The organism is Enterobacter sp. RHBSTW-00994 (assembly GCF_013782625.1).
Classification (GTDB): Bacteria; Pseudomonadota; Gammaproteobacteria; order Enterobacterales; family Enterobacteriaceae; genus Enterobacter.
In genome coordinates, this window is the sequence record NZ_CP056199.1 from 1670881 (window position 1) to 1726706 (window position 55826).

General features: G+C 54.5%; 58 protein-coding genes, 1 pseudogene and 1 riboswitch (1 of these 60 running past the window's edge). Of the genes and pseudogenes, 29 read left to right on the forward strand and 30 right to left on the reverse strand.

Annotated features, from left to right (window positions below):
• The first annotated feature begins 80 nt into the window (after positions 1–80).
• The gene (locus HV346_RS07800; RefSeq protein WP_181622952.1) at positions 81–734 is read left to right on the forward strand and encodes a hypothetical protein; all 654 of its coding nucleotides are present in this window, start codon (positions 81–83) and stop codon (positions 732–734) included.
• Between the two features lie 54 nt (positions 735–788).
• Here HV346_RS07800 and HV346_RS07805 read toward each other — a convergent pair whose 3' ends face one another.
• The 3 genes from HV346_RS07805 to hpxO are packed head-to-tail and all read right to left on the reverse strand — an operon-like array spanning position 789 to position 3991.
• Complete coding sequence (locus HV346_RS07805) at positions 789–1754, reverse strand: PDR/VanB family oxidoreductase (protein WP_181622953.1); 966 nt, start codon at positions 1752–1754, stop codon at positions 789–791.
• Positions 1755–1767: 13 nt separating this feature from the next.
• Positions 1768–2805, reverse strand: coding sequence for a molybdenum cofactor-independent xanthine hydroxylase subunit HpxD (gene hpxD, locus HV346_RS07810; protein ID WP_181622954.1), 1038 nt, complete (start codon positions 2803–2805; stop codon positions 1768–1770).
• A 31-nt stretch (positions 2806–2836) separates the two neighbouring features.
• A complete protein-coding gene (hpxO, locus tag HV346_RS07815; protein WP_181622955.1) occupies positions 2837–3991 on the reverse strand; it encodes an FAD-dependent urate hydroxylase HpxO in 1155 nt (384 codons plus the stop codon).
• A gap of 245 nt (positions 3992–4236) precedes the next feature.
• Here hpxO and uraD point away from each other — a divergent pair, with 245 nt between their 5' ends.
• Together uraD and uraH are read left to right on the forward strand one after the other, a co-directional pair.
• A complete protein-coding gene (uraD, locus tag HV346_RS07820; protein WP_181622956.1) occupies positions 4237–4737 on the forward strand; it encodes a 2-oxo-4-hydroxy-4-carboxy-5-ureidoimidazoline decarboxylase in 501 nt (166 codons plus the stop codon).
• Positions 4734–5057: a hydroxyisourate hydrolase gene (uraH, locus tag HV346_RS07825; RefSeq protein WP_181622957.1), complete on the forward strand. Its 324-nt coding sequence runs from the start codon at positions 4734–4736 to the stop codon at positions 5055–5057. Before uraD ends, uraH begins: the two co-directional genes overlap by 4 nt.
• Here the strand turns inward: uraH and guaD are convergent.
• Both guaD and HV346_RS07835 read right to left on the reverse strand, forming a co-directional pair.
• Entirely contained in the window at positions 5037–6353 is a 1317-nt protein-coding gene (gene guaD, locus HV346_RS07830) for a guanine deaminase (protein WP_181623720.1), read from the reverse strand. The genes uraH and guaD overlap by 21 nt on opposite strands.
• A gap of 106 nt (positions 6354–6459) precedes the next feature.
• On the reverse strand, positions 6460–7956 hold the full coding sequence (locus HV346_RS07835; RefSeq protein ID WP_181622958.1) for an NCS1 family nucleobase:cation symporter-1: 1497 nt from the start codon (positions 7954–7956) through the stop codon (positions 6460–6462).
• A 144-nt stretch (positions 7957–8100) separates the two neighbouring features.
• Between HV346_RS07835 and HV346_RS07840 the strand changes: the two genes are divergently transcribed.
• From HV346_RS07840 to puuE, 3 genes are read left to right on the forward strand one after another with little or no spacing between them, the layout of a single operon-like run.
• On the forward strand, positions 8101–8817 hold the full coding sequence (locus tag HV346_RS07840; protein ID WP_181622959.1) for a GntR family transcriptional regulator: 717 nt from the start codon (positions 8101–8103) through the stop codon (positions 8815–8817).
• On the forward strand, positions 8817–9560 hold the full coding sequence (gene hpxA, locus HV346_RS07845) for an allantoin racemase (protein ID WP_181622960.1): 744 nt from the start codon (positions 8817–8819) through the stop codon (positions 9558–9560). The genes HV346_RS07840 and hpxA overlap by 1 nt, the downstream gene beginning before the upstream one ends.
• Positions 9561–9576: 16 nt before the next feature.
• Positions 9577–10509 carry an allantoinase PuuE gene (gene puuE / locus HV346_RS07850; RefSeq protein ID WP_181622961.1) on the forward strand — a complete coding sequence of 311 codons (933 nt, stop codon included), beginning with the start codon at positions 9577–9579 and terminating at the stop codon, positions 10507–10509.
• 173 nt (positions 10510–10682) lie between these two features.
• On the opposite strand, the gene hpxZ is transcribed toward puuE, so the two are convergent.
• The 4 genes from hpxZ to HV346_RS07870 are packed head-to-tail and all read right to left on the reverse strand — an operon-like array spanning position 10683 to position 14249.
• Positions 10683–11072: an oxalurate catabolism protein HpxZ gene (gene hpxZ, locus HV346_RS07855; protein WP_181622962.1), complete on the reverse strand. Its 390-nt coding sequence runs from the start codon at positions 11070–11072 to the stop codon at positions 10683–10685.
• Entirely contained in the window at positions 11069–12466 is a 1398-nt protein-coding gene (locus HV346_RS07860) for an AtzE family amidohydrolase (RefSeq protein ID WP_181622963.1), read from the reverse strand. The genes hpxZ and HV346_RS07860 overlap by 4 nt, the downstream gene beginning before the upstream one ends.
• Entirely contained in the window at positions 12463–12651 is a 189-nt protein-coding gene (gene hpxX, locus HV346_RS07865; RefSeq protein ID WP_181622964.1) for an oxalurate catabolism protein HpxX, read from the reverse strand. Before hpxX ends, HV346_RS07860 begins: the two co-directional genes overlap by 4 nt.
• A gap of 14 nt (positions 12652–12665) precedes the next feature.
• Positions 12666–14249: a gamma-glutamyltransferase family protein gene (locus HV346_RS07870; RefSeq protein WP_181622965.1), complete on the reverse strand. Its 1584-nt coding sequence runs from the start codon at positions 14247–14249 to the stop codon at positions 12666–12668.
• A 212-nt stretch (positions 14250–14461) separates the two neighbouring features.
• Between HV346_RS07870 and hpxU the strand changes: the two genes are divergently transcribed.
• The 7 genes from hpxU to hpxK all read left to right on the forward strand — a co-directional run bounded on the left by hpxU (position 14462) and on the right by hpxK (position 20848).
• A complete protein-coding gene (gene hpxU / locus HV346_RS07875) occupies positions 14462–15301 on the forward strand; it encodes a MurR/RpiR family transcriptional regulator HpxU (protein WP_181622966.1) in 840 nt (279 codons plus the stop codon).
• Between the two features lie 214 nt (positions 15302–15515).
• Positions 15516–16298 (forward strand): transporter substrate-binding domain-containing protein, encoded by a 783-nt coding sequence (locus HV346_RS07880; protein WP_181622967.1) that lies wholly within the window; start codon positions 15516–15518, stop codon positions 16296–16298.
• A 9-nt stretch (positions 16299–16307) separates the two neighbouring features.
• Positions 16308–16973, forward strand: coding sequence for an amino acid ABC transporter permease (locus HV346_RS07885; RefSeq protein WP_181622968.1), 666 nt, complete (start codon positions 16308–16310; stop codon positions 16971–16973).
• The gene (locus HV346_RS07890) at positions 16973–17629 is read left to right on the forward strand and encodes an amino acid ABC transporter permease (protein WP_181623721.1); all 657 of its coding nucleotides are present in this window, start codon (positions 16973–16975) and stop codon (positions 17627–17629) included. The genes HV346_RS07885 and HV346_RS07890 overlap by 1 nt, the downstream gene beginning before the upstream one ends.
• Entirely contained in the window at positions 17610–18347 is a 738-nt protein-coding gene (locus tag HV346_RS07895; RefSeq protein WP_181622969.1) for an amino acid ABC transporter ATP-binding protein, read from the forward strand. Before HV346_RS07890 ends, HV346_RS07895 begins: the two co-directional genes overlap by 20 nt.
• 15 nt (positions 18348–18362) lie before the next feature.
• On the forward strand, positions 18363–19604 hold the full coding sequence (locus tag HV346_RS07900) for an alanine--glyoxylate aminotransferase family protein (RefSeq protein ID WP_181622970.1): 1242 nt from the start codon (positions 18363–18365) through the stop codon (positions 19602–19604).
• Entirely contained in the window at positions 19601–20848 is a 1248-nt protein-coding gene (hpxK, locus tag HV346_RS07905; RefSeq protein WP_181622971.1) for an allantoate amidohydrolase, read from the forward strand. Before HV346_RS07900 ends, hpxK begins: the two co-directional genes overlap by 4 nt.
• Before the next feature lie 49 nt (positions 20849–20897).
• On the opposite strand, the gene HV346_RS07910 is transcribed toward hpxK, so the two are convergent.
• Together HV346_RS07910 and HV346_RS07915 are read right to left on the reverse strand one after the other, a co-directional pair.
• Positions 20898–21833, reverse strand: a complete 936-nt coding sequence (locus HV346_RS07910) for a DMT family transporter (RefSeq protein WP_249415130.1) — start codon at positions 21831–21833, stop codon at positions 20898–20900.
• Positions 21794–22621: an alpha/beta hydrolase gene (locus HV346_RS07915; protein ID WP_181622972.1), complete on the reverse strand. Its 828-nt coding sequence runs from the start codon at positions 22619–22621 to the stop codon at positions 21794–21796. Before HV346_RS07915 ends, HV346_RS07910 begins: the two co-directional genes overlap by 40 nt.
• 112 nt (positions 22622–22733) lie before the next feature.
• On the opposite strand from HV346_RS07915, the gene HV346_RS07920 reads away from it, so the two are divergent.
• Complete coding sequence (locus HV346_RS07920; protein ID WP_181622973.1) at positions 22734–23624, forward strand: LysR family transcriptional regulator; 891 nt, start codon at positions 22734–22736, stop codon at positions 23622–23624.
• Between the two features lie 3 nt (positions 23625–23627).
• On the opposite strand, the gene HV346_RS07925 is transcribed toward HV346_RS07920, so the two are convergent.
• Entirely contained in the window at positions 23628–24743 is a 1116-nt protein-coding gene (locus tag HV346_RS07925; protein ID WP_181622974.1) for an ABC transporter ATP-binding protein, read from the reverse strand.
• A gap of 321 nt (positions 24744–25064) precedes the next feature.
• Between HV346_RS07925 and HV346_RS07930 the strand changes: the two genes are divergently transcribed.
• The 6 genes from HV346_RS07930 (at position 25065) to HV346_RS07955 (ending at position 32167) form a co-directional block, all read left to right on the forward strand.
• Entirely contained in the window at positions 25065–26279 is a 1215-nt protein-coding gene (locus HV346_RS07930; protein WP_181622975.1) for an extracellular solute-binding protein, read from the forward strand.
• Between the two features lie 56 nt (positions 26280–26335).
• Positions 26336–27640, forward strand: coding sequence for a sugar ABC transporter permease (locus HV346_RS07935; protein WP_181622976.1), 1305 nt, complete (start codon positions 26336–26338; stop codon positions 27638–27640).
• Between the two features lie 11 nt (positions 27641–27651).
• Positions 27652–28503, forward strand: a complete 852-nt coding sequence (locus HV346_RS07940) for a sugar ABC transporter permease (RefSeq protein ID WP_181622977.1) — start codon at positions 27652–27654, stop codon at positions 28501–28503.
• Between the two features lie 4 nt (positions 28504–28507).
• Positions 28508–29710 (forward strand): arabinogalactan endo-beta-1,4-galactanase, encoded by a 1203-nt coding sequence (locus tag HV346_RS07945; protein WP_181622978.1) that lies wholly within the window; start codon positions 28508–28510, stop codon positions 29708–29710.
• A 30-nt stretch (positions 29711–29740) separates the two neighbouring features.
• A complete protein-coding gene (locus HV346_RS07950) occupies positions 29741–31798 on the forward strand; it encodes a beta-galactosidase (protein WP_181622979.1) in 2058 nt (685 codons plus the stop codon).
• Between the two features lie 120 nt (positions 31799–31918).
• Complete coding sequence (locus tag HV346_RS07955; RefSeq protein ID WP_181622980.1) at positions 31919–32167, forward strand: PTS transporter subunit EIIB; 249 nt, start codon at positions 31919–31921, stop codon at positions 32165–32167.
• A gap of 145 nt (positions 32168–32312) precedes the next feature.
• Here the strand turns inward: HV346_RS07955 and HV346_RS07960 are convergent, their stop codons facing one another.
• Positions 32313–33578, reverse strand: coding sequence for a maltoporin (locus HV346_RS07960; protein WP_181622981.1), 1266 nt, complete (start codon positions 33576–33578; stop codon positions 32313–32315).
• Positions 33579–33847: 269 nt separating this feature from the next.
• Between HV346_RS07960 and HV346_RS07965 the strand changes: the two genes are divergently transcribed.
• Positions 33848–34924: a LacI family DNA-binding transcriptional regulator gene (locus HV346_RS07965; protein WP_181622982.1), complete on the forward strand. Its 1077-nt coding sequence runs from the start codon at positions 33848–33850 to the stop codon at positions 34922–34924.
• A 42-nt stretch (positions 34925–34966) separates the two neighbouring features.
• On the opposite strand, the gene HV346_RS07970 is transcribed toward HV346_RS07965, so the two are convergent.
• Positions 34967–35968 carry a magnesium transporter gene (locus HV346_RS07970; RefSeq protein ID WP_181622983.1) on the reverse strand — a complete coding sequence of 334 codons (1002 nt, stop codon included), beginning with the start codon at positions 35966–35968 and terminating at the stop codon, positions 34967–34969.
• A gap of 60 nt (positions 35969–36028) precedes the next feature.
• A riboswitch (M-box (ykoK) riboswitch) is annotated at positions 36029–36198 on the reverse strand.
• Positions 36199–36356: 158 nt separating this feature from the next.
• On the opposite strand from HV346_RS07970, the gene HV346_RS07975 reads away from it, so the two are divergent.
• Complete coding sequence (locus HV346_RS07975; protein ID WP_181622984.1) at positions 36357–36860, forward strand: VTT domain-containing protein; 504 nt, start codon at positions 36357–36359, stop codon at positions 36858–36860.
• Between the two features lies 1 nt (position 36861).
• On the opposite strand, the pseudogene HV346_RS07980 reads toward HV346_RS07975, so the two are convergent.
• A pseudogene (locus tag HV346_RS07980) lies at positions 36862–37604 on the reverse strand (SDR family oxidoreductase).
• Between the two features lie 100 nt (positions 37605–37704).
• On the opposite strand from HV346_RS07980, the gene HV346_RS07985 reads away from it, so the two are divergent.
• Positions 37705–38064, forward strand: coding sequence for a helix-turn-helix domain-containing protein (locus tag HV346_RS07985; RefSeq protein ID WP_181622985.1), 360 nt, complete (start codon positions 37705–37707; stop codon positions 38062–38064).
• A 1-nt stretch (position 38065) separates the two neighbouring features.
• On the opposite strand, the gene HV346_RS07990 is transcribed toward HV346_RS07985, so the two are convergent.
• The gene (locus tag HV346_RS07990) at positions 38066–38860 is read right to left on the reverse strand and encodes an SDR family oxidoreductase (protein WP_181622986.1); all 795 of its coding nucleotides are present in this window, start codon (positions 38858–38860) and stop codon (positions 38066–38068) included.
• 153 nt (positions 38861–39013) lie between these two features.
• Positions 39014–39454: a helix-turn-helix domain-containing protein gene (locus tag HV346_RS07995; RefSeq protein WP_181622987.1), complete on the reverse strand. Its 441-nt coding sequence runs from the start codon at positions 39452–39454 to the stop codon at positions 39014–39016.
• Positions 39455–39606: 152 nt separating this feature from the next.
• Between HV346_RS07995 and agp the strand changes: the two genes are divergently transcribed.
• Positions 39607–40848, forward strand: a complete 1242-nt coding sequence (agp, locus tag HV346_RS08000) for a bifunctional glucose-1-phosphatase/inositol phosphatase (RefSeq protein ID WP_181622988.1) — start codon at positions 39607–39609, stop codon at positions 40846–40848.
• A 32-nt stretch (positions 40849–40880) separates the two neighbouring features.
• Here the strand turns inward: agp and HV346_RS08005 are convergent, their stop codons facing one another.
• From HV346_RS08005 to HV346_RS08015, 3 genes are all read right to left on the reverse strand, one after another.
• The gene (locus HV346_RS08005; RefSeq protein WP_181622989.1) at positions 40881–41108 is read right to left on the reverse strand and encodes a YccJ family protein; all 228 of its coding nucleotides are present in this window, start codon (positions 41106–41108) and stop codon (positions 40881–40883) included.
• Between the two features lie 18 nt (positions 41109–41126).
• Positions 41127–41723, reverse strand: coding sequence for an NAD(P)H:quinone oxidoreductase (gene wrbA, locus HV346_RS08010; RefSeq protein ID WP_181622990.1), 597 nt, complete (start codon positions 41721–41723; stop codon positions 41127–41129).
• Between the two features lie 314 nt (positions 41724–42037).
• The gene (locus HV346_RS08015) at positions 42038–42484 is read right to left on the reverse strand and encodes a hypothetical protein (protein WP_181622991.1); all 447 of its coding nucleotides are present in this window, start codon (positions 42482–42484) and stop codon (positions 42038–42040) included.
• A gap of 444 nt (positions 42485–42928) precedes the next feature.
• Here HV346_RS08015 and HV346_RS08020 point away from each other — a divergent pair, with 444 nt between their 5' ends.
• Positions 42929–43102: a general stress protein gene (locus HV346_RS08020; protein ID WP_181622992.1), complete on the forward strand. Its 174-nt coding sequence runs from the start codon at positions 42929–42931 to the stop codon at positions 43100–43102.
• Positions 43103–43252: 150 nt separating this feature from the next.
• On the forward strand, positions 43253–44176 hold the full coding sequence (locus HV346_RS08025; protein ID WP_181622993.1) for a DMT family transporter: 924 nt from the start codon (positions 43253–43255) through the stop codon (positions 44174–44176).
• Here the strand turns inward: HV346_RS08025 and rutG are convergent.
• From rutG to HV346_RS08065, 8 genes are all read right to left on the reverse strand, one after another.
• Positions 44164–45492: a pyrimidine utilization transport protein G gene (gene rutG, locus HV346_RS08030; RefSeq protein WP_181622994.1), complete on the reverse strand. Its 1329-nt coding sequence runs from the start codon at positions 45490–45492 to the stop codon at positions 44164–44166. The two genes, HV346_RS08025 and rutG, sit on opposite strands and share 13 nt — an antisense overlap.
• A gap of 21 nt (positions 45493–45513) precedes the next feature.
• Complete coding sequence (gene rutF, locus HV346_RS08035; RefSeq protein ID WP_181622995.1) at positions 45514–46008, reverse strand: NADH-dependent FMN reductase RutF; 495 nt, start codon at positions 46006–46008, stop codon at positions 45514–45516.
• Between the two features lie 9 nt (positions 46009–46017).
• On the reverse strand, positions 46018–46608 hold the full coding sequence (locus HV346_RS08040) for a malonic semialdehyde reductase (RefSeq protein ID WP_181622996.1): 591 nt from the start codon (positions 46606–46608) through the stop codon (positions 46018–46020).
• A 9-nt stretch (positions 46609–46617) separates the two neighbouring features.
• Positions 46618–47418, reverse strand: coding sequence for a pyrimidine utilization protein D (gene rutD / locus HV346_RS08045; RefSeq protein WP_181622997.1), 801 nt, complete (start codon positions 47416–47418; stop codon positions 46618–46620).
• Between the two features lie 7 nt (positions 47419–47425).
• Positions 47426–47812, reverse strand: a complete 387-nt coding sequence (rutC, locus tag HV346_RS08050; protein WP_181622998.1) for a pyrimidine utilization protein C — start codon at positions 47810–47812, stop codon at positions 47426–47428.
• Between the two features lie 11 nt (positions 47813–47823).
• Entirely contained in the window at positions 47824–48516 is a 693-nt protein-coding gene (gene rutB, locus HV346_RS08055) for a pyrimidine utilization protein B (RefSeq protein WP_181622999.1), read from the reverse strand.
• Positions 48516–49607: a pyrimidine utilization protein A gene (rutA, locus tag HV346_RS08060; protein WP_181623723.1), complete on the reverse strand. Its 1092-nt coding sequence runs from the start codon at positions 49605–49607 to the stop codon at positions 48516–48518. The genes rutB and rutA overlap by 1 nt, the downstream gene beginning before the upstream one ends.
• 321 nt (positions 49608–49928) lie before the next feature.
• Positions 49929–50393: a SymE family type I addiction module toxin gene (locus HV346_RS08065; protein WP_181623000.1), complete on the reverse strand. Its 465-nt coding sequence runs from the start codon at positions 50391–50393 to the stop codon at positions 49929–49931.
• 734 nt (positions 50394–51127) lie between these two features.
• On the opposite strand from HV346_RS08065, the gene HV346_RS08070 reads away from it, so the two are divergent.
• Positions 51128–52489, forward strand: coding sequence for a beta-propeller fold lactonase family protein (locus tag HV346_RS08070; protein ID WP_181623001.1), 1362 nt, complete (start codon positions 51128–51130; stop codon positions 52487–52489).
• Between the two features lie 320 nt (positions 52490–52809).
• Here HV346_RS08070 and HV346_RS08075 read toward each other — a convergent pair whose 3' ends face one another.
• A complete protein-coding gene (locus HV346_RS08075) occupies positions 52810–53712 on the reverse strand; it encodes a LysR family transcriptional regulator (RefSeq protein ID WP_181623002.1) in 903 nt (300 codons plus the stop codon).
• A gap of 175 nt (positions 53713–53887) precedes the next feature.
• On the opposite strand from HV346_RS08075, the gene HV346_RS08080 reads away from it, so the two are divergent.
• The gene (locus HV346_RS08080) at positions 53888–54652 is read left to right on the forward strand and encodes a type 1 glutamine amidotransferase domain-containing protein (protein ID WP_181623003.1); all 765 of its coding nucleotides are present in this window, start codon (positions 53888–53890) and stop codon (positions 54650–54652) included.
• A 336-nt stretch (positions 54653–54988) separates the two neighbouring features.
• Positions 54989–55627, forward strand: a complete 639-nt coding sequence (rutR, locus tag HV346_RS08085; protein ID WP_181623004.1) for an HTH-type transcriptional regulator RutR — start codon at positions 54989–54991, stop codon at positions 55625–55627.
• On the opposite strand, the gene HV346_RS08090 is transcribed toward rutR, so the two are convergent.
• On the reverse strand, positions 55624–55826 hold the 3' portion of the coding sequence (locus HV346_RS08090) for a lysozyme inhibitor LprI family protein (RefSeq protein WP_181623005.1). It continues 193 nt past the right edge of the window; the window shows 203 of its 396 coding nt (coding positions 194–396); its start codon lies off the right edge, out of view — the gene reads right to left on this strand; its stop codon occupies positions 55624–55626. The two genes, rutR and HV346_RS08090, sit on opposite strands and share 4 nt — an antisense overlap.

A 55826-nucleotide genomic window follows, 5' to 3' on the forward strand; every position in this document is an offset into this window, starting at 1 on the left:
CTTTTATCTGAGCAGCCCAGCGCCGGTGTGTTTTTCATAGACGCGTAAATGAATGAGCCCATTCGCCTCAGGAGACGATCATGTTTTATTTCCGGATTAATAAACTGCGCATATTTGATAACCATGAGAATGCGTTTCTCTTTTTCAAACGTGACCTTGCGCAAGTTAAGCTGATCAGTTTTGTCACGGCCGATGACCAAATACCGATACTGGATGCGTGGATCGCCGAAATCGATACAGCCAGGAAGGCACAGCTTCTTGAACAGGCTGTTCGACAGATTGCGTCGACGCGGGTGCTGACTGAAATTGCCAACGTTAAAGACAATGCGGTTCTGACGTTTGGGGATACCGGATATGTGCTCTATCAGTCTGTGGCGATCCCGGAGGATTTTAACTGGTGTCTTATTGCAACGGAGGGAGACGACAACGTACGAGCTATCGGTGAGCAACTCGATAGCATTGTGAACCATCCTGAGTTTGACCGTTTTGCCGCAAACATGGGCACGTTGATTCTGGGGGCGGCAAATCCCGCGTATGCCGCAGGTGTGATAGTCACAAAGTTTTTGACGACGGTGGCGGCCGATGCGCTCAAGAAAAATGGTGATGACCAGTTGGGCATTCTGTATATGTCACTCAACAGAAAAGAGCACTATCTCTACGGCGAGCGGAAAAGAGACGGGATCCCCGATCTGACCGGGAACTTACGCGTGGATTATTCCATTTTTGCGTTCTGACAACCCACAGACAAACCACAAGGCATGACACACCACCTTGTGGTTCAACCATCCCTATAGCCCAATCACCAGTTCCCCTGAGTGACTCCGGGAGCAGCACAGCGCTACCTGCTGATCCGCAGCGGCTTTCTCCGCCGCCGACTGAACCGTATCCCGGTGATCCACCACGCCATCAATCACGGGCGTCAGGCACGCGCCGCAAATCCCCATTTCACAGGAGAGCGGAACCGCAACGCCGTTAGCCAGCAGCACCTGGGCTATGGTCTTATCCGCAGGTACAGGCCAGCTTTCACCGGTAGAGGAGAGGGTGACGGTAAAAACGTCGCCGTTATCGCTGCCAGAACAGGACGACACCGGCTGGAAAGCCTCGCTGTGGATCTGCGTCTCGGACCAGCCCAGGGACACGCCAGCATCGCGTACCTGAGCCATAAAACCTTCCGGGCCGCAGACGTAGGCATGTAAACCCCCATCAGGCGGAGGCAGAACCTCCATCAGTGTGGTGCGTGGGCTCTGCCCGTCACGGGAGCTATGGAGCACGTAAGTACCATACCTGAACGGGCGTGACAGGGCCTGAAGGAAGGCAGCACTGCCTGGGTGTTTGACATAGTAATGCAGCGTAAACGGCGTTTCTGAGGCCTCCAGATGCAAGGCCATCGCGTACAGCGGCGTAATGCCAATACCCGCAGCCAGCAGCAGAACGTGCTGTGCCTCCTGTAGCGGGAACAGATTGCGCGGTGAGGAGATAAGCAACGTCTGACCGGGGCGTAGCATCTCATGAATATAGCGTGATCCGCCGCGAGACTGCGCTTCCCGCGCCACGCAGATAAGATAGCGCTTTTCCTCACGCTGCCCGGTCAGCGAATACTGACGGACAATCCCGCAAGGCAGATGGACGTCGATATGTGCCCCAGGTTGCCAGTCAGGAAGTGTCTCCCCGTTGGCTGAAACCAGCCTGACCGCCAGGCTCTTATCGCCCTGACGCCATAATCCCTCAACCATAACGCTCAGCATCTCACTCATGACGCGCCTCCAGTCACACCAGGAAAAATTCGCCAAAACCCATTTTTTTCAGCCCACGGCGATAGGCAATAGAGCTTCTGTCCGCAGGAATATGGGCTTCCAGAGTGAGATCCAGCGGAAGTCTTTCCGGCCGCTGGGTCTCCACCATCAGGCGATCTTCTTCAAACACCCGTAAATTGAAGGCATGAACATCTTCAACCGGAATATGCAGGTCAAAATTCCGCGCGATAGGGGCAAACATACGCGTCACGCGGGAAGATACCGGTGAGGCGGCGTTCATGATCACCAGCCGTGATTCGCCCGGAAAGTGGATCGTAAGCGTGGCGGTAAATGGCAGGTGCATCTCAAAATGACGCAACCACTGGAAGCCTTCCGGCGCACGCAAATCAGAGTTGGCCGGGTAATTGCTCACCGAACTCCAGTAATCCGCAATGAAGCCAAACCCGGTTTCCTGCGGCTGATACACCGGAACGACCTGGTTATCCGGGTCGGCAAAGGTATCCGTGTGGATCCACGCGAAGTGGGCGACATCGAGAAACCCTTCCACCTGGCGACCGGCAAAGCCGTTAACCTCAAACGCCGGGCAGTTAATCTGCTGAAACCCTGCGTCGTCCCAGTGGGGCATCGTGGGGAGCGGCATCGGGTTTTCAGGCTCCCAGGCGAGACAGGTCCAGATCAGGCCATAGCGCTCTTCCACGGCAAAGCTGGTCAGATTCAGTTTTGCCGGCACGGGCTGGTCAGGGCTTGAGGGAATTCGGTTACAACGTCCGTCCTCGCCAAAACGTAAACCGTGGTAAGGACAGATAATGCCCTCCTCGTCGTGAAATCCGAGCGTCAGCGGCACGCCGCGATGGGGGCAGACGTCGCGTGCAACCACCACCTGGTCTTTAATGCGATAGATCACCAGTTGTTCATCGAGCAAGGTGGCTTTAACCGGGGCCGGGCCAATGTCACATGCCCGCGCGACCGGATGCCAGCATTTCGCCAGGCGCAGCCAGTCTTCTGGCTCAAAGGTGCAATGGGCGGGTGGGGTAGGGAGTTCTCTTCTCATGGTTATCCTTCCTGCCGGTAAGGCAACAGTGTCAGCCTAAAGGTCCGCCCTGAATGGTGTCGCACAGGCCATTAATAATGCGCTCGCCGGTTTCTGCTTCGAGCTCTTTGTACCACGCCTGAGTCAGCGCCATATCTTTGCCGTGAGTGATGTCACAGCGTTTGCGTGCCTTGAGTACCAGGTCGCGGACGCGGTCACAGCGCAGGGCCTCATACTGACGTAGCGCCAGCTCAATGTTGTGGTTTTCGCGCAGACAATCTCCCAGCACCACGGCGTCTTCCATTGCGGCGCAACCGCCCTGGCCGATATCCGGCGTGGTGCTGTGTCCTGCATCGCCCAGCAGGGCGACGTTGCCGCGCACCAGGCTGTCGAACGGATCGATATCATGGATCTCAATCCGGTTGGTGGTTGTGGGATCAAGCGCCGCGATAAGTTTCTGTACCGGCTCGGCCCAGCCGCTGAAATAGCGGGTGAGATCGGCCCGCAGGGTGCTGCGATCTTCAGCAAGCCCCGCTGGTAGCGGTACGTCAAAGAAGAAATAGAAACGCCCCCCGGAGACGGGCATCAGCGATACGCGTTTGCCTTCGCCGACAAACGTCGTCCACTGATGTGCAGGGGCGATGGTTTCGTCAATCTCCACCAGACCATTCCAGTTAACGTAACCGGCATAGCGACGCTCCGGGGTATAGCCCAGAACATATGGACGCAACACTGAATGACTGCCGTCGGCAGCAATCAGAAAATCGCCCTGCGCCGTTGTACCGTCCATAAAGTGGACGGTGACGCCCTCGGCCGTCTCATTGACCTGCGTGACGCGTTTGCCGAACTGCACCGCGTCGCGTCCCCAGAAATCGAGCATTTCCCGTTGCAGCTCGGTGCGCGATACAGGGCAGGGTCTGCCGCCTGTACGCGCCACCAGCGGCGCGAGGCTAAACTGGGTGAGAATATCGCCGCGTTGATAGTCGCAATAGGCCATCTCATGCATCGGGCCGCCATAGGTTTCCATCATCTCGCCCATGCCAAGATGGTTCATGCACTTCACGCCGTTAGGCCAGACGGAGATGGCCGCGCCTACGGGCTTGATCTCTTTCACAGCTTCAAACACGGTACACACAATGCCGGCATTTTTGAGTGCCACGGCTGCGCTTAATCCGCCAATCCCCGCACCAATCACGATGGCTTTCATGCTTCTCTCCTTTTGCAGGTGGTGTAACGGGAAAGAGCAATTTGCGTACCAGAGTGGCAAAGTAAGAGTTAACGGCATCATTCCCGCGTGATGTGCACTGACGTGGTGCGTGTTGACCCTGATGTTGCCATTTTGTGAATCAATAATTTCCAAACCAGGGGCCGGGAATCGACTGTTTCACAGAGTGCGAAAGAGTGGCGTGCTTTGTGCAATGACCTGACAACACGATTTCAACGGGAAACACCATGATTGCACTGAATGATTTTAATCGACTGGAGCACGACGAGGCTGTCGCCTGCTTACGTCCGTGTGTGGCCATTGAGAGCTGGTCTGAGGCCCTGGCAGATGCCCGTCCTTTTGCCAGCCTGTCAGCCTTGTTTGATTATGGGCATGGGATTTCTCTCGCCTGGGACGAAGCCGCACTGGCTCAGGCGCTCAGCGCTCATCCCCGTATCGGGGAAAAGCCAGCAGGCCAGCAGACGCACGCGGCGATGTCTCGCCAGGAGCAGTCTGCGGTTAACGACTGCGACGCCGATCTTACACAGTCTCTGAGGGAGGGGAATGCCCGTTATGAGGCCCGGTTTGGGCGTGTCTTTTTGATCCGCGCGAAAGGACGTAGCGGAGAGGCGATCCTGCAGGCACTGGAACAGCGTCTGAAAAACAGCGATGCTGAAGAGGTGCAGTCAGCCCTGACGCAACTGCGCGAAATCACGTTATTACGGCTGGAAGGAGTGGTTGGCGAATGAATACACTCAGTACCCATATTCTCGATATCTCCACAGGTAAACCCGCACAGGGCGTGACGGTTCGTCTTGAGTGCCACGGTGAGGTGGTTGCGGCGGAGATCACCAATGATAACGGTCGTATCCGTGAATTTGTCCCCTTCCTGACGGCGGGGCACTACCGCCTGGTGGCGGAGACAGGTCTGTGGTTTAGCGCAACGGGCCGCAATACGGTCTACCCCTGCGCGCAAATTGATTTTGTGGTGGGAGAGACGGCAGATGAGCACTTCCATCTGCCGTTTGTCATTGCACCGGGAGGCTGGTCAACTTACCGTGGCAGTTGACCATACCTGCTGACCATTGACCCAGGTTTCGCTAATATTGCGCTCATCTCCCAGAGTCATCAGCACGAATAACTGCTCATACACATCCTTACAGCGTCCATTACGCAGGCGCTGTAACGGGGTTACTGCCGGGTCAATCACCACAAAATCGGCCTCTTTACCTGGAGTGAAATTACCAATTTTGTGATCCAGTCGCAGGGCATGTGCGCCGCCCAGCGTGGCGTGGTAGAAGGCTTCACTGGCGCGTAGCCGGTAGCTCTGTAACTGACCGACCTTATAGGCCTCGCCCAGCGTGCGCAGCATGCTGAACGTCGTTCCCGCCCCCACATCTGTTCCGATGCCCATCCGCACTCTGTTTTGCCAGCAGGCGGGTAAGCGAAACAGACCGCTGCCGAGAAACAGGTTAGACGTGGGGCAAAACGCGACCGCCGAGCCGGTATCATGCAGACACTGCCACTCTTTCTCGTGCAGATGAATACCATGGGCAAAAACGCTGCGCTCTCCGGTCAGTCCATAGTGGTGATACACATCCAGATAACGCTCATGCTCCGGCCAGAGATCGTTTACCCAGGCCACTTCGTTCGGGTTTTCGCTCAGGTGGGTTTGCAGCCAGGTGTCCGGAAACTCCTCTCTGAGCAGGCTGACTGCAGCGAGAAGCTCAGGGGAGGAGGTCGGGGCAAAGCGTGGTGTAATGGCATACCCCAGCCGTCCCTGATGCTGCCAGCGCAGGATAAGCTCCCGCGTCTGGCGGTAGCTCTGTCCGGCGGTTTCGGTCAGGTAATCAGGTGTATGCCGGTCCATCATCACTTTACCAGCAATCAGCCGCATGTTGAGGCGCAGGGCCTCGCGAAACAGCGCGTCGACGGATTCAGGATGTAATGTGCAAAACACCAGCGCCGTCGTCGTGCCGTGGCTCACCAGTTGATTCACGAAAAATTCGGCTATCCCGGCGGCATACGCTTCATCGGCAAACTGACTCTCCACTGGAAATGTGTAGGTGGTTAGCCACTCCAGAAGCTGCTCGCCAAACGCGCCAATCATCTCCGTTTGCGGATAATGGACGTGTGCATCGACAAAGCCAGGCAGCAACAGCTTGCCCCGCAGGTCGGTGTAACCTTTATGGGGATCAAGGTACTGCTCACCTTCACGCCAGGCCATGTGCGCCACGATGTTGCCGTCCTGAATAAACAACAACCCATCGTCAAGGTAGCGTGCGTGGTGGGCGATAGCGTCTGCGCTGTCGCAGACTTCGGCAATATCAAAGAATGCGCCGCGGATCGCTGTCTGATAATCCATCATGATTCCTGCCTTATTGTTTGCGTTGCGGGTAAGCAGGAAAAAGCAAAAACAGTGCCAGTATGAGAGGAGCCGCAGCACTGTGCTGCGGCCAGGTCAGGCGGGGTTACTCTTTTTGCGCTGCGATGTTTGCGCGAAAGTGTGTCTCTGTGGCTGCAACGCGCTCTTCGCGTGCCAGCCAGCGGTAGGTTGCGCCCCCCAGGAACACACCGATAAACCAGCTAAAGTTTGCCACTTCGTGCAGGGAAGGGATAAAGCTGATGACCAGACCAATCGCCACGGAGGGAATCAGTGCCCCAATGGCCTTCGGGTTAAAGCCGTTGCGATACCAGTATTTGCCTTTCGGCGTATCGTCAAATAGATCGTCTACGGAAACGTTGCCGCGTTTAATCAGATAAAAGTCCGCAATCAGAATACCGAACAGCGGGCCGATAAACGCGCCGAGCACATCCAGGGTGTAGTGGATAAGTTCCGGGGAGTTAAAGAGGTTCCACGGGGTTAACAGAATAGAGCCGACGGCGGCAATCATCCCGCCGGTGCGGAAGCTGATCTTCTGTGGTGAACAGTTGGAGAAATCAAACGCCGGGGAGACAAAGTTCGCCACGATGTTAATACCGATAGTGGCGGTAATCATGGTCAGCAGGCCAATCGCCACGGCCAGGTCGTTACCTACACGACTGACGGTTTCAATCGGATCGGTGATCATGCGGCCAAACAGCGACTGCGTGCCGGAAACAATGACCACGGTGACAATCGAGAACAACAGGAAGTTGAATGGTAAGCCCCAGCGGTTGCCCCGGCGGATCTCACCCATGCTTTTACCGTAACGGGAGAAGTCACCGAAGTTGAGCAGCGGGCCGGAGAAGTAAGAGACAACCAGTGCCGTAGCGGTAATCATCTGCCAGGTTTGCTCGCCCGCGCTCAGCGATTTGCTGGCGAGGGTAAAGGAGATCCCGTCGAAACCCGTCTTGTATACAATCCATCCTGCCAGCGCCAGCATCACCACATAGACAGCCGGACCGGCGATATCGATAAAGCGCTTAATGGCGCTCATACCATGCCAGAAGACCATCGCCTGTAGCACCCACATGATGGCAAAGCAGACCCAGCCAAGATGCGACAGCCCCAGGAATGAATCCGTGGTCAGGGCGCTCAGCGACGGCCAGAATTTCAGCCCGACCAGCATCAGGGCATTTGCGGCAAGGTAGGTCTGAATGCCGTACCAGGCAAAGGCGATAAGCCCGCGGATCACCGCCGGAATGTTGGCCCCGAACACGCCAAAGGCCTGACGGCAGATGACTGCATAAGGCACGCCCGCCATCTGGCTTGGTTTCGCCACCAGATTGGCGCATAACTGCACAATACAAATCCCCACCAGCAGGCAGAGCAACACCTGCCAGCTTGCCAGCCCGAGCGTGAAGAAACTCGCGGCGACAACATATCCCCCCATGCTATGAACATCCGACATCCAGAAAGAAAAGATGTTGTACCAGCTCCAGTTCTGGTCACGCGTGGGTGCCAGATCCTCATTGCAAAGCCGAGGGCTGTATACAGCACCGGAATCAGCGGCCTTAACCTGATGCGCGTTTTGTGTATTTGGCATGAAACCTGCTCCTGTGAATGAAAACCCGTTTAATGGGATTACAAACGGTGTTGCAGGATCCAGGCCAAAATAATAAATCTTGTATGCAATATTTTATTTTTATGTATACGATTCGATATCGGAAAGTAAAAAGTGGAGTGGTTAATGAACAACGTGAAAAGTCTGCATGCCGCGCCAGACCTGCATGACAAAGACGAATCCATCTATCAGTCGCTGATGACAGCCATTGTCGAACATCAGTTGCTGCCGGGAAGCAAATTACCGGAAGAGGCGCTGGCCGAGGTGTTTGGCGTTAGCCGCACGGGCATCCGCAAGGTGCTGCAACGACTCGCGGCTGTGCAAATGGTCACGTTAACGCCCAAACGTGGTGCACACGTCGCCAGTCCGACGGTAGAAGAGGCACAGCATATCTTTCGTACCCGCGCATTACTGGAGGTGGCAAATCTGCCCGATGTGCTGGCGCACTGTCAGCCGCCGCACCTGGCGGCACTGGAGGCGATCATCCGTCAGGAACAGCAGGCGCACGAGGCCTACGACGGCCCGGCGGCGATCCGTCACTCTGCTGATTTTCATATTCAGTTGCAGGCCATTTCAGGCAATCAGGTGCTCACTGAAATGGTGACCAGCCTGAGCCAGCGTTCGTCACTGGTCATCGCCGCATGGGGCGCGCCGTGGCGTCAGGGTTGCCGCTGTAACGACCATGAGCAGCTGGTGGATCTGCTGCGCCAGAAAGCACTTCAGCCGTTAAGTGATGCCCTGATGCACCATTTTGAACATATTGTCGCCAGCCTTTGCTTTGAGCGGGCGGGTGAATGCTTACCTGATTTTGCCCGGCTGTTTGCGGGCCACAAGGAGTCGTAATGTCATCTGTGTGTATACAAGTGATCAACCCCAATACCAATCCGGGGATGACTGAAACCATCGGTGCAGCCGCGCGAGCCGTTGCGGCGCCGGGAACCGAGATCCTGGCCGTTTGCCCGAGCGAAGGTGTGCCCTCTATCGAAGGTCACTTTGATGAAGCCATTGCGGCGGTCGGCGTTCTCGAGCAAATCAGCGCGGGACGCCAGCAGGGGGTGGATGGTCATGTTATCGCCTGCTTTGGCGATCCGGGTCTGCTCGCTGCGCGTGAGCTGGCTCAGGGGCCGGTGATAGGCATCGCGGAAGCCGCCATGCACATGGCGACAATGGTGGCGACGCGTTTTTCTATTGTCACCACTTTGCCGCGCACGCTGATCATCGCTCGCCACCTTCTGCACCAGTATGGTTTTCAGGATCACTGTGCTGCCCTGCATGCGATCGACTTACCGGTTCTGGCACTTGAAGACGGTAGCGGTCTGGCACAGGAGAAAGTCCGGGCGCGGTGTATTCAGGCGATTAAAGAGGATGGCAGCGGGGCGATTGTGCTGGGCTGTGGCGGGATGGCGACCCTGGCGCAGGAGCTGACGCGTGAGCTGCATGTGCCGGTGATTGACGGCGTCAGTGCGGCGGTGAAGATGGTTGAATCGCTGGTGGCACTGGGGCTATCGACCAGTAAACAGGGCGATCTCGCTTTTCCGGAACGCAAGGCGTTGAGCGGTAAATTTCAGGTATTGAATCCATTTTAATTTTAAGGGGGTCGTGATGGCGCTTTTTGAACAGGACTATCCGCGTGACTTGCGCGGATATGCGGGGAAACCACCGCATGCGCAGTGGCCAAACCAGGCCCGTATTGCCGTCCAGTTTGTTCTCAATTACGAAGAGGGGGCGGAGAACCATGTGCTGCATGGTGACGCGGGTTCTGAGCAATTTCTCTCGGACATCATCGGAGCAGCCAGCTACCCGGACCGACATATGTCGATGGATTCCCTCTATGAATACGGCAGCCGGGCCGGGTTCTGGCGTATCCATAATGAATTTAGCCGGCGCGGGCTGCCTTTAACGGTCTTCGGCGTGGCGATGGGGCTGGCGCGCCATCCTGATATCGTCGGGGCTATTAAAACCGCGAATTACGATGTCGTCAGCCACGGCTGGCGCTGGATCCACTATCAGAATATGGACATCGCTCAGGAGCGCGAGCACCTGCAAAAAGCGGTGCACGTTCTGACCGATCTGTTTGGCAAGCCGCCAACGGGTTGGTACACCGGACGCGACAGCCCCAACACCCGTCAGCTGGTGGTGGAGCACGGTGGGTTTGACTATGACAGTGACTACTACGGTGACGATTTACCTTTCTGGACTGAGGTGGCGTGCAGTGACGGCGCACGCAAGCCGCACCTGATTGTGCCCTATACCCTTGATGCCAACGACATGCGTTTCGCCACGGCGCAAGGGTTCAACACCGCAGAGCAGTTCTACACCTATCTGAAAGACAGCTTTGATGTGCTCTACGAAGAGGGCGAAGACGCTCCCAAAATGATGTCCATTGGCATGCACTGCCGTCTTTTGGGACGTCCGGGACGGTTCCGCGCACTGCAACGTTTTCTGGATTACGTCCAGCAGCATGACCGCGTGTGGGTCTGTACGCGCCAGCAGATCGCCGATCACTGGCGGGAAGCGCATCCTTTCCAGAGATAAAGATCATCCAGACTTCTCTGCTGCCTGGAGGGGGGAGCGCAGTGCGAAGCACCGATTTTCTGCGGGGCCGCGGGGATGGATAAGAGGGAGCGCGGCCCCCTTATCCCGTTCACGGGTTGAGAAATGACAATATTCACAGGTCAAAAGGTGAACGGCGTTAACCGCATAGTCCGTCAACTGGACATTAAACTCACCTGTGCCCCCACAATCCTCCACCCGTAAGAAAATCTCACCCACGTCTGTTGCTGGCGTCCAATTCGCTCCGTTCCCTCACGCGTAAACTCCGTACTGCACACTGCATAATCCTCCCCAAAAGTGGTGATCACCGTATGGCGCAACACCCGCTGCAATCCGGCTGAAGGGCGCGCGGCACGAAAAGCACGGATCTCATCAATACCGTACAGGTTTTCTCCCGCCCCCAGTCGCACGGTGTTTTTGTCATGCCAGAAGAGTTCATCCAGCACCGCAATATTGTTACTGACCAGCGCATCCTCATAGCGATAAAACGCTGCGGTGACGTCGGCCAGTACCCATGGCAGGTTAATGTCATCGTGACTGATCATTGCACCATCTCCGCTGGACGGGCATCGGTGATCCCGCTCTCTTCCAGTACCCGCGCAACACGCAGGCAGGCCTGTTCGTTAAACGGCGCAGCAATCAGTTGCAGGCCAATGGGAAGTCCTTCAGAGGTACGCAGCGGTACGGTCGTGACCGGTAGCCCTAAAAACGAAATTGGTTGAGTGAGCATCCCCATGCTGGCGCGAACTGGCAGTGACTGACCGTTGATCTCCATTGTTTGCTCACCAATCCGCGTAGCACTGCAGGGTGTGGCGGGGGCGATCAGCACGTCGGCTTGGGTAAACAGGGCTTTGCATGTCTGCTGGGCGTGGCGACGAAAACGCTGAGCCTGGATATACCAGGCAGAAGGGATCATCGCCCCTGCCAGCAGGCGTTCACGGGAGTGCGGTTCAAACCGCTCCGGTAGGGTGCGAAGCGCCGGAAGATACTGATTTCCCCCCTCTGATGCGCTGATGATAAAGGCAGCTGAACGGGCCAGTTCCGCCTCCGGGAAAAGCAATTCGTCGCGCACATCAAGCGCTTTTGCCACGCGTGCAACGGCATCACGCGCATCGCTGTCGCTCCAGGTCGCGAAGTACCCGCCGAGCACAGCGCAACGCAATCCCTCCAGCCCTCTTGAAAGCAACGGACGGGTTTGCTCCCGCGAACTCTCCGCCTGAAAACCGTCACTGGTATCGCGTCCCTGAAGGGCATCGTAAACCGATGCGAGATCGCTCACCCGACGGGCGAAAGGGCCGATATGATCCAGGCTGGCGACAAACGGGTGGCTGCCGGAACGGGAAAGGCGGCCAAAGGTTGGCTTCAGCCCGTAGAGTCCGCATAAAGAGGCGGGCACGCGAATGGAGCCGTTGGTGTCTGTCCCGAGAGAAAAATGGACCAGGCCAGAGGCCACGGCCGCAGCTGATCCTCCCGACGACCCTCCGGCAATGCGCGCCAGATCGTGCGGGTTGTGTGTCGCACCGTAGTGGCTGTTTTCGGTCGTAAACCCGTAAGCGTAGGCATCCATGTTGACCATTCCGGAGAGCAATCCTCCGGCGCTACGCAACTGACGCACCGCAAAACAATCTGCCGTGGCGGCAGGACGCTGGCTGAACAGCTCCGCGCCGGCGAGGGTGGTATGCCCGGCAACATCAAACAGATTTTTCACCGCGTAGGGAATTCCGGCCAGCGGCGGCAGGGGACGTTTCTCCCGACGCAGGGTATCGATATTGTCGGCCTCCGCCAGCATCCGTTCTTCGGTGATGGCGGTCCAGGCGTTGATCTGCGGGTTTAGGTCAGCGATAGCATCCAGTGTCTGACGCGCAATCTCGCGGGCGCTGAGTTCGCCTGCGGCTAACGCCCGCTGGATTTCACTCATACTCATGGCGTGTAGCATCATGCTTTATATACTCCTGCGATCTCCAGACGGTCATCCAGTGGCAATGCCATCAACGGCGCAGCCATGGCCGCAATGCGGCTGAACTGGAGCTGTAGCTCGGTGCGGCGAGCGTCATCCAGTTCGACGCCCAGAAGGGACTCCATCTGGGCCAGGTAGGTATGCCAGTCGGGTTGGGGGGTAGTCATGGGTGGGTTTCTCCTCAGAATCCGGCGGCGGAGCCGTTGCTGCGTGGGTCGAATGCGCCTTCAAACAGGCCGTTGGGGTGGCGAACAATCGCCCCTGCGTGCCCCATCGCTTCGCTAAAGTCCGGGAACACTTCGACGTCATGGCCCAGCGCCCGCAGATGGTCAAGCGTGTGCGATGAGAAGCGTCCCTCCAGTTTTAAGGTGTCGGAGGTTTGGCCCCAGGTGCGCCCCAGTAGCCAGCGCGGGCGGGTGATGCTCTCCTGTAGCGGCACGCCCTGGATCACATAGCGTGTAAACAGGGCTGCCTGGGTCTGCGGTTGTCCGTCACCGCCCATAGAGCCATAGACCATCACCCGTCCGTCATGCAGTCTTGCCGCTGCCGGGTTCAGGGTATGGAACGGTTGTTTACCGGGGGCGAGGGCCAGAAGGTGGGCAGGATCGAGACTGAAAGATGCCCCACGGTTTTGCCAGACAATCCCCGTGTCGGGCAGGACCACGCCGCTGCCAAATTCATGGTAAATGCTCTGGATAAACGAGACAGCAAGGCCACTGCTGTCCATGACACCCATCCACACCGTGTCCCCTGGGCCTTTACCTGTGCCCCACGGCGCAGCCTGGTTATCGTCAATTCGCCCAGCCAGCGCCTGAAGTTTGGCGGACTCCAGCAGGCCCTGAATATCCGTTTTCAGATCGCGCGGATCGGTGATGTGGGCATCCCGCAGACCAAAGGCCAGTTTGGTGGCTTCCACAATGCGGTGCAGGGTGGTCGCGTCATCGGCATCCGCCATGTTAAGGCAATCGGTGATCCCGAGGATGGCCAGTGACACCAGCCCCTGCGTGGGTGGCGCGAGGTTCCACACCTCGCCCTGCTGATGCTGTAGCCTGAGTGGTGTGGTCCGCCGCGCGACGTGCTGATTCAGATCGGCAAGGGTGATGGGAAGGCCATATTTTTCCATGCCGTGGGCCAGACATTCCGCCAGCGGACCACGGTAAAAACTGTCCAGCCCCTCTTCGGCCAACTGTGTCAGGGTAGAGGCCAGCGCAGGCTGATAAAAACGGCTCCCGACCTGAGGAGGTTCACCGTCCACAAGCCAGGTCTCGGCAAAACCGGGAACCTCTTTCAATTCGGCTAATTTACTGGCCGTGGCACTGGCCTGAGAGGCCGTAACCGGCGTGCCGTTCCGCGCGTAACCAATGGCATCAGACAGCAGGCGACTCAATGGCAGCGCCTTGCCGCACATTTCGTGCGAAACCTTCAGTGCTTCGTCCCAACCGCTCACCGTGCCTGCCACGGTGAGGGCGGCACGCGGGCCGCGATGAGGGATATGCGCGTGATCGCGGTAGGCGTCCAGCGTCGCCAGCGAGCCTGCCGCACCGCTGGCATCGATAGCAACCGGCTCGCCATCGGGTGGGATGATAAGCCAGAAGCCATCGCCGCCCAGACCGTTCATATGGGGATAGACAACGGCTATCGTGGCGGCTGCCGCGACCATCGCCTCAATGGCGCTGCCACCTTCGCGCAAGACAGCCAGCGCGCTCTGGCTGGCAAGATGGTGGGGGGCGACCGCCATCCCGTGTACGGAAACATTACTGTGCATGGGGAGTCCTCATGACCCGAAAGAGGATCTGAGGGTTGCAAAAGCTGTTCCAGTTCTGAGAGAAAAGTTTCACGCCAGCCATAACGCATCTTTTTAATAAGATGGCATGCATAATGAAAGGCAGATACCCTACATCCATTCGCGTTGCAGTAATGCGCATTGCCGCCTGGAGTATGAGAGGCGTGCAGTGAAACGAAAGTTACAGAGGTCTTATGGAACAGCTTGATGAACGACTGAAAGGGCAGTATGGGTCACTCTCGCCGCAGGAACAGCGGGTAGCCGATTTCATTTTCGATCACTTCGACGACCTCATTAGCTACAACAGTGCCGAACTGGCACAACTGAGCGGAGTATCGAAAGCCACGGTAAGCCGCCTGTTTAAGCGTCTGGGCTACGAAAAGTATAAGGATATGCGTGAGGAGCTGCGCACGTTGCGTCAGAGCGGCATGCCGCTGACGGATAACCGTGATGCGGTACAGGGCAACACTTTGCTGGCGCGCCACTACAAGCAGGAGATGGCCAACCTGACGCAGTGGGTGAATGCCCTGGATGCCCGGCAATTTGCCGAGGCGATGGCCTGCATGGTCAGGGCGCGGCGGATCATCATTATTGGGATGCGAAATGCCTATCCTGCGGCGCTTCACCTGCGCCAGCAGCTGTTACAGGCGCGCGGCCAGGTGCTGGTGCTGCCCCAGCCGGGGCAGAGTTTGAGCGAAGAGCTGGTGGATTTCACCCCGGACGATCTGGTGGTAGTTATGGCGTTTCGCCGCCGTCCCCGCATTATTCGCCCGCTGCTGCAACAGTTGCAAACCGACGGTATTCCGGTTCTGTTGATGTGTGAGCCGCAGGCGCACGGTCTTTTTCCGCTGTCGAACTGGCAGCTTTGTGCTCCGCTCGACAGCGTATCCGCCTACGACAGCTATTCGTCGGTGAACAGTTTAATCAACCTGCTAGCCAATGCTTTTCTGCATGAGATTCTGGATAAAGGCCGCCCACGCATTCACGAGATCGCCACGCTTTACCAACAGCTGGATGAGCTGGAGCAACGATAATGGGGCGTCAGGCTGGTGCTTTGCATTAAATTGGTGCAATAAACGAAAGGGGAAATGAGTCATTATTTCCCCTTTCGTTTTTTAAATGTCTTGTATTTCCTGTCTTCGTAATGATTTTTATCCGTGAGCATCGGTTTTGTGTTCCTTGGCACATTAGTTGCAAAAGTTAACTCAACGAATCTTTTGTTTCATGTTAACGTAACGGGTAAACACCATGAAAAAACTGTTGATTGCACTGGCCGGGGTCGCTTGTCTGTTTACACAACTGCCAGCACATGCTGACCAGCTTCAGGACATTGAAAAACGCGGAACCCTCCGCATTGCCGTACCGCAGGATTTCCCACCGTTTGGTTCGGTCGGAACCGATCTCCAGCCGCAGGGCTATGACATCGATATGGCGCGCTATCTGGCGAAGCAGATGAAGCTCAAACTGCAACTGGTTCCGGTCACAAGCGCCAACCGCGTGCCGTATCTGCAAACGGATAAAGTGGATCTGGTGATCTCCAGCCTCGGTAAAAATGCCGAGCGTGAAAAGGTGATTGATTTCAGTCGCGCCTATGCGCCGTTCTTCCTCGGTGTGTTTGGCCCGAAAGGGGCAGAACTGAAAGACGCCAGTGCGCTGAGCGGTAAAACCATTGGTGTGACGCGCGGTGCAGTGGAAGACATGGTATTGACCAGCCTCGCACCGAAAGATGCCGATGTGAAACGCTACGAGGACAACAACACCACGTTGTCGGCCTATCTTTCCGGCCAGGTGCAGTACGTGGCAACCGGCAACCTTGTGGTGGCCGCAATTTCCCGCCAGAACGCGGATAAAGCCCCCGTACCGAGCTTTATGCTGAAAGATTCACCGTGCTTTATTGGCCTGAAAAAGAATGAGCCCGCTCTGAAAGCGAAAGTGGATGCGCTGATCGAGCAGGGGATCAAGGACGGTACGCTGAACGCGCTGTCGGAACAGTGGATGAAAGCCCCTCTGCCTGCAAGCCTTGGCGTTTAAGGCGAGTGAATGACAGAACAACTTCATTTTTCTGAACTCTGGCCCTATTTACCCGCTTTGCTGGCAGGGCTGTGGGTCACGGTACAACTGACCGTGATGGCGACGATTGGCGGGCTGGCTATCGGTATTTTCGGGGCCGCCATTCGCAGCGGGCGGCCGACCTGGTTCAGCCGGATCTGGGGCGGCTACGTAGAAGTGATTCGTAACACGCCGTTTGTGGTACAGCTCTTTTTTATCGTCTTCGGTCTGCCCAACATGGGGCTGAAAATGACGGCGGGGGAAGCCGCGCTGCTGGCGATGATTGTCAATCTGGGCGCTTACAGTACCGAGATTGTCCGCGCCGGGATCCAGGTGACGCCGAAAGGACAATGGGAAGCCGGGCGCGTGCTCGGTCTGACCCGTACGCAGACGTTCATCCGCGTGGTACTGCCCCCGGCGTTGCAGCGAATTTATCCCGCGCTGGTGAGCCAGTGCATTATCGTCATGCTGGGTTCGTCGGTGGTGTCTCAGGTCTCTTATGAAGAGCTGACCTTTGCCGCCAACCTGATCCAGTCACGCACGTTCCTGAGCTTTGAGGTGTATCTGGTGACGACCGGGATTTACTTAGCGCTGTCGATTATTCTGCGCCAGCTGATGATGGCAGCAGGACGCAAATGGCTGGGGGTGCAGGCATGATGACCACCTTTACCGACTGGGACATTATCCGCAACCTGTTGCTCGCCGGGCGCTGGACGGTGCTGCTTTCGCTCGTCGCCTTTGTCGGCGGGGCCATGGTGACCTTGCCGCTGCTGTTGCTGCGTCTGACGGGGGGACATACGGTAAAGCGGCTGATCCGGGGTTACATTGAGCTGTTTCAGGGGACGCCGTTGCTGATGCAACTGTTTCTGGCCTTCTTCGGCGTGGCGCTGTTTGGCATTGACGTTTCACCCTGGACTGCCGCCTCGCTGGCGTTAACGTTCTACACCAGTGCGTTTTTGCTGGATATCTGGTTTGGCAGTATCCGGGCGTTGCCAAAAGGGCAATGGGAAGCCTCGCGCTGTCTGGGGCTGAGCTTCGGGCAGACCCTGTTCAGGGTGGTTGCCCCGCAGGCGTTACGCATTGCTATTGCGCCAACGGTGGGTTTTGCCGTGCAGGTGATTAAGGGCACGGCGCTGGCGTCGATTATCGGTTTCATCGAACTGACCAAAGCCGGAACGATGCTGACCAATGTCACGTATCAGCCATTTAAAGTCTTTGCGCTGGTGGCGCTGGGCTATTTCATTCTGTGTTATCCGCTGTCGCGCTACAGCCGTTATCTGGAGACAAAATTCAATGCCTCTCATCACCATTAATCAGGTGCAGAAGTACTACGGCGACAACCACGTGCTCAAGGGTGTCGATCTGGATATCGATATGGGACAGGTGATTTCGATTATCGGGCGCAGTGGGTCTGGAAAAAGCACGCTGTTACGCTGTATCAACGGCCTTGAAGGTTATCAGGACGGCAGTATTAAACTCGGCGGCATGACCATCACCGATCGGGACTCCCAGGCGCGTGAAATCAGCCGCTCGGTAGGCATGGTGTTCCAGAACTTCAACTTGTTCCCGCACATGACGGCGCTGGAAAACGTGATGCTTGCACCACGACGGGTGCTGAAAAAAAGTGCCGACGAATGTCGCGAGCTGGCAAAGCAGATGCTGGAAAAAGTGGGGCTGGGAGACCGGCTGGATTACTCTCCCTCCAGCCTTTCTGGCGGTCAGCAGCAACGTGTGGCGATTGCCAGGGCGCTGGCGATGTCGCCTAAAGTTTTACTCTGTGACGAGATAACCTCTGCGCTTGATCCTGAACTGGTGGGCGAAGTGCTCAAAGTGCTGGAACAACTGGCAGCAGAAGGCATGACCTTGATCCTCGTCACCCATGAAATGAATTTTGCCCGCGAAGTGGGCGACCGCGTGGTGTTTATGCATCAGGGACGCGTCTGGGAGCAGGGCGACAGTAAAACGCTGTTTGCCAACCCGCAGACTACTGAGCTGAAGCAGTTTATCTCTTCTGTGCGCGGCCTCAATTAACCTAAGGACACTAAGATGGATATCGCTCAATTTCCGCAACTCAATCCGCCGCCACGTCTGTTGATGGGGCCAGGACCGATTAACGCCGACCCGCGCGCACTGCGTGCTATGTCGAGCCAGTTGATTGGTCAGTACGATCCGGCGATGACCCATTACATGAACGAAGTGATGGCGCTTTATCGTGGCGTATTTCGTACCGACAACCGCTGGACAATGCTGGTGGATGGCACGTCGCGCGCGGGGATTGAAGCGATCCTGATTTCGGCGATCCGTCCTGGTGACAAAGTGCTGGTTCCGGTCTTTGGACGCTTTGGGCATCTGCTGTGCGAAATTGCCCGGCGTTGTCGCGCAGAGGTACACACTATTGAGGTTCCATGGGGCGAGGTGTTCACCCCGGATCAGGTGGAAGATGCCATCAAGCGGGTACGTCCGCGAATGCTGCTGACGGTGCAGGGCGATACGTCAACGACCATGTTGCAACCGCTTGCTGAACTGGGGGCGATTTGCCGCCGTTACGATGTGCTGTTTTATACCGATGCCACCGCATCGCTGGGTGGTAACGCGCTGGAAACCGATGCCTGGGCGCTGGATGCCGTTTCCGCCGGGATGCAGAAATGCCTCGGAGGCCCATCAGGGACATCGCCCATTACCCTGAGCGCGCGCATGGAAGAGGCGATCCGCCGCCGCAAATGCGTGGAAGAGGGCATCCGAACGGACGCCCACCATGACGGAGTGGATGAGATGGTCTACTCCAACTACTTCGATCTCGGCATGGTGATGGACTACTGGGGGCCAGAGCGCCTGAACCACCATACCGAAGCCACCACCGCGCTGTTTGGCGCGCGCGAGTGCGCGCGTCTGATCCTGCAGGAAGGGCTGGATAACGGCATTGCGCGTCACAAACTGCACGGTGATGCGTTGCTAAAAGGCATTCAGTCGATGGGGCTGGAAACTTTCGGTGACCTGAAGCACAAGATGAATAATGTGCTGGGCGTGGTGATCCCGCAGGGGGTCAATGGTGACCAGGTGCGCAAGCTGATGCTGGAGGATTTCGGCATCGAGATCGGTACATCCTTTGGTCCACTGCATGGCAAGGTGTGGCGTATTGGTACGATGGGGTACAACGCGCGTAAAGACTGTGTGATGACCACGCTGAGTGCGCTTGAATCGGTGCTGAACTACCTGAGATTCACCACGACGCAGGGCGCGGCGATGCAGGCGGCGTGGGATCATTATCGCAGCGAGACGGCGCTATGAGTCCATTAACCCGCCAGCAGGCGGCTGAACGTGTCATGGACAGGGCAGATGAACTGGCGGCCATCAGTGAAACCCCGGATGCCCTGACCAGGGTCTCGCTTTCGCCTGAGCATTTGCAGGCTAACCAGCGTGTCGGCCAGTGGATGCAACACGCAGGGATGACCGTCTGGCAGGACAGTGTGGGAAACCTGTGTGGGCGCTATGAAGGTGAACAGGAGGGGGCGCCTGCGGTGTTGTTAGGCTCGCACCTGGACACTGTACGCAATGCCGGGCGCTACGACGGTATGCTTGGCGTGCTTACCGCCATTGAGGTGGTGGACAACCTGCATCGGCGGGGCGCACGTCTGGCGCAAGCGATTGAGATTGTAGGTTTTTGCGATGAAGAAGGGACGCGCTTTGGCATCACGCTGCTGGGCAGTCGTGGCCTGACGGGAACCTGGCCGGAGAGCTGGCTGGCAACCACTGATGCTGAAGGGATCAGCGTGGCGCAGGCAATGGTGCAGGTGGGGCTTGATCCTGCGCGGATCTCACATGCTGCGCGCAACGTGGCGGACATCAGTAGCTATCTGGAATTGCATATCGAGCAAGGGCCGTGTCTGGAGCAGAAAGGGCTGGCGCTGGGCGTTGTTGAGGCGATCAACGGGGCGCGGCGTTTGCGCTGCCAGTTTACCGGCGAGGCAGGGCACGCGGGCACTGTACCCATGAATCACCGTAAGGATGCACTTGCCGCCGCCGCAGAGTGGATGGTCGCAGTGGAGAGCACCACACAACGGCATGGTAACAATCTGGTTGCTACGGTGGGGGAGATCCGGTGTGTTCCGGGAGCGGTGAATGTGATCCCGGGTGAAGTGACGCTCTCACTCGATATTCGTGGCCCACAGGATGGCCCTCTGGATGCGCTGCTGGGCGAACTGCTGACACTGGCGGAGGCGGTTGCCGGACGTCGTGAAGTGTACTTTAGCGCCGAGGAGTTCTACCGCATTGCCGCCACACCATGCGATTTCCGTCTGCAAACCCTGATTGGGGAAGCGGTAGCCGCGGTGCAGGGGGAGTCGTTATCTCTGCCCAGCGGAGCGGGACATGATGCCATTGCCATGGCTGAGCGCTGGCCGGTCGGGATGTTGTTTATGCGCTGCAAAGGCGGTATTAGCCACCATCCGGCGGAATCGGTACAGGCTGAAGACGTGGCGCTGGCGATCGAGGCGTTTGGCCGGGCAGTCACCTCGCTGGCGGCATCCCGGTGATTTTGTGCCCTGCCTTATCCTGCTGAAACCAGGATAAGGCAGGGGCGCGTTATTGACGTCTTATGATCACCAGTAGCCCACATACAACCAGCCCCGTCCCCAGAAGTTGTTCAACTGAGATCGGTTCATCCAGCAGCCACCAGCTAAAGACGAGCGTCAGAATCGGCCCAATCAGGCCGATCAACACGGCCCTTGCCGCGCCAATACGGGAGACCGCCGACGAGAGCCAGAAGATAGGCATCACGGTAGAAAACAGAGCCATCCCGGCGCTGTAGGCATAAACCGGCCAGGGCAGGATCAGTGAGGTCAGTGGACGAACGGCAAGAAAATGGGTTTGGGTCGCCAGAACAGAAATCAGCAGTGCCAGTACCGAGAATTTGATCGCTCCCATCCGACCAATGGCGATTTCCGATCCAGCGCTGTAGATGGCGTATAAAAACGCGCAGCCCAATACCAGTGAGCCGCCGATCACGACGGAGCGTATGTCTTCTGAGACATTCAGGTCATGGACAAAGGCAACCAAAATCCCGCCATAGGCGAGAAGCATCGCCAGCAGAAGTTTCCGCTCAAAGGTTTTCCCTAAGAAGAAGACCCCGATCAGAATCGTCAGCATCGGGTAGGTGAACAAAATCAGCCGTTCCAGTCCGGCAGAGATGTACTGCAGCCCCATAAAGTCGAGCATGCTCGAGCCGTAGTACCCCACAACACCCAGCAAGAACAGCAGGGCATAATCTTTACCCCGAAGCGCCGGGCCTTTGCGCAGAACCGGAATCGCGGTAAGCAGGATAAGTGGTAAGGCCATCGACATGCGCAACATCAGCAGGGTGACGGGATCGACGGGAGCCACCTGATAGGCCAGCTTGACGAAAATGGCTTTAAACGAAAAGCCAAAGGCGGCCAGCACGGCAAGGCCGAACCCGAGCATGTGCGGAGTCAGTTTGCGCTTCAACGGACGGTTTCCTGCAACGCGTGGATCTTCTGCCACATCAGCACCGGGTTTGAGTACATCGGGAAATGCCCACAGTCCGGGATCTCAGCCAACTGTACGCCGCGTTTCTGAATGTAGTCCAGGTAGGAGAGCGTAGCGTTTTGCTCACCATACATGAACATTTTCGGACAGGGGAGATTAAGGAACTTTGCCATCAGTTCGCCGTGATCGGAGTGTTCCACCATCGAGGTAAAAATAGGGCGAACGGCTTCAGCCTGGACGTTATGCCTCAGGCGAGCGGCATACAACGCACTGGCCCAGTGGGGGGCATGCCGGGTTCGTTCGATAAAGTCGTGGAAAAATTGCACATCATCGCCTTCGGGGTAATCCAGCACCTGACGGCTCAGGAAGCAATCTTCCGGGGTGATATTGCCTTCGATATCAACAAAGCTCAGTACCCGGTCGGGGTGGGCATGAGCCAGCATCAGGGCGGTAAGTCCTCCCATCGAGTGGCCCACCAGATGAAAACGTGTAAAACCCGCCTGTTCAATCAGGTTGAGTGCTGTCTCCGCCAGAAAAGGAATCGTGATTTTTTTTAGATCGGGGCAATGGGTTTCGCCACAGCCGGGGGCGTCATATGCGAGGAAAGGGCAATCGCTAAATGCCGCATAACGCACGATATCGGCATAATCCTCTTTGGTCGAGCCAAAGCCATGCAGAAAAACAATGGGGTCTCGTGTCCCTGTTCGGTGCAGGGCCGCAACCTGCATCGGTGTACCTTTCACCGTGGCTGTATACGTCTGGCTGTGGAATTCGTGGTTCAACTCTTCTTCCTTTTTACGCATGTTGTGTCAGGAAGGTGATGATCCTGATATCCATTCGATATGTATATTCGTAATAAACTAACCCTGTGATACGTTTTATATATGAAATAAGTGAACTACTCTCTGAGGGACAATGATCAATTTCCGTATTATTCGCCATATGTGGCTGTTCCTGGCCGTCGCTGAGGAGAAACACTTTGGCCGCGCGGCCAAAAAGCTCGGGATGACGCAACCGCCGCTAACGCAGCAGATCCAGGTGCTGGAGCAGTCCCTGAAAGTGCAGCTTTTTGATCGCTCAAAGCGCAAGGTTCAGCTCACCCCCGTTGGGCTGGCAATTCTTCCGGCGGTGAAAAAATTCGCCGAGCAGGTCGAAAGGCTGGAACTGGCTATTACGGAAGCGGTTGCCGGGCACACGGGCATCCTCACCATTGGTGCAATCAGCACTGCGATGCTGGATGTGTTACCGGCGTTACTGGATAAAATGAAAACACAGTATCCTGATATTGTTATTTCGATCAAAGAGATAGACAGTGCGGAGGCGATCCCGGCCCTGCAAAACGGTGAGCTTGATCTGGCCTTTGCCCGCCTCACCGGAGATGCCGGAGACGGCGTTGAGTTATTACCCCTCTCCAGTGCGGAACTGGTAGTGGCGCTGCCGCGCCATCACCCTCTGGCCTGCCAGAGCCAAATCAACATTCGTGAATTACTGCATGAAGAGTGGGTGATGTTCTCCCGGCATCTCAGCCCGGTCTACTTTGACAGTATCACCACCGCCTGTCGCCAGGAGGGGTTTTCGCCCCGCATCATCCATGAGGCGCGTTCTGTTGCGTCACAAATCGCCTTTGTCGGCTGTGGTCAGGGGATTGCACTGGTCCCGGCTTCGCTTGAACGGTTATCCCCGGCGAGTGTGGTGACACTGCCTCTGGCTAAGCGTATCGAGGTGATCACCACGGCGGTGGCATGGTCGTCCGCCAGGGCGAATCCCCTGGCGAACAAGTTTCTGGAAATTATCAGGCAGGAATAATGTCTAGGCGACGGAGCGCACGACGTTGTCGATATCCGCGCTCACACGCACATCCTGCTCGTCAAACACCATGCAGTGGCGGTTATCAAACGCGACGTCGATCTTCTGCCACGGGGCAAATTTAACGTCGCCCGGCAGCAGGATCTTCATGTTGTCGTGGCCGTAACACTGGCCAAAGAGGTAGGTGTTATTCCCCAAACGCTCCACCACTTCACAGTTAAATTCCAGGCGTGTGCCGTGGCTGAGGTCGGTGGTTAAATGTTCCGGGCGAATACCCAGCGTGACCTGGCTACCCGGTTTCAGCGGCGTGGTGGTCTGTGTCAGGGTGAGGGATTTTTGTTGCGACAGCCGAACCGTCAGCTCACCAGGCTGCCAGGCTTCGACCGTCGCAGGCAGGAAGTTCATCTTCGGTGAGCCGATAAACCCGGCGACGAATTTATTTGCCGGTTTGTAGTAGAGATCCATCGGTGCGCCCATCTGCTCAACTTTGCCGTAGTTCATCACCACAATCTTATCGGCCAGGGTCATCGCTTCAATCTGGTCGTGGGTGACATACACCATGGTCGTTTTCAGTTCCTGGTGCAGACGTGCCAGATGCAGACGCATTTCGACACGCAGCTCGGCATCCAGGTTTGAGAGTGGTTCATCGAACATAAAGACGCGTGGGTTACGCACAATCGCGCGACCAATTGCCACGCGCTGGCGCTGACCACCGGAGAGCTGTTTAGGTTTGCGGTCCAGCAGGTGAGAAAGTTGCAGCGTTTTGGCAACCATTTCGACCTGATGGCGGATTTGGTCTTTCGGCACTTTATTGACCTTCAGCCCGTAGCCCATGTTCTCGGCCACTGTCATATGGGGATAAAGGGCATAGGACTGGAATACCATTGCCACACCGCGATGCGAGGGGGCGACATCGTTCATCACTTCATTTCCAATTAACACCTCACCGTCGCTGACCTCTTCCAGACCGGCAATCATGCGCAGCAGCGTTGATTTACCGCAGCCAGAGGGACCGACAAAGACGGCAAACTCGCCGTCTTCGATATCAAGATTCACATTGTGCAAGGTGACGGTGTCGCCAAAGCGTTTGGTGACATTCCTCAATTGTATGTTCGACATCTGTATTCCCCGAGTAAACCGCCGATTATGTTTTACGTATAACAATCATGTTCAACATGGCCGGACGGTGCAATTTGTCTGCAATGACTATAACTTCCAGTATTCACGCGCCATATATAGATATTCCATTAATGTTATGACGATCACACAACTTACAGTTTTTTGTAGAGTTATCATGATGTGAAGGGTAGCGTATAACAAACCAAAGGCATTCGATGTCATGCCTCTTAAGCCAGTTTCTATGGGTTATCTGGTGCGGGGTGTTGATGTTTACATGCCATAATAATCCTAAAATTGTTATACCTTCACATGAGGTTGATAATGAAAAAGAACATACTCGCTGCTCTGATCCTCTCTACGCTCGCGATGCAGGTCCATGCCACCTCGCAGCTTAATGTCTGGGAAGACATCAAAAAGTCGTCCGGTATTAAAGATGCGGTCGCCGATTTTGAAAAACAGTACGACGTTAAGGTCAATGTGCAGGAGATGCCTTACGCGCAGCAACTGGAAAAACTGCGTCTGGATGGCCCGGCGGGTATTGGCCCCGATGTCCTGGTGATCCCTAATGATCAACTGGGCGGCGCTGTCGTGCAAGGGTTGTTAACCCCCCTGAATCTGGAGGCTAAACAGACAGAACAATACACACCGGCCTCCATCAATGCCTTCAAGATGGACAATACGCTGTACGGTGTGCCAAAAGCCGTGGAAACCCTGGTGCTGATCTATAACAAGGATCTGATTGATAAGCCGCTGAATACCTTGCAGGAGTGGTACGACTTTTCAAAGCAGCAGCGTGCAAAAAACCAGTATGGCCTGCTGGCCAAGTTTGACCAGATTTACTACAGCTGGGGAGCGATTGCCCCCATGGGGGGTTACATCTTCGGGAAAAACGACAAAGGCGGGTTTAATGCGAAAGATGTCGGCCTGAACAAGCCCGGAGCGGTTGAGGCTGTTACCTTCCTGAAGAAATTCTACGCGGATGGCATTTTCCCGGCCGGGACCATTGGCGACAACGGATTGAACGCGATTGACTCGTTATTTACCGAGAAAAAAGCGGCGGCAGTGATCAACGGCCCGTGGGCATTCCAGCCCTACGAAGCGGCAGGCATTAATTACGGCGTGGTTCCGCTGCCTGCGTTGCCGGACGGTAAGCCGATGAGCTCCTTCCTCGGGGTCAAAGGCTATGTCGTGTCGACCTGGAGCAAAGACAAAGCTCTGTCGCAGAAATTCATCGAGTTCATCAACCAGCCGCAGTACGTAAAAACGCGCTATATCGCGACGCGTGAAATTCCGCCGTTGACCGCGATGATTGACGATCCGGTGATCAAGAATGATGAGAAAGCCAGCGCCGTGGCCATTCAGGCTGCGCGGGCATCCGCCATGCCAGGCATTCCTGAAATGGGCGAAGTCTGGGGACCGGCTAACGCTGCGCTGGAGCTGAGCCTGACCGGCAAGCAGGATCCGAAAGCGGCGCTGGATAGCGCAGAAAAACAGATCCAGATGCAAATTGAAGCCATGCAGGCCAGTAACCAGTAATTTTCTGACGTAGCAGAACGGGAGAGCACTCTCCCGTTTTTTGAAAGGAGTTGTCTGTGAGTATCATCCCAGAACATTTTGCCAAAACGCGTGCAGCCGGACGTCATGCCTGGTGCGGTCTGCTGTTGGCTGTTATACCCGGCTTTGGGCAGTTTTATCATCGTCAGTGGTTAAAAGGGGCTATCTTTCTGGTCCTGCTGGCCAGCTTTATCGGGGTATTCTCTGACTTTCTGCGCGAAGGATTATGGGGGCTGGTGACCCTGGGCGAGGAGGTTCCGCGCGACAACTCCATCTTCCTGTTGGCCGAAGGGATCATCAGCGTGCTGATTGTCGCGTTTGGCGTCATGGTTTACTACTTGTCCCTGCGCGATGCCTGGCTCAATGGCGTAAAGCGGGACGAAGGGCTGGCGCTCAACAGCGTGCGTAAGCAGTACCAGATGCTGCTGAGTGATGGTTTTCCGTATCTGATGATCACGCCTGGCTTTATTTTGCTGGTGTTCGTGGTGGTGTTCCCGATCCTGTTCGGGTTTTCCATCGCCTTTACCAACTACAACCTCTACCACACGCCGCCAGCGAAGCTGGTGGACTGGGTTGGCTTCAAGAACTTCATCAACATTTTCACGCTCTCCATCTGGCGGTCCACGTTCCTTGATGTGTTGCAGTGGACGGTTGTCTGGACGCTGCTTGCCACGACGCTGCAATGCTCCGTCGGTGTACTGCTGGCAATTCTCGTGAACCAAAAAGATCTGCGCTTTAAGCCGCTGATTCGCACCATCTTTATCCTGCCGTGGGCGGTTCCGGGCTTTGTCACTATTCTGGTATTCGCCGGGATGTTTAACGACTCGTTCGGCGTGATTAACAATGCGATTCTGGCCTTCTTTGGCATTGCGCCTAAAGCGTGGATGACCGATCCGTTCTGGACCAAAACGGCGCTGATCATGATGCAAACCTGGCTGGGCTTCCCGTTTGTCTTTGCCATGACCACTGGGGTGCTACAAGCCATTCCGGATGATTTATACGAAGCGGCAACCATGGACGGTGCAAGCAGCTGGACCAAGCTGCGCACCATTACGCTGCCGCTGGTGCTGTACTCGATTGCGCCGATCCTGATCACGCAATACACCTTTAACTTCAATAACTTCAACATTATCTATCTGTTTAACAACGGCGGACCAGCGGTGGTGGGCTCCAATGCAGGTGGAACCGACATTCTGGTGTCATGGATCTACAAACTCACCATGTCGTCTTCGCAATATGCCATTGCGGCGACTATCACCATCCTGCTGTCGATCTTTGTCGTCGGCCTGGCGCTGTGGCAGTTCCGCGCCACCAAATCCTTCAAAAATGACGACATGGCGTAAGGGACGTAACAATGGCTAAATCACAAAGTATTAAACGCGAGAAGTGGGTTCGGCTCTCGCTCTCCTGGCTGGTTATCGTGCTGGTGTCGGTGATTATTATTTACCCGCTGGTCTGGACGGTGGGGGCATCGCTGAATGCGGGAAACAGCCTGCTCAGCTCTTCCATCATTCCGGAGAACCTGTCATTCCAGCATTATGCTGACCTGTTCAACGGGCAGGTGAATTACATGACCTGGTACTGGAATTCGATGAAAATCAGCTTCCTGACCATGGTACTGACGTTGATCAGCGTCAGCTTTACGGCGTATGCGTTTTCACGCTTTCGCTTTAAAGGGCGACAGAATGGTCTGATGCTGTTTCTGTTGTTGCAGATGATCCCGCAATTTTCCGCGCTGATTGCCATCTTTGTGTTGTCGCAACTGCTGGGGCTTATCAACAGCCACCTGGCGCTGGTGCTGATCTATGTGGGGGGCATGATCCCGATGAACACCTATCTGATGAAAGGCTATCTCGACGCGATCCCGAAAGACCTTGATGAATCAGCCCGTATGGACGGGGCAAGTAACTTCCGCATTTTTATCGAGATCATCATGCCGCTGTCCAAGCCGATTGTGGCGGTGGTAGCCCTGTTCTCCTTCACCGGACCGTTGGGGGATTTCATCCTCTCCAGCACCATTTTGCGCACCCCGGACAAATACACCTTACCCATCGGGCTTTATAACCTGGTGGCACAAAAAATGGGGGCCAGTTACACCACCTACGCAGCAGGCGCTGTGCTGATTGCTGTGCCGGTGGCGATCCTCTATCTGGCTTTACAAAAATACTTCGTCTCCGGCCTGACCTCCGGCAGTACCAAAGGATAACAACATGAACAGACTCAAACCCGCTTTGCTTGCTGTTTGCCTCTCTTGCGGTCTTGCCGCCAGTGCCTTCGCGGAGGATGCGGTGAAAACGCGCCCGTTTAGCGCCATGCCGGCGGATTTTATTAAAGGCGCGGATATTTCGACGCTACTGGAAGCGGAACAACACGGCGCCAAATTTTATAACCAGAACGGCCAACAGCAGGATGCCATTGCGATCCTGAAAGCCAACGGCGTGAACTATGTGCGCCTGCGTCTGTGGGTGGATCCGCAAGATGCCAGCGGCAATGGCTATGGCGGCGGCAGTAACAACCTTGAAAATACTCTGGCGCTGGCGAAACGGGTGAAGGCGCAGGGGCTCAAGCTGCTGCTCGATTTCCACTACAGCGATTTCTGGACCGATCCGGGTAAACAGTTCAAACCGAAGGCCTGGGAAAAGATGGATTATCCGCAGTTGAAAACGGCGATCCATGATTACACCCACGATATCATCGCCCGCTTTAAGAAAGAGGGTGTGCTGCCGGATATGGTGCAGATCGGTAACGAGATTAACGGCGGTATGCTCTGGCCGGAAGGCAAAAGCTGGGGGCAGGGCGGTGGTGAGTTTGACCGTCTGGCCGGGTTGCTCAATGCTGCCATTAGCGGGATGAAAGAGAACCTGACCGATGGCGAGCAGGTGAAAATTATGCTCCATCTGGCAGAAGGGACCAAAAATGACACCTTCCGCTGGTGGTTTGATGAGATCACCAAACGCGACGTGCCGTTCGATATCATCGGCCTGTCGATGTACACCTACTGGAATGGCCCGATCAGTGCGTTAAAAGCCAATATGGATGACATCAGCAAGCGTTATAACAAAGATGTGATTGTGGTCGAGGCAGCCTACGGCTATACGCTGGAGAACTGCGATAACGCGGAAAACAGCTTCCAGGCCAAAGAGGAAAAAGACGGTGGCTATCCAGGCACTGTTCAGGGCCAGTACGATTATATTCACGATTTAATGCAAAGCGTTATTGATGTGCCTGACCATCGCGGTAAAGGAATATTTTACTGGGAGCCTACCTGGATTGCCGTTCCTGGCACGACATGGGCAACGAAAACCGGGATGAAATATATCCATGACGAGTGGAAAGAGGGTAATGCACGTGAGAATCAGGCGTTATTCGATTGCAAAGGTAAGGTGCTGCCGTCAATAACGGTATTTAAATAGTATTTTGTCTTAATTCAGGAAATTTTTAATATGAATAAATTTGCGCCTTTAAGTCCTAAGGTTGCTGCGCTATTGCATGGCGCGGATTATAACCCGGAGCAATGGGAGAATTACCCCGGTATTATTGAAAAAGATATCGCCATGATGCAGCAGGCGAAATGTAATGTCATGTCAGTGGGCATATTTAGCTGGGCGAAACTGGAACCCCGCGAAGGGGAATTCGATTTTGCCTGGCTGGATGACATTATTGAAAAATTATATGCCGCAGGTATTCATATATTTCTTGCCACACCTACCGGTGCGCGTCCTGCGTGGATGTCGCAAAAATACCCTGAGGTGTTGCGCGTTGGCCGTAACCGCATACCGGCGTTGCACGGTGGGCGTCACAACCACTGTATGTCTTCCCCGGTTTATCGCGAGAAGACGCTGAAAATCAATACATTGCTGGCTGAACGTTACTCAAAGCACCCGGCGGTGCTGGGCTGGCATATTTCGAACGAATATGGCGGCGAATGTCACTGCGATCTTTGTCAGGTCCGTTTTCGTGACTGGCTGAAAGCCCGTTATGAGACGCTGGAAAACCTGAACCATGCGTGGTGGAGCACCTTCTGGAGCCACACGTACACCGACTGGTCGCAGATTGAATCTCCTGCGCCGCAGGGGGAAGTGTCGATTCATGGCCTGAATCTTGACTGGCGTCGCTTCAACACGGCGCAGGTGACGGATTTCTGCCATCACGAAATCGTCCCGCTGAAAGCCGCTAATGCGGAACTGCCGGTCACGACTAACTTTATGGAATATTTCTACGATTACGATTACTGGCAGCTCGCAAAAGAGCTGGATTTCATCTCCTGGGACAGCTACCCGATGTGGCACAAAGAGAAAGATGAAACCACGCTTGCCTGCTATACCGCGATGTATCACGACATGATGCGCAGCCTGAAAGGTGGCAAACCGTTTGTGTTGATGGAGTCCACGCCGAGCGTGACCAACTGGCAGCCAACCAGCAAGCTGAAAAAGCCGGGGATGCATATTCTCTCGTCGATTCAGGCGGTGGCACATGGCGCGGATGCGGTGCAGTACTTCCAGTGGCGCAAGAGCCGTGGCTCGGTGGAAAAATTCCACGGGGCGATTATCGATCACGTCGGCCATCTTGATACCCGCGTCGGGCGTGAAGTGACCCGTCTGGGTGAGATGCTGGAGCGCTTACCGGGCGTGGTGGGCTGCCGTACCGAAGCACGGGTGGCCATCATCTTCGATCAGCAAAACCGCTGGGCGATGGATGATGCGGAAGGTCCACGTAATCTGGGTCTGGAATATGAAAAAACCGTTAACGAGCACTACCGTCCGTTCTGGGAAAAAGGGATTGCGGTAGATGTGATTGATGCCGACGGCGATCTGAGCCAGTACGCGCTGGTGATTGCGCCGATGCTTTACATGGTGCGTCAGGGCTTTGCAGAACGCGCGGAAGCTTTTGTCGCGGCGGGAGGGCATCTGGTCACGACTTACTGGAGCGGAATTGTCGATGAATCTGACCTCTGTCACCTCGGCGGCTTCCCTGGGCCACTGCGTAACTTGCTCGGCATTTGGGCGGAGGAGATCGACTGTCTGGGGGACGGGGAACGCAACCTGGTGCAGGGGCTGGCAGGCAACGCTGCGGGCTTGCAGGGGCCATATCAGGTTCGCCACCTGTGCGAGCTGATCCACACGGAATCGGCTCAGGCGCTGGCAACCTACCGTGATGATTTCTATGCGGGACGGCCTGCTGTGACGGTGAACCGCTTTGGTCTTGGTAAGGCGTGGCATGTTGCTTCCCGCAACGATCTGCCGTTCCAGCGTGACTTCTTCGCCGGGATCATGGTCGAGCTGGCTCTGCCGCGTGCCATTGAAGGGGATTTCCCGCCGGGCGTCGTGGCAACTGCGCGTACCGATGGTGAGACCACCTGGGTGTTTGTGCAAAACTTTACCGCGCAGCAGCAGATGGTGGCGTTACCGCAGGGCTATACCGACTGCATGACCGAGGCGGCAGTGGCTGGCGACACTGTTCTGTTGCCGTGGGACTGCCGGGTGCTTAAGCGTAAGGCGTAGCGGATTTTCGCCCTCTCTCCGTAGGAGAGGGCATAACGCCGCACCGCGCTGAAAAACACCCTGAAGGAGCCTGCTCATTCGAGCAGGCATTTTTTTATCTGCATAACCAGGAGGCTTATTATGGACAGTAAAATCACACAACGTTTAATTCCTGCCTTTGGCGGCGAAGAGAATATCGAACAGGTTGAAGCCTGTATTACCCGCTTACGCGTGACGGTAAAAGATTTAAAACAAGTGGACTCACAGGCATTACAACTTGAGGGGGCGCTTGGCGTAATTATTATTGGGCAGCAGGTGCATGCAATATTTGGCCGACAGTCTGATGCATTACGTCAGTTGCTGGATGAACATTTTAATCAGCGGAAATAAATAAAAAGGGATAACCATAATAATGGTTATCCCTGAATAAAGAGAATAAGAGCAGCAATGATATTGCTATCATTCGCAGGAAAAAACAGCCAATAGTTGGAGATACAATAACGATTAACGCAAACCGGTATTTACTGCTTATTCATTACCACCAGGCTTCAACCTGTACACCGAAGTTCCAGGTGTTATTTGCCGTACCATCTTCGAAGGATTTACCTTTTTCGGAATCATTCAGGTAAGACGCAAAGACACGCAGTTCCGGGCGAGACATAAAGTCAGGTCCATCAGCCAGGCCCAGCGCGAGGGTGTACTTCTCACCGCTCTGTTTGTACTTAGAGCCATCGGTATAGGTATCTTGCTGGTAGAAACCACCCACTTCGCCGATCAAACGTACATACTCGGTGAACTGATACTGCGCGCGGCCTACCAGGGAGACTAAGCGTGATTTGTCGGTATATTGCGTAGTGTCATCCGCTGAGCCCCAGGTCAACACATGGTTGAAGGAGAACTTGTCGGTAATGGGAATCAAACCGGTGTTGATCACACGATAGCCGGTCGCATCGTTCACGTCGTTCCACATGTCATACCAGCCGCCGCCCTGCGACACCATGTTCTGTGCCAGCCCTTTGTTCGCGTACTGCAACACCAGCTTGTTATAGCCGCCAAACATGTCCTGGCTGATTTCGCCGGTTACCATGACCCCATTGTCGGCCTCATATAAGCCGCCGTAGTCTTTTTGCTTGTTAGTCGGGTTTGGCATCGCGTAATCAATACCGACTTCAGTCCATGCGCCCGACCAGGGTTTCCAGCCTGCATAGCGAAGGTCGATGTAGTTAATATTGACGTCGTTATCACCGTCGACACGGTAGTCGACATCATTGGCGTCGCCACGGATCCAGGCAACAGAGACTGCGCCCGGGCCGAGGGTGTAGTTTTCGATACCTGCGCCCGCACCGGAGATGTTCCAGTATTTGGTGTCGATGATGTGCAGATCATGACGCTGGTAATAGCGTTTACCGCCCCAGATCACGGCATTTGGATCGCCCGGGATCAGCCCCTTGATTTGCAGGTTTAACTGACGCAAACCGAACTGAGCATCATCTCCGAAAGTGGTTTCACTGTCGTTTGAGCCGTCAGACACCATGCTCACCATGCTGTCGAGGTAGAAACTGACATCGTTCTTTTTGTATACCTCAGAGCCAAGCTCCAGTTCGCCATAGGTATCAGCTTCGTTACCCAGACGCCCAATTTTGTTTTTTTGCCACTCTTCCATCCCACCATCCCGTGAGACGCCCACACCAGAGCGAAGATATCCATGAAAATCAATCGGTACTGAAGACGCGGCAAACAGCGAAGGAGACGCTAACGCGGCTGCCAGCGCAACAGATACAGAGCGGATCATCGTGTTCATTGTTACCCTCTTATTGTTTTGTCATACGTTCACAAATCCGATATCATAAAATGCCTAAACCTGTTATATGGCAATTGCAGGATGATGAATGTGTGATTAAGTGCAAATAAAATAGACTATTTTGTTACGATTAATGAGATTCACCACAAATTGTGGCAATGTGAGCGTCATACTTTTTGATGGTGTTATGTGCGTCAGGGTACGGTGGTCAGCGTTTTTTCAGATGTCCCCTGTTACAATCAGCGCATAACTACATAAGGAACCGGACCATGAAGTCGAAAAGCGCGACATTAGAAGACGTTGCACGCCATGCGGGCGTCTCCTATCAGACCGTGTCCAGGGTACTGAATAAATCTGCCAATGTATCCGAAGCCACGCGTCTCAAGGTGGAGAAATCCATAGAGTTATTGCGGTATGTCCCCAACAGACTGGCGCAGCAACTGGTGGGGAAGCAGTCCCATACCGTTGGGCTGGTGACCATTTCGCTGGCGTTACATGCCCCTTCGCAGGTTGCCGCGGCGGTAAAACGTTACGCAAATCTGGAAGGGTATCAGGTGCTGATTTCGATGATTGATGAGAACGTCAATCATAGTATTCAGGATTCCATCAACGAACTGAAATCCCAGCTGGTCAGCAAAGTGATCATTAACGTCCCGCTGGAAGCCGAGCAGGCGCAGAAAATCGCGACAGACAACGATGATATTGTCTGTCTTTTTCTCGACGTTGATCCGTACAGTTCCGTGTTTAACGTTTCGTTTAACCCGGCAGATGGAACCCGCGCCAGCGTCAAATACCTCTATGAACTGGGGCATCGGGAGATTGCATTGCTGGCAGGACCGGAGTCATCTGTCTCTGCGCAGTTAAGGCTCAAGAGCTGGATGGAAACCCTGAAAGGCTATGGCCTGGAGCCAGCGGCGGTGATTCGTGGCAACTGGGATGCGCAAAGTGGCTATGCGGGGGCATTGCAGATGCTACGTGAAACCGCCCCCTTCTCAGCCGTTCTGGTCGCCAACGACCAGATGGCGCTGGGCGTGTTGAGTGCATTTCATCAGCAGCAAATCTCCATCCCCGGTGAGAAATCGGTGATTGGCTATGATGATACCTACGAAAGCTCATTCTTCTACCCGGCGCTGACGACAGTATCACTCGATCTCGATTTACAGGGGAAAGAGGCGGTCCGCCGCATTCTTGACAGCAGCGACGATAATACGCTGCGCATGTCATCCATTTTGCCTGCCAGACTGGTAGTGCGACAGTCCACCGGGGCAAAAGGTGAGAAGGGGACTAATGTGCAGGAGCTTGCCCAACAGCTACGCGAAATTGCGCACCAGTTGGGTAATCTGTAACGCACTGTTAGCACCTCACCGGTCAGTGAGGTGCTAACAGAGTCATTCCAGGCCCAGGGTGTACTGCGCGATTTTAAAGTAGATAATCAGCCCGGTTCCGTCGATTAAGGTGGCAATAAACGGGGCAGAGACCACGGCGGGATCGATGTGACAGCGTTTCAGCACCATCGGGATAACCGATGCGACAATGGCGCTCCACAGCGTAATGCAGACCAGTGTCAGGCTGACAATTAGTGTGATCTCAAGACCAATCCCCATCATCCAGGCGCGAATGCATCCAGCCACACCCAGCGTGGCGGCAATCATTAACGAAGTGCTCATCTCCTTACGCAGCACTCGTCCCACATCCCTTAAATGCACTTCGCCGAGCGCCATTGCGCGTACCAGCGTCGAAGTAATTTGCGTCCCGCTGTTGCCGCCCGTCCCAATGAGCAGTGGAATGAAGAAGGCCAGCGCGATGGCGGATTCCAGCGCCTCTTCAAAATGCTGGATCACTGAGCTGGTATAGGCTTCCGCGACAAACAGTAACAACAGCCAGACGGAGCGCTTTTTCCACAGGCTGAATGCACTGGTCTCGAGATACGGCTTTTCCAGCGGCAGCGTTGCCCCCTGGCGCTGTGCATCTTCTGTGACATCGTCTTCCAGCAGATGCGCTATTTCGCGCTCGGTCAGGCAACCGACCAGCTTTCCGTGTGTCACCACGGGAACGACATCTGCACTGCCGTGGGCCAGTAACCCTGCGAGATCCGCGCGTTCATCTTCAGGTTTTACCTGTACGAAATGCGAAATCATTAGCGCGTTAACCGGCTGCACCGTATTGGTTTCCTGTAATAATTTTCTGACGGCAATCATACCCGCCAGTCGGCCATTATCTTCGATGAAAATATGAGACGGAATATCATCATCTTTTAATTTTTCGAAAAATTGTTCGCGTGCTGATGCCACACATAAAGCAATATTGAGGACGATGAAATCGGTATTCATGTATTGCGCGATAGCGCTTTCATTGAAAGCCGGATTATTGTTGTGAATGGAGTAAGACATAGTGAATTCCCTTTGAATAATAAAATCTCTCAGGGGCGAGCAAGACAGGGCATGTCGAAGAAGAGATCCCCACGTCCTGGGTTCAGCACTGTACACCGTATCCCGTAAGGGAAGTTATACTGACAAAGCCTTGATTCGACAGTGCCTGTTTTACCCTGTGCCGGTTCTCTCGAACCCACCAGAGCGATAACGTGTATTTGTACAGGAGCCTCGCCATAACGAGATCGTTGTAAAACGTCGAAAATAATACGCCAGTTTTTTTCTGTTGCCGTGAAATTTAAATAATGTTTAAGAAGTGTTTAGAAGATTATTTTCGTGGAAATGTTGAGGGAGTATTTAGGATGTTTCATTTTTAATAGAAAGATGAAACAGGGATCAGGAAAAGAATATGGCGTTGTTAAACAATATGCTCAGCCATTTTGCACTTCATCCCGCGCATCTCTTTGCACTGCTTTTTGTGATGGCGCTTGGTAAGTCCACGGTGCTGATCTCATCGGTGTTACCTCCTGCTTCGGTGATGCTGCTGGCGGGGATAACCCTGAGTCAGTCTGTTTTTTCTCCCGTCGTGGCGTGGATTGCCATCATGCTTGGCGCGACGTTGGGGTCTGTGCTGAGTTACCACGCCGGGCAACGACTGGGCCACACACGTCTGGTTGCGCGTTTGACCGCCAGACATGCGGATAAGATCCTGAAGATTCAAAGCAAACTACAAAAAAACAGTGTGGTGGCGTTATTCGGTTCGCGCTTTGTCGCCGTGCTGCGTTATATCGTGCCGCTGGCCGCCGGAATGCTCAGGCTGAGTGCGGGACGCGTGTATGCCATCAGTCTGCTGTCGGCTGCCGCATGGGCGGCGCTGTATGTCGGCGCAATCACCGGCATCAGCGCCTTCTGATTTACAGACTTCCGGTTCCTCCGTCGACGAGTAATTCCGTTCCGACGGTATAACCTGACTCATCCGATGCCAGATATAATGCGGCTTTTGCCAGTTCAACGGGCGTGCCCATGCGTCCTAACGGAACCAGACTCGCGATGTCCCCTTGCAGGGCTTTTTGCGCCTCTTCGCTCAGACCTAGCTTATTGAGCGCCGGGGTTGCAACCGGGCCAGGACTCAGGCCGTTGACGCGAATACCGCGTGGCAGCAGTTCGGCTGAAAGGGTGCGAGCCAGCGAGAGCAGGCCAGCCTTACTTGCCGCATAAACACTGCTGGTGGGCAGGCCGATACGTGCGCTGACGGACCCGCACAGAATGACTGACGAAGGGTTATTCAGCAGCGGCAACAACGCCTGAATCAGAAAGAAGGGGCCTTTAAGGTTGATGCGCATCAGGCGATCCCAGGCCTCTTCCTGCCACTCTTCCAGCAAGCCGTGTGTGACGTCTCCCGCGTTGATAAACACGGCATCGAGGCGTGGCCAGCGTGAGGCGAGTGTCTCTGCCAGTGCTTTTTGCGCGGCAGTATCGCCCGCATCAGCGGAAATCACCCAGGCGTGCTCGCCAAGGAGCCGTTGAGCCTCGGCCAGAGTTTCCGGGTTACGCCTGCGACCTGCGCCCCTTCGGCGATAAACTCCTGTGCGGTTGCCAGACCAATGCCGCTGGTTCCCCCGGTAATCAACGTGTATTTACCCGCTAAACGACCCATGTGCTTCTCCTGAAAAGTCAGTGGAGAAAGCACTATAGAAACGTTAGTATCGAAAGGAAACCAGGTACCAACTGGATACTAAAGAGGCAAGAGGTGTGCTATGGCGGAAAGACGCGATGTGTCCTGCGAAAAAAATTCTGCGGTGCATGCCTGCCCAATGACGCGGTTCGTGAATCTGATTTCGGGCAAGTGGGCGATCCCTGTGCTTTATCGCCTGATCGTCCTTAATACGCCGGTGCGTTTTGGCGATCTGCTGCGTGCCGCCGCGCCCATTACGCAAAAAGAGCTGACGAAGCAATTACGCCTGTTTGAACAGCGCGGGCTGGTTTCACGTACGGTTTATCCGGAGATCCCTCCGCGGGTTGAGTATCAGATAACAGAACTGGGGCTGACGCTTCAGGGAGCGCTTTCCCCGCTGGCCGCCTGGATGAATGATTACGGCGACCAGCTGGAGTCTTAAATTACTTCCTGAAATAGCGTGGGGCAGGTTCGCCGGTGCGTGCGCTGGCAAACAGGTTCAGACGCGCCTCTTCAAAACGCGCCCAGAGCTGTATGTCGTGCATTGGTGGGATAGTGATCAACTCTCCCTGATCCAACCCTGCCAGCGCTGCATCGACCAGATTATCGGTTGTCATCACCGACCCCTCCGGTAAATCATTAACTGATACCCCGGACAGATCCCAGATTTCCGTTGCGGTAGCGGCAGGTAATACTGCCTGGATGCGGACATGACGGTCGGCAAACTCTTCCTGCAAGCCGCGGGTGAAATTGAACACCCAGGCTTTGGTGGCGCTATAGAGTGCGCTACCCGCGCGGGCGTGGAGAGAAAGTACAGAAGCGATGTTGATCACTGTGCCGCTGTCGTTTTGTGCCAGACGCGGCAGGATGGCGTAGGTGAGGCGCATCAGTGCCGTCGTATTCAGGGTGTTGATGGCCTGATGTTGGGCAATATCCCCGGCTAAAAAGGGGGCCATCTGCGCTGTGCCTGCATTGTTAACCAGAGTGTCGATGCGGGTGTCGCTACGCAGTTTTTCTTCAACGACGCGAATACCGTTTTCATCGCTCAGATCGGCAGTCAGGGTCTGGATCTCCACCCCATACTGGCCTGAAAGTTGTTCAGCCAGCGCTTTCAGGCGGGCTTCGCGTCGGGCGACCAGAACCAGATTGTAGCCGCGCGCCGCGAGACGATCGGCGTACACTGCGCCAATACCGGATGATGCCCCTGTGATCAGCGCTGCAGAATGTTGCGTAGTCATTGTGTTGTACCTCAAAGCAAAGTGAGTTAATTGGTTTCAATATGAAACTGAATTTACTGTGAGATATTTGGTTTTATAATGCAACCATTTTGGGGGGCTATTTTTTGTTTCTGAATTCAGGGCAGAAAAGAAATTCAGGCTAACAATATGAAATTACGGGGTTTTAAGCTCAACGTCCTGAGGCGATAATTCCCGGCCATCGCCTGCAATGAGAGACAGTTTGCGCAGGGGTTGCTGGTTTTTCACGTCGACCAACACGCTGCCACATTCGTCATCAGCGAACAGATATTCATTGCCCCATTGCGACAAAGCAACCAGGACCATCTGTAGCGCTTGTCCCTTTTCGGTGAGCACATACTCCTGCCATGCACTGCCGTCGGAAGCGGGCTGGAGGATGAGGATACCTTCGTCAACCAACAGTTTCAGGCGCGAGGTCAGCATGTTTTTTGCGATACCGAGGCTTTTTTGAAACTCACCGAAGCGTTTAATGCCGCGCAGGGCATCGCGAACGATCAGCAACGACCACCAGTCGCCAATAATATCCAGCGAACGGGCAATCGAGCAGGTGCTCTCTTCAAGGCGGGTGCGTTTCACGGGCGATTCTCCAGGACGGTATGGTTTTATTATAAAACTAATTATGCTGACGGGTAAGCCCGTTATTCATCAGTTTGAGAAATGCTTCCCGGAAAATTGTCATCAATCTGTCACACTTAACGCGATGTTAACAACCAGGTGAGGAATGAGGGATGAGAAAAGCACTACTCGCTGTTGCAGTGGCAGGCTCCATGTCCATGACGTTCGGCGTACAGGCGCAGGACGTACCTGAGGGGTATCAGTTAGAACAAGTTTTAATCATGAGTCGCCATAACTTGCGTGCGCCGCTCGCCAATAATGGCAGCGTGCTGGAACAAGCCACGCCGAACAAATGGCCAGAATGGGACGTGCCGGGCGGTCAGCTCACCACCAAAGGCGGCGTGCTTGAAGTCTATATGGGGCACTACATGCGTGAGTGGCTGGCAGACAAAGGGATGGTCACCACGGGAGAGTGTCCGCCGGCAAATACGGTTTATGCCTATGCCAACAGTTTGCAACGCACCGTGGCGACCGCGCAATTCTTCATTACGGGTGCATTCCCTGGCTGTGATGTGCCTGTCCATCATCAGGAAAAAATGGGCACGATGGACCCAACCTTTAACCCGGTCATTACGGATAACTCCCCTGAATTCCGTGAAAAAGCGCTGAAGGCGATGGAGACTGAACGGCAGAAAATGCAGCTTGATGAAAGCTATAAGCTGCTGGAGCAGATGACAAACTATGCGGAGTCGCCATCCTGCAAAGAGAAAAAGGTCTGTTCACTGACCGAGGCGAAAGATACTTTCAGCGCGGAGTATGAAAAAGAGCCGGGCGTTTCCGGGCCGCTGAAAGTGGGTAACTCGCTGGTGGATGCCTTTACGCTGCAATATTACGAAGGCTTCCCGGCCGACCAGGTCGCCTGGGGGGAAATCAAAACCGATCAGCAGTGGCGCGTTTTGTCGAAGCTGAAAAATGGTTATCAGGATTCGCTCTTCACCTCTACCGATGTTGCACAGAACGTCGCCAAACCGCTGGTGAAATATATCGATAAGGCGCTGGTGACGGATCAGGCGAAAGCGCCAAAGATTACGCTCCTGGTGGGACACGACTCTAATATCGCCTCGTTGCTGACGGCCCTGGACTTTAAGCCGTATCAACTGCACGACCAGCAGGAACGTACACCGATCGGCGGTAAAATTGTCTTCCAGCGTTGGCACGATAAAAATGCCAATCGTGAGCTGATGAAAATTGAGTATGTGTATCAGAGTTCTGAGCAACTGCGGGAGGCGAGTGTCCTGTCGCTGACCTCACCGGCACAGCATGTGACGCTGGAGCTGGCAGGTTGCCCGGTCGATGCGAACGGCTTCTGCCCGGTCGATAAATTCAATGCGGTCATGAATAACGCGGCGAAATAGGGGATAACCCCCCGCCGTAGCGGGGGGAACGTTCAGACGTTTTTACGTTCGATGGTTTGCTCGCCCCAGAAGAGCGAGTCTTTGTCCGTTTTATCGAAGGCGCGTACCAGTACCTCATCGCTGCCTTCTTCCCAAATTTGCTCAGCCACTTTTTCATCATATTTCGCGACTTCAAAGATGGCCTCGGCAATTTCCGGAGAGGTGTTGCGTAAACTTGCCCATTCGCCGACGCGATGAGCTTTAGATTCTTGAGTTGGCATGCTGGTCCTCCTGTTGGGTTAGCCGTTCAGTTTTTTGGCAAGACCCGCGACATGTTCGCCTTGATAGCGGGCGATAGACAGCTCTTCATTGCTCGGCTGGCGTGAGCCATCACCACCGGCAATGGTGGTTGCGCCATACGGTGTCCCGCCGCGAACCTGAGACACGTCAAACAACTCCTGTGCGCCATAACCGATTGGCACAATCACCATTCCGTGGTGGGCAAGCGTGGTCCAGGTCGACGTGATAGTCTGTTCCTGACCGCCGCCCGTACCGGTGGAACTGAATACGCTGGCGAGCTTGCCGTATAATGCGCCGGATGCCCAAAGCCCTCCGGTCTGATCGAGAAATGTGCGCATCTGGCCTGACATATTGCCAAAACGGGTAGGGGTTCCGAAGATGATGGCATCGTAATCAGCCAGTTCCTGTGGGGTAGCGACCGGGGCATTTTGTGTTTTCCCCCCGGCTTTGGCGAAGGCTTCCGCCTGCATGGTTTCCGGTACGCGCTTCACCACAACCTCAACGCCATCTACTCTGTTTGCACCTTCTGCTACTGCGTGAGCCATGGTTTCAATGTGTCCATACATGGAATAATAGAGCACCAGAACTTTTGCCATTTTGCATCACTCCTCGTTTGTTTTTTCTGACAGCGAATCGCTGCGTTCATTTAAAGATAAGTCGTGATGGCCAGAGTGCAACTTTTAGCGCCATTTCTTTGATTTATAACAACATATTAACTAAATTATTCTGTAGTAACGTGAAACACTTTTGTGCCGTTCAATTTTCGTAATGATAAGAGGGGTTTAATGGCATCAGTGACACAGAGAAGACTGAAAAGCAGATATGATGTTGCAGGATATGACTATTGCGGGACGGACAGACTCTGATCGGATAGCAGTGAAACCGGGTAATTTCACTGCTAAATCATGGATTATTTGTCCAGCGCTAACATTGCGGCACACCCACCGTTAACCCATGCCATTGAGTAAAAGAATTGCCCATTCACACTGTCGGGCGTGAAGTTTGACTCTGATTTTAAGTGCTGCAGTTTTCGCGTGTAGTCAGCCAGGACGGCATAAACAAAATGATCGGCATCATCGGATATTTTTGCCGACGCTTCGAGATTGCCCCCGATTTTTCCCCACTCCTCTTTTGAAATGGCATTGGCTTTATATTGAGTAAAGTATCTGGACAGACGCGGTTTCGCCAGCTTGAGCAACTGATCCCCCGCAGCACCGTTGTAGCCCGTTTCATCAAGACGAGAAATCGCCGCACACTGCGCCTCTTGCCAGCCTATTGTCGCGTTATCCGCGATCTCGCCCGCAATGGCTGTTGATGACGCGAGAGCCGTTATGGCTAATGCAAAAAGCTTGTTCATCTTAAATCCTTATAAAAATAGGCATTACGAAATGTGGTACAGGTTCTACGTGAAAGGGTTAGCAGAGGTGAGCGGCTCATCATAGCGTTGAGACAAAAGGGTAACAACGCTATTTCTGAGACCACAGAGCATCGATTTATTGTTATTTAATTGATTTATAATCATAAATCTTACACTTTCTTTTGTAGCAATATGAAACATATTTACGACACTCAATTTTTAGATTGATAAGAAAGGGTTATTGATGGTTCACACAACGTCCCGCGCAAGAGGCTGAGATCCTGTTGCAGGATATTACGGTTTGCTGGTTATACCGCCCTCATCCGCTAAGCTTAGATCCACGCGACGCGGAGATAAGACGCTTTTTTCACGTCGTCAGGTGAAAGAATCCTCTTTTACTGAATGCAGTATGATGTCTAATGTTTCACACCCTGGAGGTTGAAGATGGCAAACCATCGTGGTGGCTCAGGTAATTTTGCTGAAGATCGTGACAGAGCATCAGAAGCAGGTCGTAAAGGTGGCCAACACAGCGGAGGGAACTTTAAGAATGACCCTCAGCGTGCATCAGAAGCCGGTAAAAAAGGGGGAAAAAATAGCCACGGGAACCGTAACAGTTAATTCGCCCGTATCCTTTTCCAGATAGCGACCGATGACGGTCGCGGCATTCCCCGGCCGCCGGAACATCCGGCGGTTTTTTTATTTCTGCAACATTGAACTGTAACCAAAGGCATCGCACACTACGGAATTGATCCTTATTGCTGGTGCACCATGTCGTCTTCTCGTTTCAGATTCTCCGTTAAACCTCAGGAAGCCATCCTCATTCTGATCACCATGTTCTGGGGCGGAACGTTTCTTGCCGTCCAGTATGCGGTCACGCTGAGCGATCCCTTCTTCTTTGTTGGACTGCGTTTTGCGACGGCGGCGATTGCCGTGGCCTTGATCTCGCTAAAAACATTGCGCGGGTTGACGCTCAAAGAGCTGAAAGCCGGTGTGGCGATTGGTGTGTCCATTGCGATGGGGTACAGCCTGCAAACCTGGGGCTTACAGTCCATCTCCAGCAGTAAATCGGCCTTCATCACCGCCATGTATGTTCCGCTGGTTCCACTATTACAGTGGCTGTGTCTGGGACGAATGCCGGGTCTGATGTCCTGTATCGGTATTGTGCTGGCGTTTATCGGCCTGATCCTGCTGGCCGGTCCTGGCGATAATTTGCTGGCGTTGGGGCCAGGCGAAATGATCACTCTGGTTGGCGCGGTGGCGATTGCGGCTGAAATTATCCTGATCAGTGCCTGGGCGGGAAAAGTGGACGTTAAGCGAGTGACCGTGGTGCAACTGGCTACCGCATCGCTGGTGGCTTTTATGGCGATGGTTCCAGCGGGAGAATCTGTTCCGCCGATGTCGCCAGGGCTTATCATTGTCGCCCTGGGGCTGGGCATTTTTAGCGCCATTATTCAGGTCACGATGAACTGGGCGCAGCGCAGCGTTTCGCCCACGCGTGCAACGGTTATCTATACGGGTGAGCCTGTCTGGGCGGGGATTTTTGGGCGTATCGCCGGAGAACGTCTGCCGCTTCTGGCTCTGCTGGGAGCCGCGTTTATTGTAGCAGGGGTGCTGGTCAGCGAGTTAAAGCTCAAACGGAAGAAAAAAGCGCTGCCGGAAAATGACAGCGCTGTGGTCAATCACGAATCCTGACGCACCACGTCGCCCTGCGGCGTCACCGCCATTCGGCGGCTCAGCAGGGCGTTAAGCAGGATTGCTCCAAACGTAGCCGTTCCGATCCCGCCCAGCGTGAATCCCCCCAGCGAAAGGGCAAAGTCACCCGCACCCAGCACCAGCGTAACCGCGACCATAATCAGGTTGCCGTTCTGGCTGAGATCGACATTGTGCTGGACCCAGATACGTGCGCCCGCCACCGCAATCAACCCAAATACCACAATCGATGCGCCGCCAATGACCGGGCCGGGAATGGTGTGGATCAGTGCGCCAAACTTAGGCGAAAAGCCGAGCAAGATGGCAATGGCGGCGGCCGCGACAAACACCAGCGTGGAATAGACTTTGGTGACAGCCATGACGCCAATATTTTCCGCATAAGTCGTGACCCCGCTGCCGCCGACAGAGCCGGAGAGCATTGTTGCCAGCCCATCGCCCACAAACGCACGCCCCATGTACGGGTCCATATTGCGCCCGGTCATGCCAGCGACGGCTTTCAGGTGGCCTAGGTTTTCTGCAACCAGGATCACGGCGACGGGGGCGATCAGCATCATCGCCTGGCCGCTAAACGTCGGGGAGGTGACCTGCGGTAAGCCGAACCAGGCAGCCTGGTGGATCAGGCTAAAATCGACCGGTTTGCCGAATCCAAACACGTTTGCCAGCAGGGTGTACACCAGACAGGCCACAATCAGCCCGACCAGAATCAGCAAACGCTGGATCATTCCACGGGTAAATACCGCTACCAGGCCAATGCAGAGAACCGTGATCACCGCCATCCAGCTTTCAAATGGCGAGCCGGACACACCTTTAACGGCGATAGGGGCGAGGTTCAGGCCAATCGCCATAACCACCGCGCCTGTTACCACCGGAGGCATCAGCCGTTCGATCCAGTGAGTACCAATCTTCATTACCACCAGGCCAATCAGGGTATAGACCAGACCACAGGCGATAATGCCGCCGAGTGCGACGCTCAGATTGGGGTTAATCCCCTGACCGTTAAACCCGGTGGCGGCAATAACAACCCCGATAAAGGCGGCGCTTGACCCCAGATAGCTCGGCACTCGCCCACCTGTGACCACAAAGAACAGCAACGTACCGATACCCGACATCAAAATGGATAAGTTGGGATCAAGCCCCATCAGCATGGGCATTAGTACGGTTGCGCCAAACATCGCGACGGCGTGCTGAACGCCCATCACCACAGTTTGGGCTAACGGGAGTCTCTCATCCGGCGCGACCACGCCGTGTTCCGTAGAGGTCGATTTCAACTGCCAGTGGGGAAAACCGAACATTGCCATAAGCTGTCTCCTTAAGGAGGGTTAACAGGCGGGTCGCAAGAGTGCGTGATAGCCGCGGTCAAACCACACCAGTCCCTGCGGCACGGGATGGCGAACGATCGATACGATGTCGCAAAACAGGATATCGTGAGTGCCAACGCTGACGACCTGGTTGATACGGCAGTCAAACGACGCCAGTGCATTTTCCAGACGCGGACAGCCCGTTTCTCCCGTCTGCCAGCGGGCAGCGGAGAAACGTTCTTCCATTGGCGTTTTGCCGCCAAACAGATTCGACAGTGGCTCTTGTCCGGCGCTGAGCGTATTGACGCACAGTGTGCGGTTTTCGCTGAAGGTGGGCCAGACTGACGCGCCACGGTTCAGACATACCAGCAGGGTTGGTGGTGAATCGGTCACGCTGCATACCGCGCTGGCGGTAAAGCCCGCTAAACCGGCAGGCCCGTCGGTGGTAATGATGTTGACGGCCGCGCCCAGGCAGGCCATCGCATCGCGAAAGGTTTGTTTATCGGGAGTATTCATTTTCGCTCCTTACGCCAGGCCACAGGCGTCGTCAAAACTCAGCCGGGGCAGACGCCCGTATAGTTTGCGGACATCGCCATAGCCGATGTTGATCAGCAGATTACTTTTCAGTGTCGTACCCGTGAAAAAGGCGTCATCGACTTTTTGTCGGTCAAATCCAGACATCGGCCCGGTGTCGAGCCCCAGGGCGCGGCAGGCAAAGATCAGATACCCAGCCTGCATAGCGCTGTTGCGAAAGGCGGTCTCCTCCGCAAGCGCCGGGCTTGAGGTAAACCAGCTTTTTGCGTCTCCGTGTGGAAACAACTCGGGCAGACGCTCATAAAATTCGCTGTCCCAGGCGACAATCGCCGTCACCGGGGCGCTGAGGGTTTTCTCCAGGTTCCCGCTGGAAAGCGCCGGACGCAGTTTCGCTTTTCCTTCCACACTTCGGACAAACACGATGCGCGCAGGTGAGCAGTTGGCGGAGGTCGGCCCCCATTTCATCAGGCCGTAGATCTCCCGTAGTGTCTCATCGCTGACCGGAATATCCTGCCAGCCGTTATGCGTACGAGCACCGGTGAACAGGGTTTCCAGTGCGGAAGGATTAATGGCTTCGCTCATCGCAGCTCCTTATAAAACGGGTTCATGGTTGTGCAGCAGGCGGGCCAGCCCGTTCAGCAACAGGGTATTAAAGATATCGGGTTCGGTGACGTTGCAGGCATGTCCTCCCTGGCGCATCACCACTTTTTGGCAACCGGGGATTGCGGCCTGCAACTCAGTTGAACAGACGGCAGGAACCAGCAGGTCGTCAGCGGAGCAGATAACCTGCACAGGACAGCGAATACGGGCAGCCTGACGGCTGAAATCGGCCTGTTTCAGGGCCGCCAGCCTGCGCAGCAGATTGTTTTTGCCCTGGAAATGGGCCAGCGCCAGCGACTCTTCTGCCTCCATGCGCGGTGCGCGAGCAGCCATCCAGTCCGCCGGGTAGAGAAACAGCGGCTGCGCCTCTACCCACGCCTGTGCGCCGCCCGCATGGAGCAGGCGTTCACGGATCTGAAAACAACGACGGGTATGGGCATTCAGCGTGAGCCAGCCGTTGACGCACACCAGAGCGGTAACCGCATCGGGTCTATCGAGCGCCATCTGCAGGCCAACCAGCGCGCCCAGCGCGTGGCCGACCATGCAAAAACGTTGAATGCCTGCCTCTGTGAGTGCCTGAAACAACTCGTCCGCCATGGTGTCCAGGCTGTAGCCTTCCGGGAGTGTGTCGGGGTTATTCCCCGTACCGCGCTGGTCATAACACACCACCTGGTACTCCTGCTCCAGCAGGGCAAGCTGGGGCAACCAGTAGCTGCCACTGCCGCCCAGCCCGGCAATCAGTACCACGACGGGAGCGCCAGAAAAGGGCGGCGGTGAGACGGAAATTTTCACGGCAGCCTCACTTAGCAATATGGGCAATGGTGGCGATTTCGACCAGTGCCTCCGGTTTGACCAGCCCGCACTGAATACAGAACCGCGCTGGTTTGTCGCCAGGGAAAAACTCGGCATAGATTTCGTTAATCGCGGCGTAGTTTTTCCAGTCGGTGATAAAGATGCTGTTGAATGTCACATCCTCCATCGTGCCACCTGCGGTCTCGATAACGCTTTTGATCGTCTCCAGCACGTGGCGGGTTTGCGCCTTTGGGTCGTTGGGGTAGACCACATTATTTTGCTTATCAAACGGCAGCGTGCCGGAAACATACACCACGCCATCGGCGAGTGTGCCGGGGACAAACGGGGCAATGGGGGTGCTCGTGCCCGGTGGAATGATCACGGATTTCGGCATTGTGTTTCTCCTCAGGCAATACGGGCTAATGATGGCGGGGAGAGAGCGTCGCAGAAATCAGCGACAGTGCTTACCCAGCCAAAGAAGGTTTCGATATTGAATAGCGCGGCTTTCTGGGCAAATTCCGGCCCGGCCTGGTGGGTGGCGTCTTCCAGCACCACACCGAAGTATTCAAGGAAGAAACCGTCGCGCAGGGTCGACTCCACACAGACGTTGGTGGCGATGCCGGTAAAGACCAGGTGGCGGATCCCACGGCAGCGCAGCAGGCTGTCGAGCGGGGTGTTGAAAAAACCGCTGTAGCGGGGTTTCGGCAGCACGATATCGCCAGGTTCAGGAACCAGTTCATCAACCAGTTGATAATCCCAGCCGCCTTTTGCCAGCAGCTTGCCCTGGAGATCCGGCTGTTTGCGCATGGTTTTCAGGGCGTTGGACTTGTGGAAGTTAGGAGAGCCGGGGCCACCCGCCTCCACATACTGATCGTCCCAGCCGTTCTGGAACCAGATAATCAGCATTCCCGCAGCGCGTGCGGCAGCGACAGCCGTTTTAATGTTCTCAATAACGGGTTTCGTCGCGGAGACATCAAAGCCTGCCAAATCCAGGTAACCGCCCTGGCTGGCATAGGCGTTTTGCATATCCACCACGATCAGGGCACTTTTTTGTGCCTCAAAGGTAATGGCTTCCGGGCGAGCGTCGAGCGTGGTCATTACGCGACCTCCTTCGTGACAGCAGGGATGTGTGAGCGGCACTGCATCAGCGGTTGAATGCGCTCGCCGAAGGTTTCAACACCGGTCAGAAAATCGTCAAAGGTCAACAGAACACCTTCTGCCCCTGGCACGTTAGCCACGTCGTCGAGCATTCGTGCCACACTGGCGTAAGAGCCGACCAGCGTGCCCATATTGATGTTGACTGCTGAAGTCGGGTCAGCCATCTGGCGAACGTTGGTATCGGAGCCGGAGCGGGTATCTTTCTGGCTCTGCTCGGTGAGCCAGCTCAGGGCTTCGTCATCGGCGCCATCCTTGTAGCATTCCCATTTTGCGCGCGCAGCGTCGTCGGTTTCGTCGGCGATCACCATAAACAACACGTAGGAACCCACGTCACGTCCGGTTTTGTCGGCGGCGTCTTTCATGCGTGCGGCGGTTGGCGCGAAGGCTGTCGGGGTATTAACGCCTTTTCCGAAGCAGAAGTTGAAGTCCGCGTATTTTGCAGAGAATTCCATGCCAGCATCGCTCTGTCCGGCACAGATAACCTTCATCGGCACAGAGGGCTGTGGGCTGACACGACAATCATTCATGGTGAAGTAGTCGCCTTTGAAGTCGCTCTTGCCAGTTCCCCACAGATCGCGCAATACCTGGACGTACTCCGTCAGGTACTCATAGCGACGGGAAAAGTATTCGTCGCCCGGCCAAATCCCCATCTGGTCATATTCTGGCTTTTGCCAGCCGGTGACGAGGTTAACGCCAAAACGGCCACCTGAGATGGAGTCGATGGTTGATGCCATTCGCGCCACAATGGCCGGGGGCAGGGTGAGGGTGGCTGCTGTTGCGTAAATCTGGATGCGCGATGTCACGGCTGCCAGCCCTGCCATCAGGGTGAAGGACTCCAGATTGTGATCCCAGAATTCGGTCTTGCCGCCAAAACCGCGCAGTTTGATCATCGACAGCGCAAAATCGAAATGGTAATGCTCGGCTTTCTGCACAATCGCCTTATTCAGCTCAAAGGTTGGCATGTACTGCGGCGCGGTGGTGGAGATCAGCCAGCCGTTGTTACCAATAGGTACGAATACGCCAATTTTCATCACGAACCTCTCTTCATCTCTGTATGGGGTGAAAGTCAGACGTGGCGCTGCATCCTGCATATCCTGTTCAGCCTCGTGAACAAGGTTTTGCAAAGGAGATGCCAGTTTTGAAAATGACTGTGTTATTAATGTGTTAACGCAAAGTTGATGAAATGAAGGCTAAAAAAACGGACTAAATGGTCAAAAACATTGCACAGAAATCAGGCGTTCATGCGCGATTGAGGTGCAGGGCATGATGAAGGGAATGCAGCAAGGGAGGGTGAAAAAGGGCGGGGGAAAGTGGCAACGATCCCGGCCCTGACCGGGATCGCAGGTTAGCGTTTACCGGGGCTTCACAGGCCCGTTCACGCGTTTGTGCTCCGGCTGATCGCCCGTATCATTAAGCGCCCCCGGGAATGTCGCCAGCCACGCTTTCACCTTGAGCTTATTGGTATGCACTGCGCTTAACCCTTCTAAACAGCCCCATAGCTCGCGCGTATTCTGCGGGGTGATCACAATGCAATCCGGCATCACGCGGATTTTTACCGCGCGGCCATACGCAAACCCGGCGCGGGACAGCCACTCCCCGGACAGCGGCAGATAATTGTTCTCCATTCGCGTATACAGCTCACCGCAGGATGAACCCGTCTCATCCCTCGCGTGAACACGCCCGGAATGGGTGGGATCCCCATGCAACGTCCGTGGGTTCTTTTTGCGTACCTGCTCGCGAATTTCTTCACCATTTTCAAATACTGCATTTTCCGTTTGGGCAACAGCCCGCTCTGGCATAAAATTCTTCGCAGCCATATTCAACTCCTGTTTAGTTGTTTTGTGGTTAGCGGTATAAAGGTGCTGTTACACCTTTTTACCGCGATCTCGTTTATCTACTTTCCTGTCTAAAACTCACTGCTTGTGTTGGGTGGTTTCACTACGCCGATTATACCCTTATGGATAAATACACAGGGGTAAAATGGTCGGGGAAATAGTGAAAATGCGAGGCGGCTCGAGGAAAGGTGTGGGGGGACTTGAGGGGCTGGTTTGAGCGAGGAATGGACCTTCTCGCCCTATACGGATAGAAAGCAAAAATTGATGTTCCAACTTCCTGATAATTAGTTTTTTGCAACAATCACGACAGTAGCTTTTAATATTCTTATTACTCATTTTTCATCTTTTAATTTTAAACGCCCAAGCGTTATGCAGCGTGAACACTCCATTGTTATTACAAGCTGTCACAGAATATTAAGTTTAATATACATAATTCTACATCGTTTTTTCGCAGCTAACATTTCTAATGGTTGAATCTTAAGGTGTCCCTCCTGCCCACCCTATCCAAAACCCACACCACGTTTCCCCGCGATACAGTAAAGGCCCATCATTTAAGATACCACTCAAAACAGTAATGATAACTATTTGCATCAGTGTGCTATGTTGAACGCGCTTAAAACAAGATCTGGTTCTCATGGCGGAAGATAAGACTCATCGCGTGGGAAAACCCTGTGGCTGCGTTGAGAAGCAGCATCAATACAATTTATGGAGAGAAGATGAGAAGAATTTCAGTCTGGTCAGTACTGTTGGCCTCAGCTATTGCGATATCAACTGCCACAACGGCATACGCCGATAGCCAATGGACAGCCACCACCACGACCTTTCCTGGTAGCATCCGTGCCGGGTCACGGGAAGTTCCCGTCAAGCCCGGAGATAAAACGGTTATAGCCATTAAGAGCTTGCAGGCGGGCACGACCGTCACCATTCTCAATGGTGCTGAAGTCCTGACACCGAAACCACTGACCGCCGACGAGAAGGGAAACCTCAATATTCCGTTGACCGTTCCGGCCGATGCCGCAACAGGCCTTCATCCACTCACTGTTATTACGCAAAACCCCGCGAGCGCTTCGCAGGTCATGTTGAAATTGTCCCAGATTGTCCCGCCAAAAAACACGGAGGCTTTCAGGCTGCAAACAACGTCCGTCGGTGAGCGGGCTTACCAGTCGGCAGTGTCGGCTGACGGAAAGCTGTTCGTGACCTCTGCACGCGGCCCGAAGGATGGTAGCCGCCTAATGAGACTGAATGCCAGAACCCTGGCTGTCGAAGCGGAGGCAACACTGCCTAAAGACAAAAAGGGTGAGCAGATTGGTGTCTTCGGCGTCGGTGTTGATAATGCCCATAATCAGGTCTGGACGACGAACACCCTTGCCGAGACGGTGACCGTCTATGACGCAAAAACGCTTTCCGTTGTGAAGGTTTTCCCGGAGGGATCGGTCTCGCATCCACGCGATGTGGTTATTGATGAAGACAACAATCGGGCCTATGTCAGCGCGGCGCTGACCGGTTTTGTCGAAGTGTATGACACCAAAACGCTGGAGCACATCGGTCAGTTGGAGTTTGTGGTGGAGCGTGGCAAAAACCTGTTTAACAGTACCGATCTTATCCTCGATAGCGCTGGCGGCAAGCTCTACGGCGTCAGCCGCGATACGCCATGGGTAGGCTGGATTGATCTCAAAACCGGCAAGAGTACGACGGTGAAAGTACCTCAGGCGCAGGGCGCAACCGACATCGCTCGCGATCCGCAGACTGGCCGTCTGTATGTCGCGTCCCAGGAGACGAACAATGTCGTGGTTCTTGATGCGGACGGTAAGGTACTTGCGGATACCTATATTGGTGCCGGGGGAGTATCTGTCGTCTGGGATCCGGTGACATCGCAGGTTTTCGCCGCCACGCGTGCAGGCGGAACCGTAGCAGTGCTGAACAAGGACGGTAAACTGGTCGCTAATATCCCGGTGGATGATACGCCAAACAACCTGACCGCCGGGCCTGATGGCGCAGTTTATCTGGTGTCTATGTATGGCTCGACCGGGGATAAAGTTCAGACAGGCTCAGTGACGAAAATCACCGCCAAAAAATAACGGCATGAGTCCGCCTGGTTAGTCGCAGGCAGGTCAGCCTGGCATTATTATTAACCCCCTGTCACCTGTGGGCCGGGGGTATGTTTTAGCATATCTGATCGGTATTCACATTTTTTTACTCGTGGCTGATTGACGTCCATAGCGAGCAATCAACACAACGTTCCAACAAATACCCCGCGTTGCAATGTCTGCTGTACCAGGCAGCCCATATGCGAGTGTCTAAGAGGCTACTTTGAGCGAGGGGCGGACGTTACTTTAATGATCAAAAGGCATGAGGCAGAGTACTCGATGTAAAGGATGGCCACGAACACATTAGCGATTCAGGTTGTTATTAATTCTGAGCATAAGTCGATAAATGCACGAAGTTTGGGTTGATTTCTGGCTGCTCTGGAAAAATAAAGGAATAGTCCATCGTTACCCGGAGAAAGATCCAGCAAGGCCGCGTCCAGAGAACCATTAGCCAGTTCACGAGAAGTGTGAAAGGTGGAGGAATAAATCAACCCTGCCCCCCTAACAGCGAGGCTACGCATTAATTCTCCGTCATTCACGGTAATCAACCCACGAGGCTCAAACTTTTTATTTTCATTGTCTTCAATAAACTCCCAGCGATAAACATCCCCTTTTTCAGGACGACGAAAGCGAATGCATTCATGTTGTTCGAGGTCTTGCGTTTTTTTCGGCTTTCCATATTTTTGGAAATATTCGGGAGAACCGAATACCGCCCACCTGAATGGCGGTGAGAGTCTGATGGCAATCATGTCCTGCTCAATATATGAACCGATCATAATTCCTGCATCATAACCCTCTGAAACGAAATTCTCGTGTCGGTTACTTACCGTAATATCAATATGTATATTCGGCCATGCCTCTCTGAATGCAGGTAAAAGAGGTTCGAGAACATGAGGGAGCGCAAGGCGTTCTACAATCAGTTTCAGCGTTCCTGTTGGCAACTTTGCTGATTGCGCGACGTCTTCAAAACTCGTTGCAATTATCTGGGCTGCTGGGGCGATTTGCTGAAGAAGATGCTCGCCTGTTTCCGTTAGTGACATTCTGCGCGTCGTCCTATGGAAAAGTGGCGCTCCAAGGCGATGTTCAAGCCGTTGCAAAGCCAGACTTACAGCGCCCGGCGTTTTGCCCATATCAAGAGCTGCCTTTCTAACGCTCAAGCGCTTTGCAATGGCCAGAAACTCGTTTAAACCGTCAAAGATATCGGACTGACCCATGTAGCCTCTTGTCATATTATTTCTAAAACTTTGGAGATAACTTCATAGTAACATTAAGCAACAATGCAGAGTTATTACATCGTTTTTTTAAACACATTGTCCTTTTTTTACCGTCTGTTGGGCGCTACTTCTTTCAGTTAGAGTCGACTTACACGACCCACTGGAGAAATTACCTGTGACAATTTTGAAATTCTGTACATGCCTTTTTGCATCAGTTCTGTTCTGCGCGGTGTCTCCTCTTGCTCTTGCTCAAATCAGCGTAAAGGGAGAAAAAGTCCTTATTGTGGTATCCAGTCTGGATAAAAAAACGCCGGATCTGGTCGGGGGATTTTGGTTTCCTGAATTAACTCATCCTGTCGAAGTTTTTGATAAAGCGGGTGTGAGTTATGATATTGCAAGCCCTAAAGGTGGACTACCTCCCTTCGACGGGTTCGATCTGAAGGATCGGGCTAATCTCGATTTTTGGACGAATCCTGAGCACCGTAATAAATTAGCCAATTCTATTGCTCTGGAAAAAGTGAATCCGGAAAATTACAGCGCGATTCTGCTTGTCGGGGGACATGGTCCAATGTGGGATTTTGTTAATAACCCGCAACTGATCCATATTGTCAGAACTATGTATGAGCACAACAGCATCATCAGTGCCGTTTGCCACGGGCCTGCCGGGCTGTTGAACGTTAAGCTCAGCAATGGCGAACTGTTGATCAAAGGACGTCATCTGACCGGATTTACCGCAGAAGAAGAAGCATATCGGCACTACGATAAAATTGTTCCATTTGAGCTGGAAGCGGCGTTAGAAAAAGATGGAGCACTCTTCGAGGAGGCTCCGATTTTCGAAAATAAAGTGGTTGTCGACGGGCGATTGATTACGGGACAGAACCCGGCATCGGCTAAAGCACTGGGCGAGGCTGTGGTAAATGCTCTACAAAAGAAAGTCTGATTAGCGTTTACAGTTTGCGTCAGGAGCGTTTTCCTGACGCATAACTATCTTTCAGGTCCGTGATAATTCTTTTTTGGTATGCCTCCGAATAATCTACAAAATGTCCGCTCCTGGCACATACCCGCCATTCCGGTCCCCCTCAACCGACCCACTAAAACCCCCAGTCAACCCCAGATATGACTCCTGCCTCCGTTTTCAATCATTTCCCCCCTACAACCCATCTCACACCACAACACATTCCCCTCATCAATTTTGCACAGCCCCTGCGCTACAGAATGTCGAGAGAAAGCAGGGGTTTTGCTATGCTGATGGCTAAGCAAAATAAGGAGAGCGGGTATGACACAAGGTGCAGTGAAAACAGCGGGTAAACGGTCCCAGGCGGTGAGCGCCAAGAAAAAGGCCATCCTGGGAGCGGCGCTGGACACCTTTTCGCAGTTTGGTATTCATGGCACTCGCCTTGAACAGGTGGCGGAGCAGGCTGGGGTATCAAAGACCAACTTGCTGTATTACTACCCGTCTAAAGAGGCGCTCTACGTTGCGGTGCTGCAACAGATTCTGGACATCTGGCTCGCCCCGCTTAAGGCGTTTCGCGAAGAGTTCACCCCGCTGGTGGCGATAAAAGAGTACATCCGCCTCAAGCTTGAGGTATCGCGTGATTACCCGCAGGCATCGCGATTATTCTGTCTGGAGATGTTGCAGGGAGCGCCGTTGCTGAAGGCCGAGCTGACGGGAGACTTAAAACAGCTGGTTGCCGATAAATCCGCCATTATTGCCGGATGGGTTGCCAACGGGAAACTTGCACCGGTCGATCCGCATCATCTGATCTTCATGATCTGGGCCTCAACCCAGCATTATGCTGATTTTGCGGCCCAGGTTGAGGCTGTCACGGGCAAAACGTTGCAGGACGAAGCCTTTTTCCAGAATACCCTGGAAAACGTACAGCGGATGATTATTGAAGGGATCCGTGTGCGTTAGTTTGCCGGGGGAAGAGGGCAACTTAAATCGCCTTCTTCACACTGCATCAGTGAGGCGAGAAACGCTTCGCGCTCGACCGTTTTTTCCGCCAGGCACTGGTTAACGATCATCGGTTGAACGCTGCCGCCTTCCGTGCCTGAGCCGATAAACGCGCAATCGGCATCACGTAGGGTGATCCACGCCTGTTGTGCTTTTTTCA

What these genes read in the sequence shown, in the direction of transcription:
- rutG (WP_181622994.1), bottom strand. Translation starts at nt 45,492, where the DNA reads ATGGCAATGTTCGGTTTTCCCCACTGGCAGTTGAAATCGACCTCTACG.
- HV346_RS07970 (WP_181622983.1), bottom strand. Translation starts at nt 35,968, where the DNA reads ATGTCTTACTCCATTCACAACAATAATCCGGCTTTCAATGAAAGCGCT.
- HV346_RS07955 (WP_181622980.1), top strand. Translation starts at nt 31,919, where the DNA reads ATGGACAGTAAAATCACACAACGTTTAATTCCTGCCTTTGGCGGCGAA.
- HV346_RS07885 (WP_181622968.1), top strand. Translation starts at nt 16,308, where the DNA reads ATGACAGAACAACTTCATTTTTCTGAACTCTGGCCCTATTTACCCGCT.
- HV346_RS07870 (WP_181622965.1), bottom strand. Translation starts at nt 14,249, where the DNA reads ATGCACAGTAATGTTTCCGTACACGGGATGGCGGTCGCCCCCCACCAT.
- HV346_RS07805 (WP_181622953.1), bottom strand. Translation starts at nt 1,754, where the DNA reads ATGAGTGAGATGCTGAGCGTTATGGTTGAGGGATTATGGCGTCAGGGC.
- HV346_RS08020 (WP_181622992.1), top strand. Translation starts at nt 42,929, where the DNA reads ATGGCAAACCATCGTGGTGGCTCAGGTAATTTTGCTGAAGATCGTGAC.
- rutB (WP_181622999.1), bottom strand. Translation starts at nt 48,516, where the DNA reads ATGACCACGCTCGACGCTCGCCCGGAAGCCATTACCTTTGAGGCACAA.
- hpxU (WP_181622966.1), top strand. Translation starts at nt 14,462, where the DNA reads ATGGAACAGCTTGATGAACGACTGAAAGGGCAGTATGGGTCACTCTCG.
- HV346_RS08075 (WP_181623002.1), bottom strand. Translation starts at nt 53,712, where the DNA reads ATGGGTCAGTCCGATATCTTTGACGGTTTAAACGAGTTTCTGGCCATT.
- hpxX (WP_181622964.1), bottom strand. Translation starts at nt 12,651, where the DNA reads ATGACTACCCCCCAACCCGACTGGCATACCTACCTGGCCCAGATGGAG.
- uraH (WP_181622957.1), top strand. Translation starts at nt 4,734, where the DNA reads ATGAATACACTCAGTACCCATATTCTCGATATCTCCACAGGTAAACCC.
- HV346_RS07890 (WP_181623721.1), top strand. Translation starts at nt 16,973, where the DNA reads ATGACCACCTTTACCGACTGGGACATTATCCGCAACCTGTTGCTCGCC.
- HV346_RS07950 (WP_181622979.1), top strand. Translation starts at nt 29,741, where the DNA reads ATGAATAAATTTGCGCCTTTAAGTCCTAAGGTTGCTGCGCTATTGCAT.
- puuE (WP_181622961.1), top strand. Translation starts at nt 9,577, where the DNA reads ATGGCGCTTTTTGAACAGGACTATCCGCGTGACTTGCGCGGATATGCG.
- hpxA (WP_181622960.1), top strand. Translation starts at nt 8,817, where the DNA reads ATGTCATCTGTGTGTATACAAGTGATCAACCCCAATACCAATCCGGGG.
- wrbA (WP_181622990.1), bottom strand. Translation starts at nt 41,723, where the DNA reads ATGGCAAAAGTTCTGGTGCTCTATTATTCCATGTATGGACACATTGAA.
- HV346_RS07925 (WP_181622974.1), bottom strand. Translation starts at nt 24,743, where the DNA reads ATGTCGAACATACAATTGAGGAATGTCACCAAACGCTTTGGCGACACC.
- HV346_RS08005 (WP_181622989.1), bottom strand. Translation starts at nt 41,108, where the DNA reads ATGCCAACTCAAGAATCTAAAGCTCATCGCGTCGGCGAATGGGCAAGT.
- HV346_RS07835 (WP_181622958.1), bottom strand. Translation starts at nt 7,956, where the DNA reads ATGCCAAATACACAAAACGCGCATCAGGTTAAGGCCGCTGATTCCGGT.
- HV346_RS07900 (WP_181622970.1), top strand. Translation starts at nt 18,363, where the DNA reads ATGGATATCGCTCAATTTCCGCAACTCAATCCGCCGCCACGTCTGTTG.
- hpxZ (WP_181622962.1), bottom strand. Translation starts at nt 11,072, where the DNA reads ATGATCAGTCACGATGACATTAACCTGCCATGGGTACTGGCCGACGTC.
- HV346_RS07960 (WP_181622981.1), bottom strand. Translation starts at nt 33,578, where the DNA reads ATGAACACGATGATCCGCTCTGTATCTGTTGCGCTGGCAGCCGCGTTA.
- rutR (WP_181623004.1), top strand. Translation starts at nt 54,989, where the DNA reads ATGACACAAGGTGCAGTGAAAACAGCGGGTAAACGGTCCCAGGCGGTG.
- HV346_RS07930 (WP_181622975.1), top strand. Translation starts at nt 25,065, where the DNA reads ATGAAAAAGAACATACTCGCTGCTCTGATCCTCTCTACGCTCGCGATG.
- HV346_RS07940 (WP_181622977.1), top strand. Translation starts at nt 27,652, where the DNA reads ATGGCTAAATCACAAAGTATTAAACGCGAGAAGTGGGTTCGGCTCTCG.
- HV346_RS07965 (WP_181622982.1), top strand. Translation starts at nt 33,848, where the DNA reads ATGAAGTCGAAAAGCGCGACATTAGAAGACGTTGCACGCCATGCGGGC.
- HV346_RS07985 (WP_181622985.1), top strand. Translation starts at nt 37,705, where the DNA reads ATGGCGGAAAGACGCGATGTGTCCTGCGAAAAAAATTCTGCGGTGCAT.
- HV346_RS08040 (WP_181622996.1), bottom strand. Translation starts at nt 46,608, where the DNA reads ATGAGCGAAGCCATTAATCCTTCCGCACTGGAAACCCTGTTCACCGGT.
- HV346_RS07990 (WP_181622986.1), bottom strand. Translation starts at nt 38,860, where the DNA reads ATGACTACGCAACATTCTGCAGCGCTGATCACAGGGGCATCATCCGGT.
- hpxD (WP_181622954.1), bottom strand. Translation starts at nt 2,805, where the DNA reads ATGAGAAGAGAACTCCCTACCCCACCCGCCCATTGCACCTTTGAGCCA.
- HV346_RS08065 (WP_181623000.1), bottom strand. Translation starts at nt 50,393, where the DNA reads ATGGCTGCGAAGAATTTTATGCCAGAGCGGGCTGTTGCCCAAACGGAA.
- hpxO (WP_181622955.1), bottom strand. Translation starts at nt 3,991, where the DNA reads ATGAAAGCCATCGTGATTGGTGCGGGGATTGGCGGATTAAGCGCAGCC.
- HV346_RS07915 (WP_181622972.1), bottom strand. Translation starts at nt 22,621, where the DNA reads ATGCGTAAAAAGGAAGAAGAGTTGAACCACGAATTCCACAGCCAGACG.
- HV346_RS07840 (WP_181622959.1), top strand. Translation starts at nt 8,101, where the DNA reads ATGAACAACGTGAAAAGTCTGCATGCCGCGCCAGACCTGCATGACAAA.
- HV346_RS08025 (WP_181622993.1), top strand. Translation starts at nt 43,253, where the DNA reads ATGTCGTCTTCTCGTTTCAGATTCTCCGTTAAACCTCAGGAAGCCATC.
- HV346_RS07880 (WP_181622967.1), top strand. Translation starts at nt 15,516, where the DNA reads ATGAAAAAACTGTTGATTGCACTGGCCGGGGTCGCTTGTCTGTTTACA.
- uraD (WP_181622956.1), top strand. Translation starts at nt 4,237, where the DNA reads ATGATTGCACTGAATGATTTTAATCGACTGGAGCACGACGAGGCTGTC.
- HV346_RS07860 (WP_181622963.1), bottom strand. Translation starts at nt 12,466, where the DNA reads ATGATGCTACACGCCATGAGTATGAGTGAAATCCAGCGGGCGTTAGCC.
- hpxK (WP_181622971.1), top strand. Translation starts at nt 19,601, where the DNA reads ATGAGTCCATTAACCCGCCAGCAGGCGGCTGAACGTGTCATGGACAGG.
- rutF (WP_181622995.1), bottom strand. Translation starts at nt 46,008, where the DNA reads ATGAATACTCCCGATAAACAAACCTTTCGCGATGCGATGGCCTGCCTG.
- HV346_RS07800 (WP_181622952.1), top strand. Translation starts at nt 81, where the DNA reads ATGTTTTATTTCCGGATTAATAAACTGCGCATATTTGATAACCATGAG.
- HV346_RS08070 (WP_181623001.1), top strand. Translation starts at nt 51,128, where the DNA reads ATGAGAAGAATTTCAGTCTGGTCAGTACTGTTGGCCTCAGCTATTGCG.
- agp (WP_181622988.1), top strand. Translation starts at nt 39,607, where the DNA reads ATGAGAAAAGCACTACTCGCTGTTGCAGTGGCAGGCTCCATGTCCATG.
- HV346_RS07895 (WP_181622969.1), top strand. Translation starts at nt 17,610, where the DNA reads ATGCCTCTCATCACCATTAATCAGGTGCAGAAGTACTACGGCGACAAC.
- rutC (WP_181622998.1), bottom strand. Translation starts at nt 47,812, where the DNA reads ATGCCGAAATCCGTGATCATTCCACCGGGCACGAGCACCCCCATTGCC.
- HV346_RS07920 (WP_181622973.1), top strand. Translation starts at nt 22,734, where the DNA reads ATGATCAATTTCCGTATTATTCGCCATATGTGGCTGTTCCTGGCCGTC.
- HV346_RS08015 (WP_181622991.1), bottom strand. Translation starts at nt 42,484, where the DNA reads ATGAACAAGCTTTTTGCATTAGCCATAACGGCTCTCGCGTCATCAACA.
- HV346_RS07945 (WP_181622978.1), top strand. Translation starts at nt 28,508, where the DNA reads ATGAACAGACTCAAACCCGCTTTGCTTGCTGTTTGCCTCTCTTGCGGT.
- HV346_RS07975 (WP_181622984.1), top strand. Translation starts at nt 36,357, where the DNA reads ATGGCGTTGTTAAACAATATGCTCAGCCATTTTGCACTTCATCCCGCG.
- rutA (WP_181623723.1), bottom strand. Translation starts at nt 49,607, where the DNA reads ATGAAAATTGGCGTATTCGTACCTATTGGTAACAACGGCTGGCTGATC.
- guaD (WP_181623720.1), bottom strand. Translation starts at nt 6,353, where the DNA reads ATGGATTATCAGACAGCGATCCGCGGCGCATTCTTTGATATTGCCGAA.